A 46553-nucleotide genomic window follows, 5' to 3' on the forward strand; every position below is an offset into this window, starting at 1 on the left:
TTCAATAAGATTCTAGTTAATACCTGCTTAACTTAGACTTAAAGCATTTTAAAAAATTCTTCTAAAGGCAAAGCAGGTTAGAATCTTTTCTTTTTGCCTTTTTTAATCTTTCTTAACCCTTAAATTTAATTTCTTTTTGTTCTAAAATGCTAAGCAAAAAGGCTAAATCTTGGCAAATGGCTGGAAAAAAGATAGAGATAGATATTATAAAGAAAAACTAAGACAATATGAGCAAATCTCTAAAGATTATGGACTAGGTTTAAAATGGGAAGAATACCAGCCACCCGCTTGGGAGTATGCAGACAGAAAAGCACAAAGTGAAAAAAATTGGTTTGAATCTATTTTTAGCGGTGGAAATATTTTTAGTGCTATTCTTAATATTTTAGTGGTTACCTTAAGTATCGCATTAAGCTTTGTAACCTTAGGTTCTACTTTTTTAATTTCTCTTTCTATTATTGGAGGGACTTTGACTTTAGCAAATTATGTATATAGCTCTCTATTAGTTCAAAAGCTAGAATGGCTTAGCATACAAGCTGATATGATAGCCTCTAAAACAGGAGCGCTTAAAGCACATAATGATGCTAAAGAACAAAGCGATATGATTACACATATTTTAATCTATAATCCTTATGAAATGTTTGCAAATGGTAGCATTTATAAATCTCAAAGCGCAGGAGAAGAAAGCTATTCTCCCTCAATTTTTCCAGACACTAACAAAGGAATTTTAGGAACTTTTAAAAAAGACCCTTTAGATGAATTTAATCTTAATAGAGCTCAAGTGCAAAAAGCTGGAGGGAATGGCTTTTTTTCTTATTTGTTAGACCATAAAACACCCATAGAAAAGTTTTCTTTACCCACGCAATCTATTCAAGATATTTTAGAAAACAATATGAGAAGAGCAAATGAGCGCATTACAGAAGGTTTTACAAAACTTAATGAATTGTATTTTAATATCTTAGGCACCGCTGAGCGTGTTTATAGGAGAGTTTTTAAAGAACAAGTAGAGTGCTATTGGACTAAAATGATTCAAAATGATTTTTTAGAAAAGAATAAAAATTATTCTAAAGGTTTAAGGGCAGATTTTAATTATTTGCATAGAAAACATTTTAAAGGAATAAAAAAGAGTGAAGAAGAGATTGCAAAAGAATTTGAAAAGCTATTAGATCATTATAAATTTGTGCAAGAAAGCCCACTTTATAGCTTAGAAGCAAAAGCACAAGAATATTATGCGTCTATTTTGTTTCTTTATTATAAAATCAAAGAAGTTTATGGAGAAAACAAAATAACATTCTTTCCTTTTGAGCCTTTTTATCCGCTTATATTAAACTACAATACAAATTATTACTTTCCACAAGGAGTGGCATTAATTGGGGAAATTTTAAAGTATTTTGAAAAGATTAAACCAAGAATAGAAGAGCTAATGCTACTTTATAAAAAAGAAAAAGATTTTAAAAACGCTCTTAAACATTTAGAAGAACTTGATAATATTTTAAATATTTTAGATGCTAAAAATAAAGAGATTATGCGCTATAAAAGAAGATTTGGCATAGGGGGCAATGATCCTACTGTTAATGATGGTTTTAATAAAACAATAGGGGAATTAAGCGCACCTTTTGCAAGTTATCTTTTCTCTTATCCTTTAAGAGCAGATTTAAATTTAAAACTTACGCACAAAGCAATTATCTTTAATGAATTTTTTAAAAGCTTAGAGAGTGCAAAGCCTAGTGAAGTTGTGCTTTTTTATGAAAGACACATAAGGGGAAGATTTTTTAAAAATAAGATTGTAAAGCACAAAAACCAACCTGCTTTGCCAAATGGTAGTATTAATGATGGTGATGGGGGAAGCACACCACAATATATTTATTTGCATAAAGATTTAAGCGCAGAACCTTATATTTTACTTTTAGAAAATCAAAAGAATGAAAATCTTTTTGGTTTTTTTGGATTAAAAGAGAGGGACTATAAGCTTTATTCAAGGGATTTACCTAAAAATAAAGATTTAGAGAGTTTTGATTTTAAGAGTTTGGATGGATAGTTGGAGAAAATATTAAATTCTCTTTCTTTTATTCTTTTTAGTATCCTAAAGAAGAAGAATCTATACTTACAAATGACGCTGTTCCTTCTCTTACCATTAAAACACAATTTTTCATTCTATATATACTCTCTTCTTTGTTCCCATTTACAAAATGATATTTTTTATTTTTGATAAATTTTTTTAAATTTTCTTCTTTAGACAAAGGAGAAGCAAGCTCAACAACAGCTACTAATCTATTATTTTTAAAAGAAATAAGCATAGGAATTTTATGAATCCTAATTAAAAACATTGCATCAGGACTATCCTTATTTTTTATATAATCTTTAGTTGGTAATACAGGATTCATTTTAGAGATTTTTTTCTCAATACTTTCTAATTCTTCCCCTAAAAAAATATTATAACTATCTGGCAAACATTCCTTTTCTATTTTTAGAAGTGGCAAATTAATCTCCGCCCCTATGGGTTTTATGATAGAAACTAAATCTTCAGCATTATTTATCGCAACAGTGCAGAAGACACTCTCATAGATTTCAACACCTTTAATCTCTTTTACAAAAGAATATCCATTTTTCAATAAAAAATCACTTTGGGCTGGTTCTTTTAATAGGGGGGAGTTTTTTTCCTGCACCGCTTCTATTTTATTATTTATAACAAACAGAGTTAGATTTTTATCCACTAAATAGTATTTTTCATATTCCTCTTTGTCTGATAATATTTTTATTAATTCTTGCTCTTTTAGCTTTTTAATATCATCATTAAGATTAAAACCCATTCTATTAGGCAAACACTCTTTATAATCTATACCAAAAACAAAGCTACACTCTAATAAAAATAATAAAAAACATTTTTTCATTTCTTTTGCCTTCAAGTTTGTTTCATTGCTAAAGCTACTTTATGATAACACAAGAGTGTCGTTCCTGCAATGAAAAGGTTTTATTTTAAGATATAAAAAACGAGCTTAAATCTTGCTTATTACTCCTTTAGCATCTCTAAAAGCTCCCTATCGCTTAGCTCTTCTAAACTTGCAGTATTTTCTTCTTTAATCATAGGTGCTTTACCATAAAGGGCATTTTGCATCTCAAGTAGCATTTTTTGGTATTTCTCTGCACATGCAATCACCATAGGGTCGGCTTTATGCTCCACTCTTAAATTTACCATTTTCATTAGCTCATCTTTTGCTATCATTGCACTAAGTGCTAGATTTTTTTGGATAAAATTTGCACTCATAGCCCCTAGTAGAAGTTCTTCTGTGCTACTTTCAAGCATATTGTTTAAAATCATAGAATCAATTTTATAGGCTTCATCGCCTAGATTTTGTTTGATTCTTGTCTTGATGTCTTCTTGTTTTTTGCTTAAAATAGAACCAAATTCTTTTTTGATTAATTCCCCTTGCAATTCTTTTTGAGGAATATCTTTAATCGCACTTCCTGCCTCCCAGCCTTCTTTATTAATCCAATCCATTAAAGTGCGATAATTGATATTAAAAAGTTCCGCAACTGCTTTTGGGGTTTGATAGTGGGTTTCAAAATAAATTTTAATTTCTTGTTTGTTTTTTATCAAAATACAATCCTTTTAGCTTCACTTTTTGTTTTTAAACAATCCTAACTAAAACTTTTTTGCTTTTAAAGGGTTAAATTTTTAACCCTTAAATTTGCTTTTAATAAAACCTATAATGCAAAAATAAAAAATTCTAGCAGTTTTAAGGAAGCAAAATGACACATAACACACCCTTAGAGGAAGTTCTAAACACTCCAGAATTTATAAGACAAGTGGAGCAAACACTACTAATTGCACAAGAAATTCATAACTCCTTTACACTTTTAATTGGAAAATATGAAGCAGGTATCGCGCAAGGGGGCGAACTACAAGAACAAATCAAAGACACTCTTTTGCTTTGTCAAAATATACAACAAGAAATTTTACAAGACAAAGAAACAATCAAAGTAATTTTAAAACAAGCACAAGAGGATTTAAAGATTTTAGGGGATTATATCCTAGAGCAAAAGAAGGAAATTTTACTTTCTTTAGAAGAGAATAGAGAAATCAAAGAATTTGTTAAAACTTCTAAAGAAGAGATTTTGATGTATTCTGAAAATATTGCTTATCTTTTAGAGCAATTAAAACAATATGAAGAATTAATTGCAACACTTAGTAGCTTGGTAGAGGAAAATATCCATCTAAAAGATGAAATCATAGAAGAAATTACACAAAAAGCTACCGCTTTAAAAAATGAGTTAAGCACACATTTTGAAGCTTTTAAAGAACAAGTTTCACTAGATAGATTTGCCACTAAAGAAGAGCTAGAAAAGATTAAAGAGCTTATTCCAAACAAAGAACCTCCTATGAGCGAAGAAAAACAAAGTCTTTTAGAGCAAATAGAAGCTAAAAACGCACAAATAGAAGCTAAAAATGGAGAAATAGAAGAGCTAAACGCTTTACTTGAAGCCTTGCCAGATCCAAAAGATTTAGAAGAGTTAGAGCAGACTAAAGCCCAAAAAGAACAAGAAGTTAGTTCTTTAGAGCAAGAAATTAGCACTCTAACAACCGCAATAGAAGAAAAACAAACACTAAAAACACAAAAAGAACAACAATTAGAAAGTGCAAGTGAAGAAGAAAAACCAGCACTTATAGAAGAAATCGCCCTTTTAAATGAAGAAATAGAAGCACTTACACAAGAGCTAACAAGCAAAAATGGGGCTAAGGAGGATTTGCAACAAAGCATTTTAGAACTTCTAGTAGAAATTGCCTCTTTAGAGCTAGAACTCTCACAAACAAAGGAGCAAAGAGAGGAGTATTTAGCACAAATTGAAACAAAAAATAACGAGCTTAATGCTTTAAAATTAGAATTGCAAACTCTAAAAGACAGACTAGAAGAAATTATAAAAGGCGAATATGATGAAACTTTAATCCCACAACTTCCTAGCGAACTTACTACAAAGCATTATGTAGATAAGCAAGATTTAGCCCTTAAAAATGAAATCATGCAAGAAATACAAGCCATAGAGGAGCTTATCCCAAAAGGAGATGAAGACTTAGAACAAACCCAAGAGCAAATTAAAGAGTTAGAAGAGCAAATTAAATCCAAAGAAGAAGAATTACAAAGTATAATAGAACAAATTAGACAAGCACAAGCTGAGGAGCCACCGCAAGACACAACAGCCCTAGAAGAACAAAAAAGAGCTTTAGAAGAACTTTTAGCACAATTAAGAGAAGATTTAGAGGGCTTTAAAAAAGAAGAGGAAGAAAGCTTAAAACCCTCTTTGCCACAAGATTTAACCACAAAAAGCTATGTAGATAGCGAAATTTTAAAGCTTTTAAAAGAATTAAGAACTTTTATACAAGAAGCTAACCAAAAAGATACACAAAATGTAAAAATTTCAGGCAATCAAAGCATTGCAGGGAATAAAACCTTTAGTGGAGCAACAACCCTAACAAGTGCTACAATTAATGGGGTAACTACGCAAAAAGGTGCGCTAAATTGTAGCTCCACCTTAACACTAGCAGGAACTGCAACTTTAAATGGAGCGATTGCCCTAAATGGTGCAGTAACTTCTAAAAGTGCAATTACTGCAAGTGCAAATCCTGCCAATGATAACCATTTAACAAGAAAATGGTATGTGGATTATGGAGGAGGTCTTAAGAACTTAGGAAACCAAACTGCCCCAAAAATTGATTTAAGACAATCCCAACATTTTGTTTTAACAATGACCGCAAAAGGTGCTGTGGGTGTAGGAAACTGGGGAGGAGCTGGAAAGAGCGGAACTATCACAATCAACAACGCACAAAATATTACTTCTTTTTCTGCTCCTTTTAAATTTAGAATCGCACAAAGTGGGTTTAGTGGCACAGAAACTTTTGCATATTTTTGTATAGCTTCTAATAATATTAAGCTTGTAAGGACTTAAAATGAATGCACAACTTTTAAGTGATAGCGGTTTGAAAATTATTTTGCCTCCAAGTCTTGGAGGAGGAGAGGGGATTTATAATCAAGTTTTAGAAATTAACAATCCTACGCCTTTTGTGGATTTTGTTGTGCCTGCTTCTTTGGCAAATAAAAAAGATGTTTTGGTGTTGGGTGAGGCTTGGTGTGCTAGTGGTTGGACTTGGAAAACCGCACAATTATGGGTGCGTTTAACTTGGAATAATTTTGCAAATTCTATACATTTTTTTGGTGGGACTCGTTATGTCGCAAACACAAAAGTTAAGGTGGAGCAAAAAGTAAGTTTTGGAGATATTAAAGATTTAAAAATGCGATTATCAGTTTATAACACAGGCTCAGCAGGTTCTGCATCAGGCTGGGAAGTTACTAAGCCTGCTGCAAGATGTAATTTAAAGCTTTATTATAACTAAAGGAGAAAGAATGTTTTATGATATTTCAAAAGATTGTTTAAAATATGATGATGTGTTTTATAAAGAGGTGTCAATTAAGACAGAAGAAGGAGAGCAAAAAGGTGAAGATACTTATTTTTTAAGTGCATGTGATGATAATCTTTTAAAAGAGCTTGGTTTTGCTAAAGTGGAGCAAGAAGAATTTCCAAACTTTGATTCTTTAAAAGAAGAAATACAAGAGATTAAAAGCTATGATGAAAAGACAAATATTTATAGAATTTCTTACAAGATTACTCTAAAGTCCTTACAAGATCTAAAAGAACTTAAAAAACAAGAGATTGACAGCAAAAGAGATGAAGCAATAGAGAGTGGTGTTAGCTTTAAAAACAAAATTTTTCAAAGTGCGGAAAAAGATAGGAATTTGCTTACAAGCACGGTAAGTCTTTTTTCAATCTCTAAGCAACTTCCGCAAGATTTTGTTTGGATTGCAAAAGATAATAGTGCTATTCCTATGAGTTTAGAAGATTTAATCATGCTAGGTTCTTTAATGGCGCAAAGCGTAAATCTTAACACAATTAAAGCAAGAGAGTTAAAAGATAGAGTAGAACTTGCAAAGAATAAAGAAGAGCTAGAACTCATAACTTGGGAGGAAGCACCACAAAAAAGTAAAAAGAGGAATAAATAATGGACTTAAATGAAAAAAGCAATATTTTTTTAATTTTTGGAAGTGGGGTTTTAGCAGTGTTTTTTCAAATTATAGCATATTTAGGTATTTCAAGCGCACAGGTTTATGCTTTGTTGGTGGCTTTTGCATTTAGTGGTTTTGCAGGCTTTGTTAAAACAATTTCTTTTAGAGAGGATTTAAAAGCTTTTATATGTTTTGATGTTACAAGCAAAACTTTAAGCCTCTTTATTCCCTTTATTGTAGCTTTTGGGGCAAAAACAATACCTAGTCTTTATATTTTTGTAGATTATTGTTTTAGCTTTTTAATACTAGGAGAAATATTAAGCTTTTTAATTTGCATCCAAGCACTTAGAACTCGCAATAAAGAGATTAAAGAGCTTGATATTTACAATCTAGCGATTAATAAATTTAAAGATTTTGTATCCAGACATTTAAAGCTAGAGAGCAAACAAATAGAAGCAAATAAAGCACAAGATACAAGCATAAAAAAGGAAGAAAATGGAGCATAAAGAACTTATAACAATATTAAGAGAGGGCAAAGACTTTGAGCTTTTGCAAGATTTTTGTTTTTATAGCAAAAGTTTAAGAGAATATAAAAAAGATTTAGGCATTTTTTATCATACAAACGATAAAGCAGAAGTTTTTATAAGAGTTCCAAAAGGCTTTCGCACAGATTTTGGGAGTATCCCCCAGCTTTTTCAAAGCCTTTTAAGTCCTGTTGGAAAACCCACGAAAGCCTATGTTGTGCATGATTACTTTTGCACTCTAGCAAATAAAGGGAAGATCAAAAGAAAAATTGCAGATAATATCTTTAAAGTAGCACTTAAAACTTTAGGTTGCAATATTTTTAAAACCTATTTGCTCTATGTTAGCGTAAGGCTGTTTTCCCTCATCGTTATTCCAATAAAAAAGCTCTCACAAAAGATTTTTTAACCCTTTAATGTAAAAGATAATTCCTTTAAACTAAAAATTTCAATTTTAATTTAAAGGATTTTTTATGTATGAAATAACACTTTTTAGTTCAGGAGCAATTATTGGTGCTACTATCATGTTCTTTGTATATGCTAATAACAATAAACGCTTCTCAAAATACGCACAAGAGATTGACAAAAAGCTTGAAGAAATAAGAAAGGAGAAAAATAATGACTAGAAAAAAAGAAATTTTGGCGTTTATCGCTCCTTTAAGTGCAGAGTTTGAGGGCTTTTCTTCTAAGGTTTATATCTGTCCTGCTGGGTATAAGACAATAGGCTATGGGAGAAATATAGAAGCAAACCCACTCACTAAAGAGGAAGAGGCTTTATTAATTAATGGAGAGGTTAGCGAGGCTTTAGCACTTTCTTGGCTAGAAAAGGAGTTAAGCAAAGATTATGATTTATTAGAGAGCAATTTTCCTTTTTTTATTGAGCTTAGCACAAAAAGAGCGGGTGCCCTAGTAGATTTAGTCTATAACTTAGGATTTACAGGGTTTAAGGGCTTTAAAAAAACCATTAGTGCATTAGAACAAAAAGATTTTAATAAAGCCGCTTGTGAATTAGAGGATTCTAAATGGTTTAGACAAGTTAAAAGGCGTGGAGTAGCTATTGTAGATTTAATAAGGAATGGCTAAATGGAAAAATATAGCTTAGGTGCAAATTTCATTTTGCTTTTCATCTTGCTTGTTGTAGGGTTTTTTTATAAAGGAGCATTACAAGAAAATCAAAGGCTAGAAATGGCTTTAAAAATTGAACTCTCTAACACAAAGATTTTAAATGAAGCACTAGAGGCACAAAATGAGGCTTATAGAGCTTTAGAAGTAAAGAGTAGCAAACCTCCACCAACGCTTAATACTATTAAAGAAATCTATATTAAAGATAAGACTTGCCAAAGTGAGCTAGAAGCTTATAAAAGTTTATTTTTAGAGCTTGGGAAAAGCCCATAATCACAAAATACAAAAATTCTAATGATAGTTTTTGTAGGTAAAATTTACAAATCTATCATTGGAGTTTTATCTTTATGCTTTTTTTAGCTCATAAATTACATAAAATAAAATCCCAAAAAAGCCTACAATAGAAAAAATCAATGCCATTAATCCTGCTGTCATTCTTTCTCCTTTTCTAGTCTTTTTATTCATAAGCATATTATATCCAATTTTTTTAACCCTTAATTTAAACTTTTAAAAATCCTAAAATATCTTAAATTTTTAAAGGTTGTTTATGAAAATTTTATTTTTATCTCTGCTTTGTCTTATCTTTATAGGTTGTAGTGCTAAACCCATTGTAAAAATGCAAACAAAAGAGGTGCTAATACCTATTAAATGTAATCTAGTTTTACCCAAAAAGCCAAAAGAGGATGGGAGCTTTGAAAGCCATAAAAATTTATCGCTTTATTTTTTGAAGGTAGAACAAATTGCCAAAGATTGCACAAAATAAAGTGAGATTGCAAAAATCTTACAAGAGAGGATTAAAGTTAAAACAAATTAAAATTAATTGAAAGGATTTATTTAAATGCTAAGCATAACAGAGTTAGAAGAATTGTATAAAAATGATTGTGATTTTAATGCTTTAAGTTTGCAAGAATACAAAGAGGCTAAAAAATATTACCATTCTAACCAGCTTCCAAGCGATGTAGAGGCTATCATTAAAGAGCGTGGGGGAGTGCCAATTTATGAAAATATTTTTAGATTAGTGATTAATAAAATTCTAGGCTATAAAACCCAATCTATTCAAGAAGTGCGTGTAAGTGGAAGACAAGAAGAAGACAAAGCACTAGCAGAAGTGCTAAACGATCTTTTAGATGTGTTTTCTCAAAGTGAAAATTATGATAAAGAGATTGTTAAAAGAGATAAAGATTTAATTTTTGGGCTTAGCGTTATGCAAGTTTGGATTAAAAAAGAGGGGGAAGATTTTATACTAGATTTAGAAAATATCCCAGCTGATAGCTTTGTGATTGATAAATACAGCACAGATTCTAATGCAAAAGATGCTAGGAGATTCCATAGATTTATTAATACTTCTTTTAGTTTTGCTAAAAGCCTATTGCAAGATGCTAATATCCATTATATAGAAGATGAAGCAGAAAAAAGAGTGAATTTAATAGAGAGTTGGATTAAAGAAGAAAATGGGGCTTTTTCGCGATATATTTGGCAAGTGGGTGGAGAAGTGTTGCATTTTAGCCCCTCTCCTTTTAAAGATGGAAGCCACCCTTTTGTAATTGCAAAATATGCCATAGATGAAAAAAATTGTTGGTATGGGCTTTTTAGAGACATTAAGCCTTTGCAAGATTATATCAATTTTGCAGAGAATAGAATGGCAAATATGATGGGCTCTTTCAAAGCATTTTTTGAAGAAGACGCAGTTATCAACGCAGAAAGTTTTGCAAATGAGGCGAGTTTGGATAATGCAGTTGTAAAAGTTGCAAATGGTGCGATTAGAGAGGGTAAAATCCATTTTGTAGAACACCATAATGATATAGCAACACTCACACAAAAGGTAAATGAAAAAAGAAGCTTAGCAAAAATATTAAGCGGTTTAAACGATGAAGCACTGGGCATGGCAATCAACCGCCAAAGCGGAGTAGCAATCGCACAAAGAAGAGATGCTGGGCTTATGGGTTTGCAAGATTTTATTAAAATTGGCGATGAAATGGATAAACTTATTTTCCAAAAAGCTATTAATTTAATACAGCATTATTTTACAAAAAAGCAAGTTTTTAAAATCGTGGATAAAAAAGTGGGAGTGAGATATTTTGAAATCAATTCAAATCCTAGTAATTCTATTAGAGTTGGAAAGTTTGATTTAATCTATAAAACACAGCTTAAAACACAAGGAAGAGAAGAGAGGTTTGCTCATTGGAGTGAGATGCTAAAAACTATCGCACAAATTCGCCCTGATTTAGTAGCATCACTACTTCCTTTAATGCTAAAAGATACAGATAGCCCAATAGTAGCAGATGTAGAAGAGATTATAAAAAAACAAGAAGAAGCGCAAAAAGGAGCTAATGAGGAAAATTCTAAAATCCAAAGAATGCAATTAGAGCTAAGCTTACAAGAAGCACAAGCTAAGATTAAAGAGCTAGAGGGCAAGGCTTTAAAATATTCCGCACAAGGAGAATTAGCGCAAGGCTTAGCCAAAGAGAAACAAGAACAATTAAAGAGTATAGAAGAAGGAGAAATTGATTTTAGCAAATACCATACTAAAGGAAATATGGATAATAAACTAATCCAAACCAATAAAGGAATGGATTTAAGATAGCTTAATAAAAAGTGTGTATAATTACACACTAAGGATTAGAGATGAGTAAAAAAGATAAATTGATAAAGGATTTAGAAAACAATTCTAAAGATGTTCGCTTTGAAACTCTTAAAAAACTTTTATTGGAATGTGGATATAGTGCATATAATAATGGTTCATCACATTTTCAATTTAGAAAAGAAGGGTGCGAGATTATTACTATTCCTTATAAAAGACCTGTTAAACCCATTTATGTAAAAATGGTTTTAAAAGCTATTAAGGAGCAAGAATGAAAAAAGATTTGGAATATTATTTAAATTTGCCCTATGAGATTATTTTAAAAAAGCTTAGCAAACAAGAAGGGGGAGGGTATTTTGCAAGTTATAAAGATTTCCCCTATATTATGGGAGATGGGGAGAGTGAAATAGAAGCTTTAGAAGATGTCAAAGAAGCTTTTAAGGGTGCTATTGCTTTAATGTTAGAGAAAAAAGATAAAATTAAAGAACCCAATGAAGATAAAAGAGTGAGAATTAATATAACTATTTCTTCAAAATTATTAGAAGAAATTGACAAAACTACACATAATCGCTCACAATTTTTAAGCGATTGTGCTTATAGAGCTTTGCACTTAAACTCTTAAACTTAAAAGCTTTAATAGCAAGGCTTTTAAAATTTTCTCCATAGCTTTTAATATCTCTTTTTACTTTAACCCTTTTTTTAAAAATGCAATTTTCCTATCATTAGCAAAAAAGGAAAAAGCATGGCAAATTTTGGATTATATGAACTCCCTATAAAAAATACCCCTTTTAAAGCTCCTAAATTAAATGAATACAAAGGAGCCACTAGCCTTGTTTCCACAACGCCAACTAGCAAAGGAGCAGGAGGATTTTTTGATTTTATAGGTTCTAAGGGTTTTTCTAATGCAATGGCAGGAATTGGAGCGGGGATTGACATTTTTAACGCATTTAGTTCTTTTTCTAATGGAAAAAAAGCCCTAAAAGAGCAACAAAGAATGAATGATTTATTAGAAAGGCAATACCAAACAGAAAATAAACGCTATGAAGAGAACAAAAAAGAGCAAGATGAAGCAAATAAAATCATCGCAGATTCTGCTTCTTTATTTAACGATAATCCTATGCAAAGACAATAAGATGCGAACGATAAATTATCCCTTTAATGCAAACAAAGCCTTTTTAAAAAACTCTTTTTCTCAAATTTTAGGGGAGTTAGAGTTAAAAAGAGGAGAAAATGAGCTTAAAACTACAAGTGATGGCGAGTATTATGAAGATAGCTTTTTAAACAAAATTTTTGTTTATGAGGGTGAGGGAATTTTGGATTTTAGCGATTGTTTAAAAGATTTAGATTTTAACAATTTGGAATTTAGCTTTTTAGAAGAGTTTTTAAGCACACAAGAACATAATATCAATATTTCTAATTTTCAAAAGAGGAAGATTGAAGAGTTTATAAAAGTCTATGATACAAACATAAAAAAGGGCTGTGTTTATCTAGCTCCAAGTGGTTTTAAGGAGCTAGATAGAGCTTTGGTATATGGTTTTATGCAATAAATTCGCATTTGGGTAAGCAATGCAAAAGATTTGAAAGATTTTAAGGGGTTCGCAGAGTATAGCTCTAGCCTCTCCCCTAAAATCTTTCAAAAGCTTTCACAGCGTAGGCACAACTGCTAGAATTTTTGCATTTAGCACTCTTGTAAAACAAGAGCGAAGCTCTCACGAAGTGGCGCGGAGCCTTTTTGCACTGCACTTCGTTTGTGGATAACGCTTCGCTTGTATGGGGATTTGAAAGGACAGCCTGCTGTCCTTCATCGCAAAGAGGGGCTTTGCTCCTCTGCGAAGTTAAAAAAAGAAATTAAAAAGCGAAGCTCCCCGCTCACAAAGTGAGTGGGACGGGGGCTTTAGGTGGGTGCAGGGAGTGGAACTCCCGCTCGCGTAATGAGGAATTCACTTCCTCTGCGAAATTAAAAAAAGAAATTAAATAGCGAAGCTTCTCCCCGTTTGCGTTAGCAAATGGGACGGGGGCTTTAGAGGGTCAAGGGACGAGCAGTCCCTTGTCGCAAAGAGGAATTCACTTCCTCTGCGAAATTAAAATTAAAATAAAAGGAATTTTTATGACAAGAGATCCAATCAATACAGGTAGTCAGACTTTAGGGCTTTTAGTAGCAAACACTCAAAATCTAAGCGAAGAGAGGAGGAAAAACTCTCTTGCTACTGCAAGCTTTTTACAAAATGCTTACTCTAAGCTTTATAATGCAAACACGCTTAGCCTAGAGCAAGAGCAAAGAGATAAGGACAATGCTTTTAAACAAAGAAGTTTAGAGCAAACCCAAGAGCAAATAGACAACCAAAAAAGCCAGTGGCAAATCCAAAATGACTTAAACGAGAAAGAATTAAAAGAAAGAGTGAGGCAAAATGATTTAAACTATAAAATAAACAAAGAGCAAATCGCACAAAATTATTGGCTCAATGCTCCTAAAGTAGAGTATGAAAGATGGAAAAATAATATTTTATCAAGTGAGGTGGAAGAATATAATCCATTAGGAGAAATACCACTAAAGGATAATATGCAGACAAACACACAGGCAAATACGCAAAGCCTAAATCAAGCACCCTCATCAAACAATACACCAAACACACAAAACCAAAGCATTATGCAAAAATACATCTCCCACACAATGCCAAAAGAGACACCAGCCCCTAAGCCTAAGATGGTAAGCATTTTAGAAAATATCAACACAAAATTGCAATATGGAACGCCACTAAATGCGTATGAGATGTTTGCGGCTAATAATCTTGGGATTGATTATAAAAAAATTATGCATGATATGGAAGTCAAAAAAGTAGATATTGGTAGCACAGCAGAAAAATTTAATCGTAGAATTGCATCACTTGAAGCAATTCAAGATTTTATAACTATGGGAAGAAATGAAGCAGGTTTTGGCAAATGGCTTGATAGACTTATGCATGAGAAAAGTGGTGGTTGGACTGATTTAAATGCAGAAAGTGCCGCTTTTAAATCTGCAGATACTGCTATGGAGGATATTCTGGCAGCTGGATTATCAGAAGGAAAGCCAACAAATTATGATAAACTGAGAGCTAAAGAGTTTTCAGCAAAAGGAAGAAATAATGAAGAGCAGAGAACTATTTTGTCTGCTCCTTATAATACTATCTTGCGTCTAGCTCAATCAGAATTAGATACTTTAAAAGCAAAAAATGCTCCCAAAGAGCTTATAGAAAGTTATGAAGAGATTATAAAGCCATTTTACAAAAATTCTCAGTATCTATCAGATTCAATTTATAACAAAAAAGACTTCAATTATGAAAAATGGATGGAAATGACAAAAAATAGGGCTATGGGTGATGTTTTTAGCAAAAGCATTAAGCAAAACAAAGAAGATAATATCAAAATTATAGAATAGTTATGCTAAACTGCCTCTAATATTTTGGAGGTTAGTTTTATGAAAAAGCTATTTTTATGTTTATTGTTAGGGGTTAGTCTTTTAAAAGCAGAATGTGATGTATTGGGGCTTAAGCTTAATAGGACAAGTGCAAAGGAACTTGCCTCAAAATATGTTGTTTTAGCAGTGGAAAAAGATTCAGGAGCGATACAATACAAGCTTGAACCTAGACAATTTAAGATTAATGAGATAAATGAGATTGAAATAGGTTTTAACGATAATGGACTTTTAGAATATGTATCGTTACAGCTTCTTGCTTCTCCTGGTGAATATAAAAGAGTAAAAGAGATTTTGGATAAAAAATATATTTCACTAGAAGAGGAAGGAGATGAAATAACTACTGGAGGTTGGTTTAGCGAAAAGAAAGTTTTGTCTTCTTGGATTTTTTATAGGACAAAAGACATGAAAGATTGTGAAGTTTCTATCTTATATCGTCCTAAAGAATTTAAGCTAGAAGTTAATTATTTGCATGTGCCTTATCCTCAATTTTTATATCCTTTAGAAAAAGCCTTGTAATAAGGGAATTTATAAAGTTGGTTTAATGAAAAAGATAATTTTATGTTTATTGTTAGGGATTAGTCTTTTAAAAGCAGAATGTAGCGTGTTAGGCTTTGAGTTGGGAGTTACAACACTTAAGGAAATTGGAAAAAAGACAAAACTAGAAATTATTGATAAAAATACTGCAAGAATATCGCCAGAGCTATTTGGGATTGAAGGGTTGGAGGATGTTGAGCTTCGGTATAGAGGAGAAAAAGTTTATCAAATTGGACTACTTTTTGAACCCTCACAAAAGAAGTATTGGGAATTAAAGAAAGTTTTAAAATCCAAATATCATCTATATGCAGAATCAGAGGAAAAGATTGGTGCAGGACTTGCAGGAGATGTTACATTTTTTGCAAAGGATAATAAAAATTGCCTTGTTTGGTTGAATGTGGTTGAAATTGAAAATAAAGGGGAGGGAATATTGTTTATATATTATGCTCTTGTCAATGCTATCACTCCAGAAGAAAAATACCTTTAATTTGGGGATTATTAATGAAGACAAAGATTAAGCTAGAGGCAATGGTTTATGCTTAAAATAATGATAGTATGGGTTATTTTTATATTTCAAATTTCTTTAGCACAAGAATGTGGAGCATTTGGACTTAGGATAGGAGAAAATACATTTGACGAAATTTCTAGGGAATTTTCTTTAGTAGAAGATGATTTTGGCTATAACATTAAGCCACTAAAATCACTCAATATGAATTTTAAAGCCAATGTTGTTTTTCATAAAGATGTCTTATCGGGAATAAAGTTGAAATTTTCTCCTAGTGAAAAATTATACTCACAAATAAAAGGAGTTCTTGACTCTAAGTATGAGCAAACTAGCATTGAAGAAAGTGCTGAAGAGCTTTTATTTCATAAAAGAGAAGTATATAATGCATTTTTACAATATCGTAAAAAAGATATGAAAGAGTGTGTGATTTGGTTGCTTTATACTAATATTGAAAATGAGGGAAAAATAGAAATTATTTATTTTTTACAGGAGAAGGAAAATAAAGCCGATGATATGCAAGAATTACTAATGGAAAATCTTTAAAATTATGCTAAACTGCCTCTAATATTTTGGAGGTTAGTTTTATGAAAAAGATATTTTTATGTTTATTGCTTGGTTTTAGTTTTTTAAAAGCAGAATGTGATGTATTGGGGCTTAAGCTTAATAGGACAAGTGCAAAGGAGCTTGCCTCAAAATATGTTGTTTTAGTAGTGGAAAAAGATTCAGGAGCAATACAATACAAGCTTGAACCTAGACAATTTAAGATTAATGAGATAAATGAGATTGAAATAGGTTTTAACGATAATGGACTTTTAGAATATGTATCGTTACAGCTTCTTGCTTCTCCTGGTGAATATAAAAGAGTAAAAGAGATTTTGGATAAAAAATATATTTCACTAGAAGAGGAAGGAGATGAAATAACTACTGGAGGTTGGTTTAGCGAAAAGAAAGTTTTGTCTTCTTGGATTTTTTATAGGACAAAAGACATGAAAGATTGTGAAGTTTCTATCTTATATCGTCCTAAAGAATTTAAGCTAGAAGTTAATTATTTGCATGTGCCTTATCCTCAATTTTTATATCCTTTAGAAAAAGCCTTGTAATAAGGGAATTTATAAAGTTGGTTTAATGAAAAAGATAATTTTATGTTTATTGTTAGGGATTAGTCTTTTAAAAGCAGAATGTAGCGTGTTAGGCTTTGAGTTGGGAGTTACAACACTTAAGGAAATTGGAAAAAAGACAAAACTAGAAATTATTGATAAAAATACTGCAAGAATATCGCCAGAGCTATTTGGGATTGAAGGGTTGGAGGATGTATTTTTTCACTTTAGGGGAAATGTAGTCTATAATGCTTCATTGTATTTTAAACCCACACAAGAAAAATATATAGAGTTAAAAAAGATTTTAGAATCTAAATATTATCTGGCTACTGATACATTGGAGAAAGATGCAGAAATACCAAATTTAAAGCATGGTGCTTTTTTTAATACAGACGATAAAGGTTGTATAGTGATGTTAGGCTTAGCAAAAGCTACAAAAAATGAAGAGGCATATTTAAAATTACACTATACATTTATTCCAGAGCGAAAATACCTTTAATTTGGGGATTATCAATGAAAACAAAGTTTATTTTTATATTTCAAATTTCTTTAGCGCAATTTGGCTTGTAGCCCCCCCCCCCCACATTTTGCTATTTGGGTGCGCGCCCCACACGATTTCGGATTTTTTTTCTTAATGTTTTCTTAATCCAAAAGCTATTTTGAAACTTTTAAAAAAAATTATTTTTGATTTTTTGTTGCAAAAATGCACCTTTTTTTGTAATTTTTTAAATGGGTGCGAAAATGAAAAAATGCAAAAATCTTTTTTAAGTTGCTTTTTTGTTGGAAATTTGCTTTTTTGCCAACAAAGCTCTAAAAGGCTTGTAGCTTGACTTTTTAAAAGAAATTTGATTATAATATTGCCAACAAGCATTTAAAAAAATGTGTCTGTTTTTTGTGTCAAAATTTAAAAAAATTAGCTTTTTTACCCTGTAAGAATGCCTAAAATACGAAACCACAAAAGTGCAATATTTACAATCCTTGTATGGCACAAAGAATATAGAGGAAATTTGTATTCAAGATATCTAGCATATAGATTTATAAAATTTCAAGAGGCACGGACACTAAGTCCGCTAACCTCTTAAAATTTCATAAAAGCTAAAGCTATATACCGTAACTACTGGAATTTATTTAATTTCTTAGATAGCTAACTTTTAAAAAACCTTTTAAAACTTTTATTCTATTCTTAGCTAATAGAATTTAATACATTGTCTTTGCGAGAGTTTGTAAAACTCGTGGCAATCTAAGAAATTACCTTTAAAGGCTATTCTTTTTTGGACTGCCACAGATTTTTCAAATCCTTGTAATGATAGAATGGAGTGTCATAACAGGGAGTGAAACAACAAAACAATCTTTAAAGTAAATCCCTTTAGAGTAAGCATTTAAGAGATTTTAAAAATTATAGGGTTTATAGATATTTATCTAGTCTCACCCTGCACATTGCTTAGTAATTTATCCATACTTGCACAACATTTTAAAAAACTCCTAAAGCCTTACTGCCACTACTAGAATTTATTTTTAATTCTTGCAGTTTTTTTAACTTCTAAAATTTTATTAATTTCATTGATAATCTCTTGCCATTGCGAGAGCCTTTAGGCTTGTGGCAATCTCTTTTAAAGATTTAAAAACATTCTTCTTTTATTGTAAAGCTTTTTAAAAAACTCAAATATTCTATTGTTTTACCTTTAGATTGTTTTTTAGACTGCCACGCAAGTCATTCCACCGCTTGTAGTGACGCCTTTATGCTTTTAAATTACTACAAGCTTAAGGCTCTTGTAGTGACTATTTTGCCAAATAGAATGTATGAGAGCGTAGGTGGTAAGAAGTGGATTTGCGTTTTTGGTATGCGTTACTTTATACATATAAAGTGGCTATAAGAGGCATTGTAAAATTTATAAAATGGAAGTTAGCAATATAGCTAAAAGCCCAAAAGTAAGAATTGGGCTTAAAGATAAGAATTAGAATGCAGGTAAAATTGCGCCTTTGTATTCATTTAAAATAAAATCTTTCATAGTTTGAGATTGCAAAGCATTGAGAAGTTTTTTTAGATTTTCATCGTTTGCTTTTTCTTCTTTGACTACTAAAATATTTGCATAAGGGGATTCTTTATCTTCTAATACGATTGCATCATTTAATGGATTAAGTCCTGCTAAAAGTGCAAAATTTGTATTAATTACGCTAATTGTCGCATCATCTAGTGTTCTTGCTAGAAGAGGTGCATCCATTTCCTTAAACTTTAAATTTTTTGGATTTTCAATGATGTCTTGAGCGGATACAAGTTCTACACCTTCTTTGAGTTTAATTACTCCATTAGCTTCTAGCACTCTTAATGCTCTAGCACCATTAGAAGGATCATTGGGTAGGGTTACTACATTGCCATTTTGTAGCTCTTCTAAATTTTTAATTTTTTTAGAATACACACCCATAGGCTCTAAATGCACACTTCCAATGCTTAGTAATTTTGTATTTTTTTCTTTGTTAAAAGAATCTAAATAGGGCTTGTGTTGGAAGAAATTTGCATCCAATGAACCATCATTTAAAGAAAGATTAGGGGTTACATAATCGTTGAATTCTTTAATCTCTAAAGTGATACCCTCTTTTTGTAAAAGTGGTATAACTTGTTGCAGCATTTTAGCGTGTGGCTCTGGAGTGGCACCTACTACTAATTTTACATTTTCTTTGTTTGTATTTTGCGATTGTGTATCACTTTTAGAACAACCACTAACAAAAAGTGTGGCACATACACCCAAAACCAATAAACTTTTTTTAAACATACTTTCTCCTTATTTTTTAAGTTTTCTATATAGAAAATCTCCTAAAGATTGAATAATTTGCACCAAACATATTAGGATAATGACATTATACAACATAATATCACTTTGGAAGCGATAATAACCATATTTAATGGCTATATCTCCTAATCCACCACCTCCTAAGCTTCCTGCCATCGCACTAAAACCGATAACTAAAATAAAAGCAAGAGTAATTCCAGAAATAATGCTAGGGAGTGCTTCAATAAGCATAATTCTAAAAATAATTTGAGAATTACTTGCTCCAAAGCTAAGTGCTGCTTCTATGACACCTCTATCTACTTCTTTGAGCGCATTTTCAATAATTCTAGCAATAAAGGGCATAGCACCAATGCTAAGTGGGACAATAGCCGCACTTGCTCCATAGCTAACACCTAAGAGCCATTTGGTAAAGGGTAGTAAAACTACCATCAAAATAATAAAAGGAAAAGAACGCAAAGTATTTAAGATAGTATCAAGCATTCTAAAGATAATTTTATTAGGAGCTAAACCTTTAGGCTCACAAAGCACGAGTAAAATTGCAGGAATGATTGCTAAGAGTGTGGCAATCACTGTGGCTACTATACTCATATAAAGGGTATCTAATGTAGCTGTTATTAGTAAATCTATGATTTTAAAATCCATTTTAATCCTTTACGATTTCCCAGCGAGTGCCACTTTGGCTTAAAAACTCGCAAACTTTTTCTTGGTAATTTTTATCAATATTAATAACTAAAAACCCTAAAGCAATATCGTTAAATGCTTCTAGTGTTCCCCATACTATATTGCAATCTATATCTAGTTTTCTTGCCATTTGGGTGATGATGGCATTTTGTGCTACTTCTTTTGGGAAATAGATGCGGATATTTACTCCATTTTTGGGTAAAATTTCATTTTCTCCTAAAAATTCTCGCATTTTTTTATCAGGACTTAAAAAAAGTTCTTCTATCGCACCGCTTCTTAGGATTTCCCCACCTTCTAAAAATGCAGCTTCTTTGCAGATTTTTTTTACCACTTCCATTTCATGAGTTACTAAAACTATACTTACTCCAAGCTCTTTATTGATAGTAGATAAAAGATCTAAGATAGCTCCTGTGATAGAGGGATCTAGCGCACTTGTAGCCTCATCACTTAAGAGAATTTTAGGATTTAGCACTAAAGATCTAGCAATGGCTACTCTTTGCTTTTGTCCTCCACTAAGCTGTGCAGGATAGAAATTTTTTTTATCTTTTAAGCCCACAAGCTCCAAAAGATTGTCAATTTTATTTTTATCTACTTTTTCTCCCCAGCACTCTAGCGGTAAAATCACATTTTCATAGACATTTTTACGGCTTATGAGGGAAAAATGTTGGAAAATCATACCGATACTTTTTCTAAAAACTCTTAAATCTTTCCCGTTTAGTTTAGAAACTTCTATACCATCTACAAGTAGTTGCCCCTCTTTAAAAGTTTCTAGTCCATTAATTGTGCGTAAAAGTGTGCTTTTACCAGCACCGCTATGCCCCACAAGCCCAAAAATACCTCCTTTATTAATAGAAAGATTAATATTTTTTAAAACTTGTAAAGTGCCATAAAATTTGCTTAAATTTTTGATTTCTATAAAACTCATTTTTATCCTAGTGTTAATTTGGCTTTTGCCAATGATTTTGCAATTTTAGCCAAATTTTTATAGAATTGCCTAGTTTTTATTAATTTTATTAAGGGTTTATTGATGCAATTTAAAAAGTGGATTTGTTGTGTGCTTTTTGTGTCTTCTTTGTCAGCACAACCTTGGGTTATGTTTAATGATTTAGACGATACTTATTTGTATGATCAAGCAAGCGGGAGTGTCTATATTCGCGTGAAAAAGGGTGGTAAAAACTATGAAGATAGTTTTGTAAAAATGGGTGTAGTGGATAAAACACCTCCTAAAGAGGAAGTTCCTATCAATTCTTCCAAAAAAGAGCAAGAAGAACTTATTAAAAAAGCTCAAGAAATTCAAAGAAGCATTCAAGGAAATATCTTAGGCGGGGGCGAGTAAGCTTTTAGCTTTCTGCTCTCTTTTTTAAAGGTTTTTCCAATCCATCTTCCCAGCCTACTTTTAAGAAAGTGATTTCTACTGCTTCAATGAGTTGTAAGGCAATTTGAGCTATAAAGGAATTGTCATTTAAAATAGAAGTTCCATTGGTTACACTAATTTTTTTATGCGTGATGAGTTCTTCAACTTGTGCTAAAACCTCATAATCTTTTTCTTTTAGTAATTCTTTTGCACTTTTTAGCTGTGTGATAATAAGAAAAGCACTCTCTTCATCCATAAGTTTTAATTCTTCTACACTGCGTAAAAGCTCCCCTAAATCTTTTCGCATTTTATTGTATTGGGCTGCTAAATCTTTGTTGGCAGAGGCACAATAAGTTTTCATATTGGTTTGGATAAGTTTTAGGTTTTTTGTGGCTTCTGCAATATTTCTTGAAGCAATTTTAAAAGAGAAAATTCTGTGGTTTTTGTCTTCATCTTCTACATAGCTTTGTGCCTTTGTGGAAAACTCCATAATCGCATCAAATAAAACTTTGATTTTTCTTCTATAAAGATAATCCAAATCCACATCTCCACTAAACCATTTTTTAGTTTGTATGATGTTCTCAAAACTTTCTTTGCCTTTAATATCGCTTCTATTAAAACCTATAGTGTGTGCAATCATTGCAAAAGCATTATTGTAAAGATGAATACTTTCTTTTTGTAAGGCTTCAATAGCGGTATCTGGATAGTTTAAGATATTTTTGTCTAAATATAGAGGATGATCCATATCTTTATCGCGAGGGGCTTTAATGGTTTTATTTAAAAAAAGCACGATTTGTTTGATAAAAAGCGACATTAAAATGACAGCAACAAGATTGAAGGTGGTGTGGAATAATGCAGTTTTGAGTGCTAGATTATCTTGTGCTATACCTAATACTTTTGCACCTAAATCTACCAGATTTACAAAGGTTGGGAAAAGCACAATAACAATAATTGCGATACTAAAATTAAAAATACAATTTGCAATCGCTAGTTTTTTGCCTTCAATATTGGTATTAAGTGAGGCTACTACTGCAGTTACTACACCTCCTATGCTTGTTCCAAGTGTGGCAGCCAGTGCATTTTCATAGCCAATTTGTCCGCTAAGAAGTGCCGCAATGATGATTGCAAGGGTGGCATGGCTTGATTGCACAACTCCAGTAGTAAGTGCGCCTAATCCTACAAAAATAAGCACTCCTTTAAAGCCTTCTACATTAAAGGCAGATAAATCCATAACGCTTTTATAACTTTCAAAACCTACTTTGATATAATCCACTCCTAAAAAGAAAAAGCCAATTCCCATAAGAATAGAACCTAAGCCTTTTAAAAGATTGTCTTTTTGAAAGTTGAGTAAAGTTCCACAAACAATAAGTGGTATTGCTAAAGAAGAAATATTGATAGAAGAGAGCCCAACAATAAGCCAAGAACCTGCACTATTACCTAGATTTGCCCCAAAGATAATACCAATACCTTGTGCTAAGGTGATAAGACCTGCTGATAAAAAGGATATGGATATGATAGAAACTAGTGTGGAAGATTGCATAAGAATGGTGGTTATCACTCCAAAAGTAATGCTTTTTAGCTTTGTATTGGTGGATTTTGTGAGAATTTTTTCTAACAATCCTCCACTAAAAGACTTGAACCCTCCTCCAAGATACATCATACCAATTAACAAAATGGCAACTCCTGCTAAGATTTTGCCTAGAGCTGGAAAGACCACTAAAAAATAAATCAATAAAATTCCTAACACCATAAGAATGTAACGATGAAAATTTTGTGCCATAAACCCAAGCCTTATAAAAAATAATTAGCACATTATAGCAAAATGAATTTTTTTAACAAGATTTAACAAAATATTAATTTTTTAAAAAATATGTGTTTAGGGCTTGACAAGATGGATATTTTTAATTATAATTTCGGTTTTCATTGACAGAATATTCCGGATTAGCTCAGCGGTAGAGTAGGTGGCTGTTAACCACTTGGTCGTAGGTTCGAATCCTACATCCGGAGCCACTTCATAAACTTAATCATTATCTTTCTTGTTTTAATTATTTGTTTTGAAAAATTTAAGAAAATATAATTTAATAAGCTTTAGCCTTAAAGAATTTCTTTAAGACTAATTCTTTTTAAAAATTAAAAGAGTGCAAACATTTGCAGAAAATGATTTTGTATATACAGGACTAAATCCTAATTCTTCTAATTCTAAAATAAGTTTTTTAGCAGTCAAAAATTCTTCAATTGAATCGGGTAAATATTTATAGGCTTTATAGTTTTTAGAAATTATTCCACCAATAAAGGGCAGGATATTTTTTGTATAAAAGCCCATAAGCTTTTCCATAAAGCTTGGATTTTCACATTTAGTGAATTCTAAAATCACTAAAAGCCCTTCTTTTTTTAAAACTCTGCTAAATTCTTCAAAAGCTTTTTTACGCTCTACCACATTACGGATGCCATAGGCTATGGATAACACATCAAAAGATTGGTTTTCTAAGGGGAGTTTTGTGGCTTCAGATTGTATAAAAGTGATATTTGGAAGCTTTTTTTTGGCAACTTCTAGCATATTTTTGCTAGGATCGATTCCTACAATCTTTTGGATTTGTAGATGGTTGGAGTTTGCATTTTTAAGCCAGTGGTTTATCATATCGCCTGTTCCGCAAGCAACATCTACAATGCAAAGATTTTCCAAACTTTTTGTGTTTAGGTTTTTAAAAACAAAATTGCAAGCTTTTTTGCGCCATGCAATATCTACTCCACAACTCATTACGCGATTAGCTAAATCATAGCTATCTGCAATATTGTCAAACATACTAATAATTTCTTGTTGCTTTTGCGACATTTAAAATTCCATTTTTCGTTGATTTTTTTGGTGTGTTATTTTAGCAAGATTAAGCCAAGCTTCTAGACTTTCAATTTGTGCTAGTGTGCTTTTTGTAGAAGTTCCGCCATAGGAATTTCTACTATTCATAGAATTTTCTAAACTTAAAGAAAGATGTGCTTCTTTTGGGATAATGCTATCAACTTTGCAAAGCTCCTCGGCACTAAGTTCACTTAAATCTTTACCTACACTTTCAGCATAGCCTACAGCTTTACCTGTGATGTGGTGGGCTTCTCTAAAAGGAATTTTGCAGTGGCTTACAAGAAAGTCGGCTAAATCTGTGGCACATAAATGCCCTTTTTGGCAAGCTTTTTTCATATTTTCTTTATGGATTTGCATAGTTTTTACAAGATCGTTTAAAATTTGTAAGCAAATCTCCATATTTTCAAAGCTATCAAAAACTGCTTCTTTGTCTTCTTGAGTGTCTTTGTTGTAGGCTAGAGGTAATCCTTTAAGCACTGTTAAAAGTCTAAAAAGATTTCCATACATTCTTCCACTCTTTCCTCTTAAGAGCTCTGGAACATCGGGATTTTTCTTTTGTGGCATGATAGAACTTCCTGTAGAATACGCATCGCTTAAGCTAATAAATTTAAATTCATAGCTACTCCACAATACAAGCTCTTCTGCAAAGCGTGAGATATGCATACCTATCATACTTAAATCATATAGGAAGTCTAGTGCAAAATCTCTATCACTTACGCTATCAGTAGCATTTAATGTGGGAGCATTAAAGCCAAGTGCATTTGCTGTATAAAATCTATCAATAGTATAAGGAGTTCCAGCAAGTGCAGCAGAGCCAAGAGGAGAAAAGTTGTTGCGTTGATGGCTTGCAGTTAATCTTTCAAAATCTCTTACAAACATACAAATATAAGCACACATAGTAAAGCCAAAATTTACAGGTTGGGCATGTTGGAGATGTGTCATACCTGGCATTATGGTTGTAGTGTGTTCTTTAGCTAAATTTAATAAAGTTGTTATAAGCTCTAAAAGCAAAGAAGCAATTTTGTAATTAGCCTCTAGGGTAAAAAGCCTAAAATCAAGTGCTACTTGATCGTTTCTGCTTCTTGCTGTGTGGAGCTTCTTGCCTGCTTCTCCAATGAGTGCTGTTAAGCGACTTTCTATTGCCATATGAATATCTTCATCGCTTAGTTTAAAATCAAATGTTCCTTTTTGGATTTCTTCTTTGATAGTATCTAGCCCTTTATGGATTGCTTCTTTTTCATCTTTGTTTAAAATTCCACAACGCTCTAGCATGCTAGAATGTGCCTTAGAACCTAAAATGTCTTGCAAATAGAGCTTTTTATCAAAAGGGAGTGAGGCATTAAAAGTGTCTAAAATCTTCGCTGCACTCTCTTTAAATCTGCCTCCCCAAAGTTTTGTGTTTTCCATACTTATTTTTCCTAAAATGGTCTTAAAATGATTAAAATTGTAATGAAAATCAAAGCAATAGTTGGGATTTCATTATAAGCACGGAAAAACTTACCACTTTTTTGACAACGATCTTCTCTGAAAGCTACCATATAACGATAAAGGCTAAAATGATAAAGCACAAGTAAAGCTACAATTAAAATCTTAGCATGCATAAAGCCACCCTTAAGATAACTAGGATCTAAAATAAGTAGCCAAACACCAGAAACTAGTGTGCAAATCAATGCAGGATAACCAATAAAGTTAAAAAGTTTTTCTTCTTGAATTTTTACAACTTCGCAAAAGCCTTTATTTTGAATATGTTCTGCATGATAGACAAAAAGGCGTGGCATATAAAAAAGCATTGCCATCCAAGAAACAAAAGAAAGAATGTGAAAAATTTTAACATACAAAAAAGTCATCTACTAAACCCTTAAAATAGAAAAATAAAATAGGATTATAGCTTAAGAGACTTAAAATTTTATAGTTTTATAAAAAAGTTTTGGTTCATAAAATTATGTTATAATTTAAAGATTTTCATTAATAAATGCGGAGTTATGTATGAAAAAATATTTAAAAAAGATTAAAGATCCTAAAATTGCAGGGATTTTTGCAAAAAGTGGTTTAGGACTTGTAGCAGTTTTAGCAATAAGTGGATGTGGAAATACAGACACTAATAGTAGTGCAAATAGTGGGCTAGAAGAGGCAACTAAAAAGGGTGCTACTGTTATGATTGAAGAGCAAAGCGATGGAAGTTATAAGATTTTAGAAGAATATCCAAGTAATACAACTAGAGTAATTTTAAAAGAAAAAGATGGCAATGAGAGAATTTTAAGTCAAGAAGAGATTGATAAAATCATCGCCGAAGAAAATAAGAAAATTGAAGCGGGAACCTCACAACTTACAAACCCAACAGGAGGAGGATTGTCTTTAGGAGAAACGATTTTAGCAAGTGCGGCTGGGGCAATTTTGGGAAGTTGGATAGGTAGTAAGCTTTTTAATAACCAAAATTATCAAACCCAACAAAGAACGACTTATAAAAGCCCACAAGCTTATGAGCGTTCCCAAAATTCTTTTAAACAAAATGCAACAGGTAGTGCAGGGCGTAGTGGTTTTTATTCTCCAAATTCTAATAATTCCCCTACTAGCACAAATCGTTCTAGCCAATCTAGCTCTTTTGGAGGATAAATAAGTGAATATTTTAAAAGCAAATCCTTTAAGCAATCAAGATTTAGAAGAATTGGGGCTTAGTTGGCATACTGATGTTGATGATACTCCTTATGTGAGTGATGAGATTATAGAAGTGAGTGAAGAGGAAGCAGAGCGATATTATGAGGCAAGTAATGAGCTTTATGATATGTTTGTGGAAGCTGGACAATATGTAATTGATAATGATTTATTTTTTGATTTAGGAATTCCTTTTAACCTAGTAGATGCGATTAAAATGAGCTGGGAAGAAGAGGTGCATTGGCATCTTTATGGGAGATTTGATTTAGCAGGAGGATTAGATGGAGCTCCTATTAAACTTCTAGAGTTTAATGCAGACACTCCTACGATGGTATATGAGAGTGCAATTATCCAATGGGCTCTTTTAAAGAAAAATGGTTATGAAGAGTCTAGTCAGTTTAATAGCCTCTATGAAGCATTGGGGCATAATTTTATGCGAATGATTACTTTAGGGGAGGATATTTCAAACTTTGATTCTGTTTATGAGGGGTGGAAAATCCTTTTTTCAAGCATTGTAGGAAGTGTGGAAGAAGAACGCACAGTAAAGCTTTTAGAAGTGATTGCTAGAGAAGTTGGATTTAATACAAATTTTTGTTATGCACATGAGGCAAACTTAAGTGAGAGTGAGGGTTTAAGCTATAATGGGGAAAATTATGAATTTTGGTTTAAGCTTATTCCATGGGAGAGCATTGCTATTGATGAACCCGAACTTGCAAATTTAATCACAGCAATGATTAGAAACAAAAATACTATCTTTTTAAACCCTGCTTATACTTTAATGTTTCAAAGTAAAAGAATGTTAAAAATCTTATGGGATCTTTTCCCAAAACATCCTTTACTTTTAGAAACTTCTTATACACCTCTTTCTTGTAAGCAGGTTAAAAAACATGCTTTTGGAAGAGAGGGCGAGAGTGTTAGCATACTTGATGCACTGGGTAATCCTATTAAAGAAAATGGCGGAGAATATTCTAATTATCCAGAAATTTATCAAGAATTTACAAATTTAAATTCTTGTAATGGTAGCCTTTATCAAGCTAATGTTTTTTATGCTTATGAGGCGTGTGCGTTGGGCTTTAGAAAAGGTGGGGAGATTATGAATAATATGTCAAAATTTGTTTCCCATAAAATAGGTTAGAATTTTAGATATGTAAAATTTTGCTTATTTATTTTAAGCTTTAAAAACTAACTTTAGATAAAAATAAACCTTGAGGAGGGCAGGGGATTTTAAAAATCTGCTTTCCCAAAAGTTGAGCTTTAAAATCACAAACTTTTAAATTTCCTTTATCAATTTCTAATAAAAATCCTACTATAAGACGGATTTGGGAGCGCAAAAATCCATTCCCGCAAATAGAAATTATATAAAAATTCTTTGTTTTACGCAGTTTTGCTCTATAGATTGTTCTTAGAGTGCTTGAGTTTTTACTGCCCAGCTTCATAAAAGCACTAAAATTATGCGTTCCAAGGAGTAGATTTAAAGCTTCTTGGATTAAATGCTCATTTTTTATGGTGTGGAATAAAGAGAAGTGGTTTAAAAAAGGTGATGAGGTTTGGGATAAAAGATAGCAATACCCTCTTTTTTTAGCACTAAATCTTGCATTAAAATCTTGATTTACCTCCCAAATATGCTTGACTTTTATGCAAGGGTAGAGTTTTGTATTTAAAATAGATTGAAGCTTGTGGAAATCATTAAAAAAAGAGGGTAATTCCAAAGAAATCACTTGTGAGTTTGCATGCACTCCCTTGTCTGTTCTACCGCTTGCTATAAATTTATTAAAAATCCCCACACTAGCAAAAACCTCTTCTAATTTTTTAGCAATCGTTGGAAAATCATTTTTTTGAGATTGAAAACCATAAAAATCCCCTCCATTATAGGCGATTTTCATTGCTACTTTCAATAATATTTCCTAACAAAGCGACAATAGGCAAAATATCCCAAAGAAAACCATAAAAGAGGCACAAAAATCATTCCAGAAAGTGGCAAATAACTTGTAGCAAGATAAGTAATACCATAAAAGCCACCTACAGCTAACATGGTTTGTAAAATCGTATAGTTTTTATCATAGCGTGGATTTTTAACCCCAATAAGAGGAAAATAAAATAGGCTTGCAAGCGGAAAAAGTGAAACAATCATATAAAGGCTTAGATTTTGTCGTATTTTATCCTTTTTGGGATTATCCAAAAAGGCTCTTTTCCAATAGTTTAGCACCCCAAGATTATCGCTAAAATCTGCTATAAGGCTATTTCTTATCGTGAGTTTTTCAAAATCAATTTTTTCTAGCTCATTTTGGTTTTGGCGATAAACTTTTCCATCCTTCAAAAAGACTTCCATAATGCCATTTTGATTAGCCATATGGGCTTCTTTTGCAAAGATAAATCCTCCATTTTCTGCAAAAGAAAGTAAGACGATATTCTCATAAGTGTTATTTTCTTCATTAGCATTTTGTGTATAAACAAGCCAATCGCCAAGTTTTTGTCCAAATTCATTGGGGGATAGATTTAGATGGATACTGCTTTTTTTCTGCTCTAAAAATTGTCGGTAAGCAACATCGCTAAGAGGGGTTAGCACAAATGAAACCATAAAAAGAGTAAAGCTAACCAATAGGGCAATAGGCAAAAAGATTTTAACAATATTTGCAGGACTCATACCAAGGGCAAATAAGACAGGTAATTCATAATCAAAACAAAGTCTTGAGAGAGAAAGTGTGCAAGCTACAAAAAAGCTAAGAGGAATTACAAAAAAAATCATTGTAGGCAGTGTATAGATATAAAGTGATAAAAGCTCTAAAAAACTTATTTTAACAACGAAGGTAACTCCTGCTATTCTAATAAAAATAACAACAGATGCGATAAAAAAAAGCACCAAAAATACAGGAAAAAATATTTGTGCAAAACTTAAAAAGAGATAATTTTTAATCCGCAAAATCGCCTACCTTGCTTGTAATTAAACCAAAAAGTATTTTACTAAAAATTGGCTAAAAGTTCCCAAAAACAAAAAAGGAACAAAAGGAATTTTAGAATGTTTGTAAAATAAAAGATAAAAAAGAGCAAAAATGCTTGCTAAAAATATCCCCAACATTCCCTCTTGCAATCCAAAAGTAGCCCCTATAGAGCCAAAGACTAGCACATCTCCTTCACCCATAATTTCCTTTTTTAAAGTGGCGCTCCCAAAAAAGCGTAAAACTTCAGCAAGTCCTATGAGGGCTAAACCACTAAGTAAAAAGCTAGGTTCTTGCTTTAAAAAATAAAAACCACATAAATTTGCTAGGAGAAAAAGCGTTAAATTAAGATTATCAGGAATCTCAAAGTAAAGATAATCTATAAAAGCTAAAGATAGAAAACAAAGAAAAAACAAAAGATAAAAAATGCCTACTAAGCCAAATAGGTAGTAGCAAACAAAACTCATACTGCCCCCAAACAACTCTACTAAGAATTGTCCAAAACCAATTTTACTTTTGCAATCTTTGCAAGTTCCTTTTAAGAATATATAGGAAAACAAGGGGATTAATTCATAGAATTTTAATGTTTTTTGGCAGTTTTGACAAAAGGAGCGTGGGGTTATTATGCTAATTCCTTTTGGAATTCTATAAATCAATACATTAAAAAATGAGCCCAAAATACATCCAAAAGCACATATAAATACATATTCCATTTTTATCTCTTTAAAATTTTGATACAATTTTACATCAAACTTTAAAAAATAAAAGGTGTATTTATGAAAGATCTTATCCGTTTTTGTGTTTCTTTGCCTAAAAATCTTTTGGAGGAATTAGATAGTAATTTAACACATGGTTATTCCTCGCGTTCTGAGGTTATAAGAGATTTAATACGCGAAAAAATTATCCAAAAAGAATGGGATACTACACAGGATGAAAGCATTGGGGTTTTAACAATTATTTATAACCATCATCACAAAGAACTTAATCAAAAGCTTATAGATTTGCAACATGCAGCTTCTCATAAAACTATCCAAATTCTTTGCACAACCCATACACATATTAATGATAATAATTGCCTTGAAACCATTATGTTAAAAGGGGATTCAAGAGAGATTGAAGAGTTAAGCTTAAAAATAGGTGGGCTAAAGGGGGTGAAATTTTCAAAACTTACAAAAACTTTGGCACTTGATGATTGAGGTAGAAAAAATAGCGGTTTTTGGGGGTTCATTTGATCCACCTCATTTAGGACATTTAGAGATTATTAAAACCGCACTTTTATTTTTAGAAGTTGATAGATTATTTGTAGTGCCTACTTTTTTAAGTCCATTTAAAGACAAATCTTTATTTTCTCCTCAAAGAAGACTTTTTTGGTTAAAGCTTTTAAAAGAGGAGTTAAAAGAAGAAAAACTTAGTATTTTAGACTATGAAATTAAACAAAATAAACCCACACCTACAATACAAACTATTAATTTTCTTATTCAAAGATACAATCCAAAGCAAATTTTTTTACTCTTAGGAAGTGATCAAATCCAATCATTGCACAAATGGCATTCTTATGAAGAATTAAAAACAAAGGTAGAATTTGTTATAATAGAACGAGAGGGTTATAAGATTCCTGCTTCTTTTAAAGTCTTGCCTATGCAAAAGGTGCAAATTAGCTCCACAAAACTAAGGGAGGATTTAAAAAAGAAGAAAAAAGAGCTTTTAGGATTCATCCCAAAAGTTATTTTAGAAGATATAATGAATGGAGAATAGATTGCAAATAGAACAGACAATTAATTTAATTTGTCGTCTTATTGAAGATAAAAAAGGCGAAAATATAGAAACTTTTGATTTAAGAGAGAGTGATTATTTTGTGGATTATGTGGTGATTGCCACAGCACTTGTAGATAAACACGCTTTAGCGCTTTTAGATACTTTAAAGACAGAGCTTAAAAAAGAAGGTATTACATTTTTTAATATTGATGATGAAAATCCAGATTGGATTGTGGCGGATTTAGGCGATATTATCGTGCATCTTTTTACAGAAAATCAAAGAAAAAAGTTTAATCTAGAAGAGTTTTTACAAAAAATGGCAAAACAAAAACAAGATTAATAGAGTTTATAGGGTTTTGCAATTTTTAAAAGTGCGCCTAAAAATTGGTTGGGAAAGCTTTGCCAATAGAACTTATCACACACTAAAATAATTTCTTTTTTAGCACGGGAGAGGGCTACATTTAGTGTATAAAGTGCTAGTGGATTTCTAGAATCGCTCAAATAATAATTTAAGGCAACTGGACTTAAAAGAATGCTATCAAATTCTTGTCCTTGTGAGGAGTGGATAGTAAAAACACATTCTAATGCTCTTAAGCTTGGCATTTTGCTTAAAATGAGTTTTCTTTGATTGACAAAGGGGGTTAAAATCGCAAAATCCTTTTTAGCCATAATAAAATTTTGTGCTAAAGTGCAGATTGTATTTGCTTCATTAATGTTTGCATTAGGCAGTTTTTCATCTTTTTTAAAGCTAGATTGCACATGAAAAATTTGTGTGTTTTCTTCAAAGCCTCTTAAGCCATTTTTATACACAAAATAATCCAAGATTTTAGCTAGATTATCCCCATAGCGATAAGTAAAAGAGAGTTTGTGGGTTTGGATTGAAAAGTTAGAGAAGTGGATATAAGAGAGATTAAGAATTTTATCTTTTAGCTCAAAAAAGTCTTTTAAAAAAAGACTAGAATAGCCAAATATTTTGGAGAGATTCCATTTTGGATTGGTTAAGTCTTTGCTTTTTAATGCAAGGATAGGAGTTAATTGTTTGTGATCTCCCAAAAGCGTAAGGGGTTTATTAAAACTGCACAAAGGAAGTGTTTTAATAAGCGGAGAAAATCCAGCTTCATCTATAAAAAAATGAGAAAATTCTAGCTCCATTAATTCTTCTCTTTTTAAAAAGGTATCCAAAGTGGCAGCTATAAGCAAGGAATCTTTTAAGAGTTTTTTATAATTTTTTCTATCTTCAATTAAGGGGTCGCAATTTTGTTTGTAGTTTTGTGAAAAATAGAGGCTTGGCATTCCAAGTCGCAAAATACAATCTGTAGAAACCCCTAGTTCTTTTAAGCTTTGTAAAAGTGTGATTAAAGATTGCTCTAAGGCGGTGTTTGTGGGTGCTAGGAGAGCCACCCTTTTACCCTTTTTTAAATAAGTGGCAAGAGAATGGAGTAAAACAACTTTTGTTTTTCCGCTTCCTGCTACCCCCCAAATATAGCATAATTCTTGCGTAAAAATTTGTTTATAAGCTAAAAGTTGTTCCTCATTTGGAGGATTTTGAAAATCTTTTAAGGTTTGTAGATGGCGTTCTAATTCTGCAAGACTTAAAAGAGTAGGGGGATTTTTAGGTAAGGATAGAGAGGGGTTTTTAGAATAAAAATTAATGAGATTTAAAATCAGAAATTTTAAATCCGAATATAATTTTAACTCTGTTTTATTTTGTAAAATTTCTTCTTTTAAAGGGGAGGGGATAGCTAGTGCTAGAGTTTTTTTATTTTCATCATAATAAAGGGGTTCAATCCCTAATTCTTCTAGGCTAAATTCCTCATTTTTAAAGCTAAAAATCAAATCTTCAAGGCTAAAAATCTTTTTTTCCAATCCCAAAACTATTCCAAAAATATCTTCTGTAATGGAGTGGATTTTTATCGCATCATAGCCTAGATTATTTTCTAAAAGATAATCATAATAATTTTGCGAAGCATTTAAAAGAAAGTCTTGTAAAGTAGGGGTTAAAGCTTCCAGAAATCTACCTTTAAATAAATGCTAAATTATAGCAAAAATTTAGAAATCTTTAAAATGAATTGCAAAGCAAGGAAATGGAAAAATAATGAATTATTTTTTGGTATATTTTTAGAGTATGTGGAAAAATATCAAGATGAGATTCTTAAAAACAATGGCAAAATTCCTTTGATAGTAGAATATAAAAAAGATACCAAAATAGAATGTGATGATGATTTTTATACAAAGCATTGCAAACCTATCTAATGAAAGGAAAACAAAAATGATAAAATTAAATGGGTTGCTATTAATAAAAATTAATTTGGCTTTATTTTGGATAATGGTTATTAATATATTGTTTTTTGCTGCAATAAATTCAAGTAGGGGTATTAAATATCATTTAATGTATGATTTGATGTTTCAATATTTTTTATTCATTGGGGTTTTAGGACTATTAAGTATTTTTTTAGAAAAATTCTTCAAAAACTTGATAATTAAGTATTTTTTATTATCTATTTTTTTGACTTCTTGTTATTTTTTTATTTTTATTACAATGCAATTTATAGGAATAATGCCTTCTAGTTTAAAAGGGTTTTCTTTAGAGTTTAATGAACTATTACTTCATTGTTGTATTAATTTTATCTTTTTTTGTTTAGCTATTTTTGGGATTTATAATTTATTGACAAATAAAACAAGATTTCTTTATATATGTCATCTGGGCTCACTTTTGCATTTATTTATGTATGTATTATTTTATGGAATGCTAAAGTGGAATGGATAAAAAATCTAAGAATAAAAGTAAAAAATGGACAATCCATTATGACAATTAAGGAGGTGATCTCATTTGTTTGGTTTGCCACAAAATCAAATAATAAAACTGACAAACTTTACAATCAACCTATTTATAGGCAAGAATTAGATGATGGAATCGATATTATATACAGAACAGGTTCTAGAAGCGGTGGAGAAACAATAAATATTTATGGTAAAAATCCACAACTAAATAAAACTATTCATATTAAGCCATAGGAGTAAAAGTGAAAAGAATAAAAGTAATATATGCAATGGGTAATCCCATTTTTTCTTATAAAGAAAAAGATGATATAGGATATAAAAGTGATGAAAATTTAAGTGAAGCATTAAATAATAAACAATATTTTTCTGAAATGGATTTACTTCTAGAATATTTAAGATACACAACAAAAACAGATATTCTCTTAGCATTTGAATATTTATTATTAAAACTGATTGATGATGAATTTTTTGCAAGACATGAAGTGGATGCAAATATTATTCAATTTTATAATATCGATAGTCTTAATAACACTCTTTCTTTAAATACACCCAAACCTACTTATATAAGCGAATATATTAATATCTTGGGACAACTTTTCTTAGCAGGTTATATAGACTTTGGTTCTTACTATGATAATGATGATAGGGATAAAATAGATTATCCCACAAACTTATCTTATTATAAAGAAGATAAATATCAAGCTTGGATATATTTTAGAGATAATTTCTTTTATACTAACGCATTTTTAAAATCTGATGAAGATGATATTTTAATCTATAAAGATCAAGAATACACAGAAAAAACCCTGCCTAAACTTAAAGAAGGAGAAATAATTTATAGCACAATGTATTCTCCTACCTCTTGGGATACACCAAAATATTGGAGCGAGTATAATATATGGGTAGCAAGAACTCAAAAAGGCACAAAATATTTTAATGAAGTCTTAGCTCCTAAATTTTATAATAAATACAAAGATTTAGAAGTAGAGATTGATAAAAAAGGTAATGTGATTAGATGGATTGGGGAGGTTAATGGGTTTTTGGGAGATATATAAAGCCTTAAGAAGCAATGTGGATTCTATTTATGAAGACAGAAGAGAATTTGATTATTATGGATAGTTATCAAAATGGTATGACAATTAATTACCATGTAGATATAGATAATGATAGAGATGAAGAAGTGACTAAATTTAGTATTGGAAGCAAAACTTTTAGCCTTAATCCCCACCCTCAAGGCTATCCTAGTGCCCCTTATGATTTCACGCCCGAAAGATTAGAATAGATTATAAAAATCATGATTTGGATAGATTATGCAATCCCACAGAATCCCTGCTATTTATTGTTCTAATTTCTGGAGGATTTAAGAGAGAGGATAAAAACCTATGCTAGAGAGTATAATATTAAAGGGTAGAAAATATGGAGATTAAAACTTTATCCCCATTTCAATCCTGCCTTTAAAATCCGTATCTTTATGGATATTGCTAGAAAGTTGCAATTTGCTAAAGAAAAAATCCCTAAAGTTAAAGCCAATTTCCCCTTGTAAATAAAGAGAGTCTTTTGTGTTTAAATTGCTTTTTGCATAGAAAGAATTAGCACTTGCTCCTTTAAAATTTGCATTGTTTTTTAAAGAATCTAAGAATGCGTGGCTATAGCCCCCTAAGAATGCAAGATTCATTAAAGTGTTTGCATTAAGATTTTGGGTGTAATTAATATCTAATCCTATAAAAGAATTTAACATATTGAAGTTTTTAGAATCTAACTGAAGTGCTGTGGAACTTGTATTTTCTTCATTAAAATTTTGGCGGTGTAAAAAATTATGTTCTAAATATACTAAAGGACCAAAGTTGAAATTTTCATAGTTAAAGCTTTTGCCAAAACCTAAAATCTCACTGCTAAGATAAGAATTAAATTTAGAATTGTAGTTTGCATTAAAACTTCCTATGCTTAGGGTTCTATTTAGTTTTGTATGTTCAAATCCTCCTCTAAGTCCTAAAAAGAGATAAAAATCTTCTAAAGAATATTTGGCAAAAATTCCAGCATAAGCTCCTTTTGTCTTGGTATTAGCAAAATTGTCATCAATATCAAAATTATTATTGTTTAAGATTGCATTAAAGCTAAAATTTAAATGATTAAAGTTTTTTGTAGTTTTAAATTTCAAGCCCGTGTTGTATCCTTTATAGGAATTAAAATCTCCATTGGCTTTTAAGTTTTGATAATCTCCAAAAGTGCTTATGGAGCTTTGCCAATCTTTTTCATACTTTTGATGAAGTTCATCCAAGAGTTCTTTATTAAGCTTTTCTTGAAAATCTAAAGAAATTTTAGCACTATCTAAATAGGCATTAGCATTAAGATTATTTAAGGCTTTGCTGATTTGCTTTTTATCTTGCAAGAAATCCAGCTCGCTAAAAAGCAGACTAATATCTTCTTTATTGCCTTGAATAGAAAGAGCATTTAAAGCATTAGCTAAAGAAATATCTGCGTCTTTTTTAGCAAAAGGTTGATAGTCGCGTTGGATTTGTAATTCTTGCTTTGTGGAATCATAGCTAAAATCTAAAGTATAGGAAGGAGTATTTAAAGAAGAATCATAGTTGATATTGCTAAAGCTTCCATTGATAGTGCCATTTGCTTGGATGATATTGCTTTTATCAAGAGTTAGTGTGCCACTTTTATAATAATCTTTGCCAATATAAAAATTAAGATTTCCACCTAAATTTGCATTATTTCCTACATAGACATTAGCCTTTCCATTTCCATTTAAAGAGACGCTAAGAGAGGCATTGCTATTTTGCATGAAATTGTTTTTAATATAAAGGATAGAATTTTGCAAATTTTTAGAAAGAAGTGTGAAATTTGCTTTATTGTTTAAATCATAAACAAAAGCACTCCCTTGTAAATTTAAATCTTCATTGACATTCATTTTAAAGCTATCATAACCTACAATATTAGCTTTTACACTCCAAGCATTGTTTGGTGTATTTAAAGAAAAATTTGCAACAGATGAAGCATTGCCAAAATTAAGCTCTGTAAAAAATTGATTTTTATATTCGTCTAATAATAATTTATCATTATTTGGATTCCAATTGGATATTATATCTCCTTTTATATTTGCATTTTTTGCTATGTTAATGGTTTTTACATAAGCATTATCGGCGATGTAAATTGATGCTAAAGAACCTATGGTAGAGCTAGTAGAACTAAGATTTAAGGTATCAACCAAAGCACCATTTAGATTATAAAAACCAAGCATATGTTTTATATCATTAGGTTTATAACTCATTTCTAACATATAAGAACCACGATATTCTTCAGAATTTCCTAGCGTGTTATCTCCGAAATTTATATTGATAGCTATGCCATCTTTACCTGTAGCTTTTAATTCCCCATTTTGATGGATAATATGCTCTTTCCCATAAGCAATTAATAAGGCATTAGAATAATCTCCTAAAGTATGCACTTTTACACCATTGGAAATGGTGAGTTTATTATTAGTTCCATCTATGCGAATTCCACTTGCAGCCACACCACTAGATAAAATATCATGGTTTTGCGTAACTGTATTGTTTTTGCCATAGATGTGTAAACCTACTCCATATTCTGTAGGATTATATACTCCTTCTAGCCATTCACCATCTTTTCTTGCAAAATACCCATGATTACTTTGCCAATCTTTTAAATCACTTTCATAAATAGAATCTCCATAATAAAGTTTTCTATCAAATTCATAGCCTAAATCTTGAAGTAAAGCAAGTTCTGCTTCCATATAAAAAAGATAATTTCGCCAGCTTTGATGACTCATTAAGGAATTATCAAGCTCAACATGGCTTACATCTAAATCATCACCCTCCCAACCATTAATAGGAATGCCATTAATCCCATCATAGCCCAATTTAGCATTTTTAATCACCTCTAAAACATTCTCTCCTATAAAATAAGTATGTCCCCATGCAGTGCTAAGAGAGCCTGTTTGATTGCCAATATTTGGATCAATTAAAAATACTTTTTCGCCTTTACTCAACGCCTCATCAACTTCATCTTGGGTTTTAACCACTCTCATACCTTGTTCAAATTTAACTCCGTTATTATCATAAAGATGATTACTAAAGCTATTTAAAAAAATAGAATTTTCAACCCTATAAGAAAATAATCCTAAAGCATGAAAAAGCTCATGCGTGAAAGTAGAAAAGGTATCAAATTGATTTCCATTTTGAGGCAAAGTGCTAGGATGAGGAGCTATATACCAATCAAGCTTTCCCATGCTTATATGCCCTAAATATTGTGAATATTTTAAAGGAAGATCCCCATCTTCTAATTCTTTTCTAATAGCATCAATGCTTTCTCCTTGTAATACCCTATTAAAGATGGGATTATTAAATACTTCATAAGAAAGTGCACTAGCATTTTCAATTTCCATAGTATTTACACCAATAGGTATGGGATTTAAATTTTTAGCATTTTCTCCTATGATATTAGCCCAAAATTGAGCCGCACGGATGATTTCATTCTTTTGCTCTTTACTTAGAGTATAAGGAGAAGTTTGTGTTTCAAACCAAAAATCTAGTTTTTCTCCTTTGCTATAAAAATCAAGTTGAAAAATAGGCTTATTTCCATTATAAATAATGGTTGTATCATAAGCATTTGCTAGGCTAAAAGGGATGAGTAAAATAGATAATATTTTAGAAACTTTCATAATTTTTCATTCTCCCTTAAAAATATTCCAAAATATCTAATATATCATAAATAATAAAAATGTCAAATTTTAAAGAATTTTTTGTATAAAATTTAGGGCTTAATAGTTTTTGAGTAAAAGAGAATTAAAGAAAAATGTGATTGTATAAAGTGTGCTTTTTATATAAATAAATATTTAGCTTATAAGAAAATTTTTTATTAATTAAGAAGTAAAGGGGCTAAAGATGGATAAAATGGTGGCTCTGATTGGACTTGAACCAACGGCCACTACCATGTCAAGGTAGTGCTCTACCACTGAGCTACAGAACCAAAAGCGTGATTCTAACAAGTTTTACTTTTATTTTTCTTAAGACTTTTTAGGATAATCCAAGCCACACCTAAATTTATCATCACATCAGCAAAATTAAACACTGCAAACTTAAATCCATAATGCCAATAAATATAATCTACTACTCCTATGTGGATAAAGCGATCTAGGATATTAGAAACTCCTGCCCCAAAGATAATGCCAATGGGTAAAAGATAGGTTTTTAAAAGTTCTTTGTGTTTTAAAAGATAGAAAAAAATCCCTACTAAAAGCAAGATTTGTAAATATTTTAGCCATTCTTGCAAAAAGGCAAACATAGAAAATGCTACCCCTTTGTTATAAACTAACACGAGAGAAATTACACTTCCATCATAGTTAAACTCACTAAGAACAAAAAACCACTTAATAGCTTGATCACATAAAAAGACTGTTAAAAATGCAAAAAAGAATTTAATCCACAAGTCTTAATCCTTAATGAATAGCTTTTAAAAAGAAGTCTTGGCATTCTTGCATAGTTTTTTCTAAGAGTTTCATATCTTTACCTTCTAGCAAGATTCTTAGTTTGTTTTCTGTGCCACTATAGCGGATAAGAGGACGCATTTTTTTGGCTTTGATAGAGGCTAGTAGTTCTTCATAGCCTTGAATTTTTTCAAGGGGTGGTTTAGAACTTATGGGGACATTTTTTAAAAGTTGTGGATAAAGCTCAAAGCAGTTTAGAGCCACCGAAGCTTTTTGTTGGCTTTTAAGCACATAGGCAATGGTTTGTAAAGCACTTACTAATCCATCTCCAGTTTTTGCAAAATCACTAAAGATGATGTGCCCGCTTTGTTCTCCACCAAAATTAAAATCATGCTCTAGCATTTTTTCTAAGACATATTTGTCGCCTACTTGTGAACGCACAAGTTTGATACCATTTTTGGATAAAAATTCTTCTAAAGCAAGATTGCTCATAAGTGTAGCTACTACTCCATTGTTTTTAAGTGTGCCATTAAGTTTAGCGCTCAATGCTAAAACCCCTATGAGTTTATCGCCATTAACTACTTCACCAGTTTCATCCACAACCACAAGCCTATCAGCATCACCATCTAGTGCAAATCCAATATCTGCTCTAACGCGTCTTACTTCTTCTTGTAGCATTATGGGATTTGTAGCACCACAACCTTCATTAATATTAAATCCATTAGGCTCATCATTGATGACAAAAACTTCTGCTCCAAGCTCGCTAAAAATCGTAGGTGCAACTTTATAGGCAGCTCCATTAGCACAATCTACTACAATCCTAATCCCATGTAAAGAAAGTTCTTTGGGGAAAGAATTTTTAATATGCACAATATAGCGTCCCACAACATCATCAATTCTTTTGCTAGAACCAATTTCTTTTCCTACTTTTTGGGATTGCTCTAAAAGTTTTTCATCAAAATAGATGCTCTCAATCCTCTCTTCATCTTTTTCATCAAGCTTATATCCGCTTCTACCAAAGAATTTAATCCCATTATCTTCAAAAGGATTATGACTAGCACTCACCATAATCCCACCATCACAACGCATATCTTCGGTTAAATAAGCAATAGCAGGCGTAGGCATAGGACCAATTTGAATAACTTCATAGCCTACTGCTGTAAGTCCACTAACAAGGGCATTTTCTAGCATATATCCACTGCGTCTTGTGTCTTTGCCTACAAGAATTTTTTTAGTTTTTGAATGCTCTTTGTAATAAATTCCAGAAGAAATCCCAAGTTTTAAAGCACAAAGTGCATTGAGTTTTACGCCAGCCTCGCCTCTTACTCCATCTGTTCCAAAGAGCTTCATTTTAAAATCCTTGCAATGTTTTATTTACTTTTTATTTGCTTTTAATAAAAGTTGAAATAGAATTTTAGCTTAAATTTTTTTATAAAAGGATTAACGCTCTATGGCAAATCATAAATCGGCAGAAAAGCGCATTAGACAAACAAAAAAACGCACAGAAAGAAATCGCTACTATAAGACTAGAATTAAAAATATCACGAGAAGTCTTCATGAAGCAGTTAATGCTAAGGATGTAGCAAAGGCACAAGAGATTATTAAGCAAATTAATAAAGCTTTCCACAGCTATGTAAGCAAAGGTATTTTGTCAAAAAATACAGCTGCTAGAAAAGTAAGTAGATTAAACACACTTGTTAAAAAATTAGCAAACGCATAAGGTAAAATTCTCCCTATGCTTGCTAGCAAACTTCAACCTTTTATTGACCGCTATGAAGAAATAAGTGCAGCTCTTATTTCGCAAGATGTTCTTAATGATGTCAAAAGAATGACAGAATTAAGCAAGGAACAAAGTAATTTAGAAGAGCTTGTAGAGAAAGCCAAAGAATATCTAAAAAACTTACAGTCTATTGAAGAAAATAAGGCTTTGCTTGATGATAAGGAGTTAGGCGATTTAGCAAAAGAAGAAATTAAAACTCTAGAATCAAGAAATGAAGTTTTAGAATCAGAGATTAAAATCTTGCTCCTCCCTAAAGATCCTAATGATGATAAAAATATTTATTTAGAGCTTCGTGCAGGAACAGGTGGTGATGAAGCAGGGATTTTTGTGGGGGATTTATTCCGTGCTTATGTTCGTTATGCAGAACTTAAGGGGTGGAAAGTTGAAATCATTAGTTCTAGTGAAAATAATGTAGGTGGATATAAGGAAGTCATTGCATTAGTAAAGGGAAAAGGTGCTTATTCACGCTTAAAGTATGAGGGTGGAACACATAGGGTGCAAAGAGTTCCAGAAACAGAATCACAAGGTAGAATCCATACTTCAGCCATTACAGTAGCAATTATGCCAGAAGTAGATGATGTTGAGGTGGTGATTAACCCCAATGATTTAAGGATTGAAGTTTTTAGAGCAGGGGGACATGGTGGGCAATGTGTAAATACTACTGATTCAGCGGTTAGAATCACACATATTCCCACAGGTATTAGTGTATCTATGCAAGATGAGAAATCCCAACATAAAAATAAAGATAAGGCTTTAAAAATTTTAAAAGCTAGAATTTATGAGGCTGAATTGGAAGCACAGCAAAGCCAAAATGCAGAAGCAAGAAAAAATCAAGTGGGTAGTGGCGATAGAAGTGAGAGGATTAGAACTTATAACTATCCACAAAATCGCCTTACAGATCATAGGGTGGGTTTAACGCTTTATAGTTTGGAAGAGATTATGTTAAGTGGAAATTTAGATGGTGTAATTGATCCTATTGTTGCATATTTCCAAGCAGAATCGCTTCAAGAGAATTTATAGTTTTTTCTAGGTTATTATCTAGATTTTTTATAGATTGTGAGTTTAGACTTTTAAATTTTGGTATCAGTAGCTTAAATTTTATTAATCTGCTTGTGCCAATGTTGTAACTTGATATTTTATTGCAAATTATTGGTAATATTTTTCATTATATTTTTTGTTGGTAATAATTTAGTTTTGCTTTTGTTATTTTATTCTTTATGAAACAACCGTGGCGATTTGCTTTTTTCTTGTCATTGCAGAGTTTTGGAGTTGTGGTAATATTTTCTTTTGCCATTATCAGTGAGTGCTCTTAAAGGCAAGAGTATGGTAATCCAACAAGAACTAATATCATAAGTTTTTTCTTAGACTGTCACGCTTCATTTTGTTTTATAATAATTTTAGTGTCCCCACCATATCATTGCAAGGAGCAAAGCCTTTAAAGAAGTTATAAAAGAACAAATAGAGATATTTAGCCATGACACTTCTTTAGGAATGACACAAGAGCTCTTATTTATGTTGCCATATTCTATTATATTTTACTCTCATAAGCTTCAAAATTTTTGTGGTAATAGAATAGTTTTCCAAAATTAAACTAAAAATTTATAGGATATTCTAAAAAATGCAATCTTAATATCTGCAGATATTAATTGAAGAGTAACTAAAATTAACTAGAGAAAATTATGGTATTTTTTCATAAAATCTGTAAAATAAGTTATTTTTTAAATGAAATCTTTAAAGAATATTTTTAAAAATTTTAAAGCATATATAAAACTTTTAAGCCTTAAGGCTTAAAAGCTAAATTTGCTCTACTTTTTTGATTTCACTTAGTCTAACCCAAGCAAGTATTCTTAAAATAAGTGCTCCAATAACAAGTAGATAACCTATACCAAGAAATGCTGTGAGCACTCCTATAACCTCAATATAAAAAGCATACATAAAATAGGGTTGGTTAGTAATATGTGCTAACTCTTTTGTATATTGATATCTAAACCAAATCGCACCCACAAAGGAAACAATGGCTATAATCATTCCTATTGCCGCTAATGATTGACTGTTGGTGCCAAAACCTATTCCTGCTACTATTACTGCTATAAAAAATCCAACAAACATTATAATTGTAGGAATGAGGAAATTTCTAAACAGAGTTTTACTATGAGATAAAGTTGCCAAAGATTTATTTATAATGATAAATAAAAATAAAGCAACAAAAGCAGTAATTGCATTGATTAAAGGAATATATAAGCAAATATAAGCAATGATTGCCTTTTTTCTTAAATCAGGAATTTCTGATGAAGAGAGCATTGCATTAAAGCTTTCTAAACTAGGTGCTGCATTTTTTGTGATGTAAATGGATTTTGCTTCTCCATTTTCTTGTGTGAAATCCACTTCAGCACCAATTAGCAACTTTTCTTGCATACTTTTTAGATTTTGAATATCTTCTAGCTTGTAAGTATAGCGATTCCCATCATTCCCGCTAATTAATCCAAGAGCAATGATTTTCCCTTGCATTGTATCTCCTTAAATAAAATTAAACTTAAATTATTTCATAAAATTTTTTAAAGCCTAATAAAAAAAATTTATGAAAATATTTTATAGAGCTTTGCAATAGAACTTAAGAGAAGTTTTGATAAAATTAGTTAAATTTTTATTCTATAATTTTAAGGTAAATTTATGTCTGCTTACGAAACAATTATCGGACTTGAAGTGCATGTCCAACTCAATACAAAAACAAAAATTTTCTGCTCTTGTGCCACTAGTTTTGGAGAAGAGCCTAATAAAAATGTCTGTCCAACATGCCTTGGGCTTCCAGGTGCATTACCGGTGCTAAACAAAGAAGTGGTAAAAAAAGCAATTTCATTTGGCACTGCAATTAATGCAAAAATTAATCAAAATTCAATCTTTGCTAGAAAAAATTATTTTTATCCAGATTTACCTAAAGCTTATCAAATCAGTCAGTTTGAAATTCCGATTGTAGGGCGTGGAAATATTGAGATTGAAGTTAATGGAGAAAAGAAAATCATCGGTGTAACAAGAGCTCATATGGAAGAAGATGCGGGAAAAAATATCCACGAAGATAGCTACTCTAAAGTGGATTTAAATCGTGCATGCACACCGCTTTTAGAAATCGTAAGTGAGCCTGATATGAGAAGCAGTGATGAGGCTATTGCTTATCTTAAGAAGCTCCATTCTATTGTGCGATTTTTAGGGATTAGTGATGCAAATATGCAAGAAGGTAGTTTTAGATGTGATGCAAATGTTTCTATCCGTCCAAAGGGAGATTCTAAACTTTATACAAGAGTTGAGATTAAAAATCTAAATTCTTTTAAATTTATCCAAAAAGCCATAGAATATGAAGTAGAACGCCAAATTGAAGCTTGGGAAGATGGCAAGTATGAAGAAGAAGTTGTGCAAGAGACAAGACTTTTTGATACTAACAAAGGCACAACAAGATCTATGAGAGGAAAAGAGGAAGCTGCTGATTATAGGTATTTCCCAGATCCTGATTTATTGCCAGTGTTTATTGATGAAGAGCTTATGAATGAGGGCAAAAAAATCCCAGAAATGCCAGATGAAAAAAGAGCTAGATATATAAAAGATTTTGGTATAAAAGAAAGCGATGCCATTGTGCTAACAAGTGAGCTTGAAATGGCACTTTATTTTGAAGATATGCTAAGCCTTGGAGCAAGTGCTAAAGGCTCTGTAACTTGGCTAACAACTGAGCTTTTAGGAAGATTAAAAGGTGAAAACACTTTGCAAAATTGCGGAGTAGAATCAAGCACTTTAGCTACTTTGGTAAAACGCATTGATGAGGGCAAAATAAGTGGAAAAAGTGCTAAAGAAATCCTTGATGTCTTAGTAGAAAAGAGGGGTGGCGATGTAGATGGCCTAATAGATTCTATGGGATTAGCACAAGTAAATGATGATGGAGCAATTTTGAGTGCTATTGAATCTGTGCTAAGTGCCAATGCAGATAAAGTAGCAGAGTATAAAAGTGGGAAAGATAAGCTTTTTGGATTCTTTGTAGGTCAAGTAATGAAAAATAGTAAGGGTGCAAATCCAGCAAGAGTAAATGAGTTGTTAAAACAAAAGCTTGGGTAATTTTTGTTGGGGGTGGGGTTATTTTAGAATTAAAAATGATTAAATTTGTAGGAAATAATTTGTTTAGAGATTAAATGAAGTAGGCAATTTTAAAAAAAAGGGGGGAGTTCTTATGCAAAAGTTTTTAATGGTTTTAGGGATTTGTGTTACTTTAAGTGTTGGCATTAACGCTCAATCTCCAAAAGAAGCTAAACCTAGCTTTAATTGTGCCAAAGCAACTACAAGAGTTGAAGAGGTAATTTGCAATGATGAAAGTGGGGAGTTACAAAATTTAGATCGCTATATGGGTGAAGTCTATACACAATTAAGAAAAGAGTTAAAAATCTCTAAGTTTCCTAATAAAGAACAAAGATTAAAAGATCTTTTAGAATCACAAAGAGCTTTTATTAAACATTTAAATGAAGTTCGTTTTATAGGAGATGCCTATGAAGAACGCATTACACATTTACTTAAACTTCTAGGAGAAGTGCTAGATTCTAATAATAAAGAATTATGTGAATATGCAAGAAGATATAAGAGTGATTGGAGCAAATGGCAAAAAGTTCCTCCCTCCAT

Annotated in this window: 52 protein-coding genes and 2 tRNA genes; 36 read left to right on the plus strand and 18 right to left on the minus strand. The window is 31.5% G+C overall.

Annotated elements, in window-relative coordinates; translation table 11 throughout:
* The first annotated feature begins 169 nt into the window (after nucleotides 1-169).
* Nucleotides 170-2035: a hypothetical protein gene (locus B6S12_RS05005; RefSeq protein WP_111229714.1), complete on the plus strand. Its 1866-nt coding sequence runs from the start codon at nucleotides 170-172 to the stop codon at nucleotides 2033-2035.
* A 37-nt stretch (nucleotides 2036-2072) separates the two neighbouring features.
* Here B6S12_RS05005 and B6S12_RS05010 read toward each other — a convergent pair whose 3' ends face one another.
* Nucleotides 2073-2888, minus strand: a complete 816-nt coding sequence (locus B6S12_RS05010; protein ID WP_111229715.1) for a hypothetical protein — start codon at nucleotides 2886-2888, stop codon at nucleotides 2073-2075.
* Nucleotides 2889-3007: 119 nt separating this feature from the next.
* A complete protein-coding gene (locus B6S12_RS05015; RefSeq protein WP_111229716.1) occupies nucleotides 3008-3595 on the minus strand; it encodes a hypothetical protein in 588 nt (195 codons plus the stop codon).
* 152 nt (nucleotides 3596-3747) lie between these two features.
* On the opposite strand from B6S12_RS05015, the gene B6S12_RS05020 reads away from it, so the two are divergent.
* The 20 genes from B6S12_RS05020 to B6S12_RS05110 all read left to right on the plus strand — a co-directional run bounded on the left by B6S12_RS05020 (nucleotide 3748) and on the right by B6S12_RS05110 (nucleotide 17365).
* Nucleotides 3748-5940, plus strand: a complete 2193-nt coding sequence (locus tag B6S12_RS05020) for a hypothetical protein (protein WP_111229717.1) — start codon at nucleotides 3748-3750, stop codon at nucleotides 5938-5940.
* Between the two features lies 1 nt (nucleotide 5941).
* Nucleotides 5942-6385, plus strand: a complete 444-nt coding sequence (locus B6S12_RS05025; protein ID WP_111229718.1) for a hypothetical protein — start codon at nucleotides 5942-5944, stop codon at nucleotides 6383-6385.
* Nucleotides 6386-6395: 10 nt separating this feature from the next.
* Nucleotides 6396-7049 carry a DUF4376 domain-containing protein gene (locus B6S12_RS05030; RefSeq protein ID WP_111229719.1) on the plus strand — a complete coding sequence of 218 codons (654 nt, stop codon included), beginning with the start codon at nucleotides 6396-6398 and terminating at the stop codon, nucleotides 7047-7049.
* Nucleotides 7049-7558 (plus strand): hypothetical protein, encoded by a 510-nt coding sequence (locus B6S12_RS05035; RefSeq protein WP_181450961.1) that lies wholly within the window; start codon nucleotides 7049-7051, stop codon nucleotides 7556-7558. Before B6S12_RS05030 ends, B6S12_RS05035 begins: the two co-directional genes overlap by 1 nt.
* Nucleotides 7548-7982, plus strand: coding sequence for a DUF1353 domain-containing protein (locus tag B6S12_RS05040; protein ID WP_111229720.1), 435 nt, complete (start codon nucleotides 7548-7550; stop codon nucleotides 7980-7982). Before B6S12_RS05035 ends, B6S12_RS05040 begins: the two co-directional genes overlap by 11 nt.
* Nucleotides 7983-8046: 64 nt before the next feature.
* Nucleotides 8047-8199 (plus strand): hypothetical protein, encoded by a 153-nt coding sequence (locus tag B6S12_RS11060; protein WP_181450962.1) that lies wholly within the window; start codon nucleotides 8047-8049, stop codon nucleotides 8197-8199.
* Nucleotides 8192-8656, plus strand: coding sequence for a glycoside hydrolase family protein (locus B6S12_RS05045; RefSeq protein WP_111229721.1), 465 nt, complete (start codon nucleotides 8192-8194; stop codon nucleotides 8654-8656). Before B6S12_RS11060 ends, B6S12_RS05045 begins: the two co-directional genes overlap by 8 nt.
* Entirely contained in the window at nucleotides 8657-8968 is a 312-nt protein-coding gene (locus tag B6S12_RS05050) for a hypothetical protein (RefSeq protein ID WP_111229722.1), read from the plus strand.
* 274 nt (nucleotides 8969-9242) lie between these two features.
* Nucleotides 9243-9458 carry a hypothetical protein gene (locus B6S12_RS05055; RefSeq protein ID WP_111229509.1) on the plus strand — a complete coding sequence of 72 codons (216 nt, stop codon included), beginning with the start codon at nucleotides 9243-9245 and terminating at the stop codon, nucleotides 9456-9458.
* A 75-nt stretch (nucleotides 9459-9533) separates the two neighbouring features.
* Nucleotides 9534-11279, plus strand: a complete 1746-nt coding sequence (locus tag B6S12_RS05060; protein WP_111229723.1) for a portal protein — start codon at nucleotides 9534-9536, stop codon at nucleotides 11277-11279.
* A 41-nt stretch (nucleotides 11280-11320) separates the two neighbouring features.
* Entirely contained in the window at nucleotides 11321-11551 is a 231-nt protein-coding gene (locus tag B6S12_RS05065) for a type II toxin-antitoxin system HicA family toxin (protein ID WP_111229724.1), read from the plus strand.
* Complete coding sequence (locus tag B6S12_RS05070; protein ID WP_111229725.1) at nucleotides 11548-11898, plus strand: type II toxin-antitoxin system HicB family antitoxin; 351 nt, start codon at nucleotides 11548-11550, stop codon at nucleotides 11896-11898. The genes B6S12_RS05065 and B6S12_RS05070 overlap by 4 nt, the downstream gene beginning before the upstream one ends.
* Nucleotides 11899-12018: 120 nt before the next feature.
* On the plus strand, nucleotides 12019-12408 hold the full coding sequence (locus tag B6S12_RS05075) for a hypothetical protein (RefSeq protein ID WP_111229726.1): 390 nt from the start codon (nucleotides 12019-12021) through the stop codon (nucleotides 12406-12408).
* 1 nt (nucleotide 12409) lies between these two features.
* On the plus strand, nucleotides 12410-12823 hold the full coding sequence (locus B6S12_RS05080) for a hypothetical protein (protein WP_111229727.1): 414 nt from the start codon (nucleotides 12410-12412) through the stop codon (nucleotides 12821-12823).
* Between the two features lie 560 nt (nucleotides 12824-13383).
* The gene (locus B6S12_RS05085; protein ID WP_111229728.1) at nucleotides 13384-14691 is read left to right on the plus strand and encodes a hypothetical protein; all 1308 of its coding nucleotides are present in this window, start codon (nucleotides 13384-13386) and stop codon (nucleotides 14689-14691) included.
* Nucleotides 14692-14730: 39 nt separating this feature from the next.
* Nucleotides 14731-15246, plus strand: coding sequence for a hypothetical protein (locus B6S12_RS05090; protein ID WP_111229729.1), 516 nt, complete (start codon nucleotides 14731-14733; stop codon nucleotides 15244-15246).
* A 25-nt stretch (nucleotides 15247-15271) separates the two neighbouring features.
* Nucleotides 15272-15751, plus strand: a complete 480-nt coding sequence (locus B6S12_RS05095) for a hypothetical protein (protein WP_111229730.1) — start codon at nucleotides 15272-15274, stop codon at nucleotides 15749-15751.
* Nucleotides 15752-15811: 60 nt separating this feature from the next.
* Nucleotides 15812-16312 carry a hypothetical protein gene (locus B6S12_RS05100; RefSeq protein ID WP_181450963.1) on the plus strand — a complete coding sequence of 167 codons (501 nt, stop codon included), beginning with the start codon at nucleotides 15812-15814 and terminating at the stop codon, nucleotides 16310-16312.
* Between the two features lie 41 nt (nucleotides 16313-16353).
* Entirely contained in the window at nucleotides 16354-16869 is a 516-nt protein-coding gene (locus B6S12_RS05105; protein WP_111229732.1) for a hypothetical protein, read from the plus strand.
* Between the two features lie 25 nt (nucleotides 16870-16894).
* Complete coding sequence (locus B6S12_RS05110; protein WP_111229733.1) at nucleotides 16895-17365, plus strand: hypothetical protein; 471 nt, start codon at nucleotides 16895-16897, stop codon at nucleotides 17363-17365.
* A 1456-nt stretch (nucleotides 17366-18821) separates the two neighbouring features.
* On the opposite strand, the gene B6S12_RS05115 is transcribed toward B6S12_RS05110, so the two are convergent.
* From B6S12_RS05115 to B6S12_RS05125, 3 genes are read right to left on the minus strand one after another with little or no spacing between them, the layout of a single operon-like run.
* Nucleotides 18822-19637, minus strand: coding sequence for a MetQ/NlpA family ABC transporter substrate-binding protein (locus tag B6S12_RS05115; protein WP_111229734.1), 816 nt, complete (start codon nucleotides 19635-19637; stop codon nucleotides 18822-18824).
* Nucleotides 19638-19646: 9 nt separating this feature from the next.
* A complete protein-coding gene (locus B6S12_RS05120; RefSeq protein WP_111229735.1) occupies nucleotides 19647-20297 on the minus strand; it encodes a methionine ABC transporter permease in 651 nt (216 codons plus the stop codon).
* Nucleotide 20298: 1 nt separating this feature from the next.
* Nucleotides 20299-21261, minus strand: coding sequence for a methionine ABC transporter ATP-binding protein (locus B6S12_RS05125; RefSeq protein WP_111229736.1), 963 nt, complete (start codon nucleotides 21259-21261; stop codon nucleotides 20299-20301).
* Nucleotides 21262-21363: 102 nt separating this feature from the next.
* On the opposite strand from B6S12_RS05125, the gene B6S12_RS05130 reads away from it, so the two are divergent.
* Nucleotides 21364-21672 carry a hypothetical protein gene (locus B6S12_RS05130; protein WP_111229737.1) on the plus strand — a complete coding sequence of 103 codons (309 nt, stop codon included), beginning with the start codon at nucleotides 21364-21366 and terminating at the stop codon, nucleotides 21670-21672.
* Between the two features lie 4 nt (nucleotides 21673-21676).
* On the opposite strand, the gene B6S12_RS05135 is transcribed toward B6S12_RS05130, so the two are convergent.
* Nucleotides 21677-23470: a Na/Pi cotransporter family protein gene (locus B6S12_RS05135; RefSeq protein ID WP_111229738.1), complete on the minus strand. Its 1794-nt coding sequence runs from the start codon at nucleotides 23468-23470 to the stop codon at nucleotides 21677-21679.
* 155 nt (nucleotides 23471-23625) lie between these two features.
* On the opposite strand from B6S12_RS05135, the gene B6S12_RS05140 reads away from it, so the two are divergent.
* A tRNA-Asn gene (locus B6S12_RS05140) sits at nucleotides 23626-23700 on the plus strand.
* 103 nt (nucleotides 23701-23803) lie between these two features.
* Here the strand turns inward: B6S12_RS05140 and ubiE are convergent.
* The 3 genes from ubiE to hemJ are packed head-to-tail and all read right to left on the minus strand — an operon-like array spanning nucleotide 23804 to nucleotide 26391.
* A complete protein-coding gene (gene ubiE / locus B6S12_RS05145) occupies nucleotides 23804-24523 on the minus strand; it encodes a bifunctional demethylmenaquinone methyltransferase/2-methoxy-6-polyprenyl-1,4-benzoquinol methylase UbiE (RefSeq protein WP_111229739.1) in 720 nt (239 codons plus the stop codon).
* A complete protein-coding gene (gene argH / locus B6S12_RS05150) occupies nucleotides 24524-25951 on the minus strand; it encodes an argininosuccinate lyase (protein ID WP_111229740.1) in 1428 nt (475 codons plus the stop codon). It abuts the gene before it with no gap.
* 11 nt (nucleotides 25952-25962) lie between these two features.
* Nucleotides 25963-26391 (minus strand): protoporphyrinogen oxidase HemJ, encoded by a 429-nt coding sequence (hemJ, locus tag B6S12_RS05155; protein ID WP_111229741.1) that lies wholly within the window; start codon nucleotides 26389-26391, stop codon nucleotides 25963-25965.
* A gap of 139 nt (nucleotides 26392-26530) precedes the next feature.
* On the opposite strand from hemJ, the gene B6S12_RS05160 reads away from it, so the two are divergent.
* Complete coding sequence (locus B6S12_RS05160) at nucleotides 26531-27157, plus strand: UPF0323 family lipoprotein (protein ID WP_111229742.1); 627 nt, start codon at nucleotides 26531-26533, stop codon at nucleotides 27155-27157.
* Nucleotides 27158-27161: 4 nt separating this feature from the next.
* A complete protein-coding gene (locus B6S12_RS05165) occupies nucleotides 27162-28331 on the plus strand; it encodes a glutathionylspermidine synthase family protein (protein ID WP_111229743.1) in 1170 nt (389 codons plus the stop codon).
* Nucleotides 28332-28371: 40 nt separating this feature from the next.
* Here B6S12_RS05165 and truA read toward each other — a convergent pair whose 3' ends face one another.
* The 3 genes from truA to B6S12_RS05180 are packed head-to-tail and all read right to left on the minus strand — an operon-like array spanning nucleotide 28372 to nucleotide 30845.
* The gene (gene truA, locus B6S12_RS05170) at nucleotides 28372-29091 is read right to left on the minus strand and encodes a tRNA pseudouridine(38-40) synthase TruA (RefSeq protein ID WP_245892534.1); all 720 of its coding nucleotides are present in this window, start codon (nucleotides 29089-29091) and stop codon (nucleotides 28372-28374) included.
* Complete coding sequence (locus tag B6S12_RS05175) at nucleotides 29088-30116, minus strand: LptF/LptG family permease (protein WP_111229744.1); 1029 nt, start codon at nucleotides 30114-30116, stop codon at nucleotides 29088-29090. Before B6S12_RS05175 ends, truA begins: the two co-directional genes overlap by 4 nt.
* Nucleotides 30117-30137: 21 nt before the next feature.
* Nucleotides 30138-30845: a prepilin peptidase gene (locus B6S12_RS05180; protein WP_111229745.1), complete on the minus strand. Its 708-nt coding sequence runs from the start codon at nucleotides 30843-30845 to the stop codon at nucleotides 30138-30140.
* 63 nt (nucleotides 30846-30908) lie between these two features.
* Between B6S12_RS05180 and nikR the strand changes: the two genes are divergently transcribed.
* The 3 genes from nikR to rsfS are packed head-to-tail and all read left to right on the plus strand — an operon-like array spanning nucleotide 30909 to nucleotide 32227.
* Nucleotides 30909-31328 carry a nickel-responsive transcriptional regulator NikR gene (nikR, locus tag B6S12_RS05185; protein WP_111229746.1) on the plus strand — a complete coding sequence of 140 codons (420 nt, stop codon included), beginning with the start codon at nucleotides 30909-30911 and terminating at the stop codon, nucleotides 31326-31328.
* Nucleotides 31321-31887, plus strand: coding sequence for a nicotinate (nicotinamide) nucleotide adenylyltransferase (gene nadD / locus B6S12_RS05190; RefSeq protein WP_111229747.1), 567 nt, complete (start codon nucleotides 31321-31323; stop codon nucleotides 31885-31887). The genes nikR and nadD overlap by 8 nt, the downstream gene beginning before the upstream one ends.
* A gap of 1 nt (nucleotide 31888) precedes the next feature.
* Nucleotides 31889-32227, plus strand: a complete 339-nt coding sequence (gene rsfS, locus B6S12_RS05195; RefSeq protein ID WP_425454657.1) for a ribosome silencing factor — start codon at nucleotides 31889-31891, stop codon at nucleotides 32225-32227.
* Here rsfS and B6S12_RS05200 read toward each other — a convergent pair.
* A complete protein-coding gene (locus B6S12_RS05200; RefSeq protein WP_245892536.1) occupies nucleotides 32224-33753 on the minus strand; it encodes an AAA domain-containing protein in 1530 nt (509 codons plus the stop codon). The two genes, rsfS and B6S12_RS05200, sit on opposite strands and share 4 nt — an antisense overlap.
* Before the next feature lie 162 nt (nucleotides 33754-33915).
* On the opposite strand from B6S12_RS05200, the gene B6S12_RS05205 reads away from it, so the two are divergent.
* The 4 genes from B6S12_RS05205 (at nucleotide 33916) to B6S12_RS05225 (ending at nucleotide 35950) form a co-directional block, all read left to right on the plus strand.
* The gene (locus B6S12_RS05205) at nucleotides 33916-34140 is read left to right on the plus strand and encodes a hypothetical protein (protein ID WP_111229750.1); all 225 of its coding nucleotides are present in this window, start codon (nucleotides 33916-33918) and stop codon (nucleotides 34138-34140) included.
* Between the two features lie 441 nt (nucleotides 34141-34581).
* Nucleotides 34582-34902 carry a hypothetical protein gene (locus tag B6S12_RS05215; protein WP_181450964.1) on the plus strand — a complete coding sequence of 107 codons (321 nt, stop codon included), beginning with the start codon at nucleotides 34582-34584 and terminating at the stop codon, nucleotides 34900-34902.
* 8 nt (nucleotides 34903-34910) lie between these two features.
* Complete coding sequence (locus B6S12_RS05220) at nucleotides 34911-35723, plus strand: hypothetical protein (protein WP_111229753.1); 813 nt, start codon at nucleotides 34911-34913, stop codon at nucleotides 35721-35723.
* A gap of 29 nt (nucleotides 35724-35752) precedes the next feature.
* The gene (locus B6S12_RS05225; RefSeq protein WP_111229754.1) at nucleotides 35753-35950 is read left to right on the plus strand and encodes a hypothetical protein; all 198 of its coding nucleotides are present in this window, start codon (nucleotides 35753-35755) and stop codon (nucleotides 35948-35950) included.
* A 141-nt stretch (nucleotides 35951-36091) separates the two neighbouring features.
* Here the strand turns inward: B6S12_RS05225 and B6S12_RS05230 are convergent, their stop codons facing one another.
* From B6S12_RS05230 to glmM, 4 genes are all read right to left on the minus strand, one after another.
* A complete protein-coding gene (locus B6S12_RS05230) occupies nucleotides 36092-39355 on the minus strand; it encodes an autotransporter outer membrane beta-barrel domain-containing protein (protein WP_245892538.1) in 3264 nt (1087 codons plus the stop codon).
* 233 nt (nucleotides 39356-39588) lie between these two features.
* Nucleotides 39589-39663 (minus strand) — tRNA-Val (locus tag B6S12_RS05235).
* Between the two features lie 12 nt (nucleotides 39664-39675).
* Entirely contained in the window at nucleotides 39676-40122 is a 447-nt protein-coding gene (gene lspA / locus B6S12_RS05240) for a signal peptidase II (RefSeq protein ID WP_111229755.1), read from the minus strand.
* A gap of 10 nt (nucleotides 40123-40132) precedes the next feature.
* Nucleotides 40133-41470 (minus strand): phosphoglucosamine mutase, encoded by a 1338-nt coding sequence (gene glmM, locus B6S12_RS05245; RefSeq protein WP_111229756.1) that lies wholly within the window; start codon nucleotides 41468-41470, stop codon nucleotides 40133-40135.
* A 100-nt stretch (nucleotides 41471-41570) separates the two neighbouring features.
* On the opposite strand from glmM, the gene rpsT reads away from it, so the two are divergent.
* The gene (gene rpsT, locus B6S12_RS05250) at nucleotides 41571-41840 is read left to right on the plus strand and encodes a 30S ribosomal protein S20 (protein ID WP_111229757.1); all 270 of its coding nucleotides are present in this window, start codon (nucleotides 41571-41573) and stop codon (nucleotides 41838-41840) included.
* A 15-nt stretch (nucleotides 41841-41855) separates the two neighbouring features.
* Nucleotides 41856-42920, plus strand: coding sequence for a peptide chain release factor 1 (gene prfA, locus B6S12_RS05255; RefSeq protein WP_111229758.1), 1065 nt, complete (start codon nucleotides 41856-41858; stop codon nucleotides 42918-42920).
* A 774-nt stretch (nucleotides 42921-43694) separates the two neighbouring features.
* Here the strand turns inward: prfA and B6S12_RS05260 are convergent.
* On the minus strand, nucleotides 43695-44408 hold the full coding sequence (locus B6S12_RS05260; protein ID WP_111229759.1) for a hypothetical protein: 714 nt from the start codon (nucleotides 44406-44408) through the stop codon (nucleotides 43695-43697).
* Nucleotides 44409-44570: 162 nt separating this feature from the next.
* On the opposite strand from B6S12_RS05260, the gene gatB reads away from it, so the two are divergent.
* Together gatB and B6S12_RS11345 are read left to right on the plus strand one after the other, a co-directional pair.
* Nucleotides 44571-45998 carry an Asp-tRNA(Asn)/Glu-tRNA(Gln) amidotransferase subunit GatB gene (gatB, locus tag B6S12_RS05265; protein WP_111229760.1) on the plus strand — a complete coding sequence of 476 codons (1428 nt, stop codon included), beginning with the start codon at nucleotides 44571-44573 and terminating at the stop codon, nucleotides 45996-45998.
* A 112-nt stretch (nucleotides 45999-46110) separates the two neighbouring features.
* Nucleotides 46111-46553 (plus strand): lysozyme inhibitor LprI family protein (locus B6S12_RS11345; protein ID WP_425454658.1); only part of this gene is annotated, 443 nt, incomplete at its 3' end.

It is taken from the genome of Helicobacter valdiviensis (assembly GCF_003245365.1).
GTDB lineage: Bacteria > Campylobacterota > Campylobacteria > Campylobacterales > Helicobacteraceae > Helicobacter_D > Helicobacter_D valdiviensis.

Excerpts from the sequence above, each read along its gene's own strand:
- B6S12_RS05010 (WP_111229715.1), bottom strand. The coding sequence starts at position 2,888 with ATGAAAAAATGTTTTTTATTATTTTTATTAGAGTGTAGCTTTGTTTTT.
- B6S12_RS05020 (WP_111229717.1), top strand. The coding sequence starts at position 3,748 with ATGACACATAACACACCCTTAGAGGAAGTTCTAAACACTCCAGAATTT.
- B6S12_RS05025 (WP_111229718.1), top strand. The coding sequence starts at position 5,942 with ATGAATGCACAACTTTTAAGTGATAGCGGTTTGAAAATTATTTTGCCT.
- B6S12_RS05030 (WP_111229719.1), top strand. The coding sequence starts at position 6,396 with ATGTTTTATGATATTTCAAAAGATTGTTTAAAATATGATGATGTGTTT.
- B6S12_RS05035 (WP_181450961.1), top strand. The coding sequence starts at position 7,049 with ATGGACTTAAATGAAAAAAGCAATATTTTTTTAATTTTTGGAAGTGGG.
- B6S12_RS05040 (WP_111229720.1), top strand. The coding sequence starts at position 7,548 with ATGGAGCATAAAGAACTTATAACAATATTAAGAGAGGGCAAAGACTTT.
- B6S12_RS11060 (WP_181450962.1), top strand. The coding sequence starts at position 8,047 with ATGTATGAAATAACACTTTTTAGTTCAGGAGCAATTATTGGTGCTACT.
- B6S12_RS05045 (WP_111229721.1), top strand. The coding sequence starts at position 8,192 with ATGACTAGAAAAAAAGAAATTTTGGCGTTTATCGCTCCTTTAAGTGCA.
- B6S12_RS05050 (WP_111229722.1), top strand. The coding sequence starts at position 8,657 with ATGGAAAAATATAGCTTAGGTGCAAATTTCATTTTGCTTTTCATCTTG.
- B6S12_RS05055 (WP_111229509.1), top strand. The coding sequence starts at position 9,243 with ATGAAAATTTTATTTTTATCTCTGCTTTGTCTTATCTTTATAGGTTGT.
- B6S12_RS05060 (WP_111229723.1), top strand. The coding sequence starts at position 9,534 with ATGCTAAGCATAACAGAGTTAGAAGAATTGTATAAAAATGATTGTGAT.
- B6S12_RS05065 (WP_111229724.1), top strand. The coding sequence starts at position 11,321 with ATGAGTAAAAAAGATAAATTGATAAAGGATTTAGAAAACAATTCTAAA.
- B6S12_RS05070 (WP_111229725.1), top strand. The coding sequence starts at position 11,548 with ATGAAAAAAGATTTGGAATATTATTTAAATTTGCCCTATGAGATTATT.
- B6S12_RS05075 (WP_111229726.1), top strand. The coding sequence starts at position 12,019 with ATGGCAAATTTTGGATTATATGAACTCCCTATAAAAAATACCCCTTTT.
- B6S12_RS05080 (WP_111229727.1), top strand. The coding sequence starts at position 12,410 with ATGCGAACGATAAATTATCCCTTTAATGCAAACAAAGCCTTTTTAAAA.
- B6S12_RS05085 (WP_111229728.1), top strand. The coding sequence starts at position 13,384 with ATGACAAGAGATCCAATCAATACAGGTAGTCAGACTTTAGGGCTTTTA.
- B6S12_RS05090 (WP_111229729.1), top strand. The coding sequence starts at position 14,731 with ATGAAAAAGCTATTTTTATGTTTATTGTTAGGGGTTAGTCTTTTAAAA.
- B6S12_RS05095 (WP_111229730.1), top strand. The coding sequence starts at position 15,272 with ATGAAAAAGATAATTTTATGTTTATTGTTAGGGATTAGTCTTTTAAAA.
- B6S12_RS05100 (WP_181450963.1), top strand. The coding sequence starts at position 15,812 with ATGATAGTATGGGTTATTTTTATATTTCAAATTTCTTTAGCACAAGAA.
- B6S12_RS05105 (WP_111229732.1), top strand. The coding sequence starts at position 16,354 with ATGAAAAAGATATTTTTATGTTTATTGCTTGGTTTTAGTTTTTTAAAA.
- B6S12_RS05110 (WP_111229733.1), top strand. The coding sequence starts at position 16,895 with ATGAAAAAGATAATTTTATGTTTATTGTTAGGGATTAGTCTTTTAAAA.
- B6S12_RS05115 (WP_111229734.1), bottom strand. The coding sequence starts at position 19,637 with ATGTTTAAAAAAAGTTTATTGGTTTTGGGTGTATGTGCCACACTTTTT.
- B6S12_RS05120 (WP_111229735.1), bottom strand. The coding sequence starts at position 20,297 with ATGGATTTTAAAATCATAGATTTACTAATAACAGCTACATTAGATACC.
- B6S12_RS05125 (WP_111229736.1), bottom strand. The coding sequence starts at position 21,261 with ATGAGTTTTATAGAAATCAAAAATTTAAGCAAATTTTATGGCACTTTA.
- B6S12_RS05130 (WP_111229737.1), top strand. The coding sequence starts at position 21,364 with ATGCAATTTAAAAAGTGGATTTGTTGTGTGCTTTTTGTGTCTTCTTTG.
- B6S12_RS05135 (WP_111229738.1), bottom strand. The coding sequence starts at position 23,470 with ATGGCACAAAATTTTCATCGTTACATTCTTATGGTGTTAGGAATTTTA.
- ubiE (WP_111229739.1), bottom strand. The coding sequence starts at position 24,523 with ATGTCGCAAAAGCAACAAGAAATTATTAGTATGTTTGACAATATTGCA.
- argH (WP_111229740.1), bottom strand. The coding sequence starts at position 25,951 with ATGGAAAACACAAAACTTTGGGGAGGCAGATTTAAAGAGAGTGCAGCG.
- hemJ (WP_111229741.1), bottom strand. The coding sequence starts at position 26,391 with ATGACTTTTTTGTATGTTAAAATTTTTCACATTCTTTCTTTTGTTTCT.
- B6S12_RS05160 (WP_111229742.1), top strand. The coding sequence starts at position 26,531 with ATGAAAAAATATTTAAAAAAGATTAAAGATCCTAAAATTGCAGGGATT.
- B6S12_RS05180 (WP_111229745.1), bottom strand. The coding sequence starts at position 30,845 with ATGGAATATGTATTTATATGTGCTTTTGGATGTATTTTGGGCTCATTT.
- nikR (WP_111229746.1), top strand. The coding sequence starts at position 30,909 with ATGAAAGATCTTATCCGTTTTTGTGTTTCTTTGCCTAAAAATCTTTTG.
- nadD (WP_111229747.1), top strand. The coding sequence starts at position 31,321 with ATGATTGAGGTAGAAAAAATAGCGGTTTTTGGGGGTTCATTTGATCCA.
- B6S12_RS05205 (WP_111229750.1), top strand. The coding sequence starts at position 33,916 with ATGCTAAATTATAGCAAAAATTTAGAAATCTTTAAAATGAATTGCAAA.
- B6S12_RS05215 (WP_181450964.1), top strand. The coding sequence starts at position 34,582 with ATGTCATCTGGGCTCACTTTTGCATTTATTTATGTATGTATTATTTTA.
- B6S12_RS05225 (WP_111229754.1), top strand. The coding sequence starts at position 35,753 with ATGAAGACAGAAGAGAATTTGATTATTATGGATAGTTATCAAAATGGT.
- B6S12_RS05230 (WP_245892538.1), bottom strand. The coding sequence starts at position 39,355 with ATGAAAGTTTCTAAAATATTATCTATTTTACTCATCCCTTTTAGCCTA.
- glmM (WP_111229756.1), bottom strand. The coding sequence starts at position 41,470 with ATGAAGCTCTTTGGAACAGATGGAGTAAGAGGCGAGGCTGGCGTAAAA.
- rpsT (WP_111229757.1), top strand. The coding sequence starts at position 41,571 with ATGGCAAATCATAAATCGGCAGAAAAGCGCATTAGACAAACAAAAAAA.
- prfA (WP_111229758.1), top strand. The coding sequence starts at position 41,856 with ATGCTTGCTAGCAAACTTCAACCTTTTATTGACCGCTATGAAGAAATA.
- B6S12_RS05260 (WP_111229759.1), bottom strand. The coding sequence starts at position 44,408 with ATGCAAGGGAAAATCATTGCTCTTGGATTAATTAGCGGGAATGATGGG.
- gatB (WP_111229760.1), top strand. The coding sequence starts at position 44,571 with ATGTCTGCTTACGAAACAATTATCGGACTTGAAGTGCATGTCCAACTC.